This is a genomic window from Streptomyces brasiliensis (assembly GCF_014647875.1).
Taxonomy (GTDB): Bacteria; Actinomycetota; Actinomycetes; order Streptomycetales; family Streptomycetaceae; genus Streptomyces; species Streptomyces brasiliensis.
Genome location: NZ_BMQA01000018.1, coordinates 112,844 through 159,784 on the forward strand (window position 1 = coordinate 112,844; position 46,941 = coordinate 159,784).

General features: G+C 71.0%; 44 protein-coding genes and 6 pseudogenes (1 of these 50 running past the window's edge). 27 read left to right on the forward strand and 23 right to left on the reverse strand.

The annotated features are described in order from the left end of the window. Together IEZ19_RS25715 and IEZ19_RS25720 are read left to right on the forward strand one after the other, a co-directional pair. On the forward strand, window positions 1-1,016 hold the 3' portion of the coding sequence (locus tag IEZ19_RS25715) for an AMP-binding protein (protein ID WP_189313654.1). Its footprint begins 655 nt before the window's first position; 1,016 of the gene's 1,671 nt are visible here — the last part of the coding sequence; its start codon lies beyond the left edge, outside the window; it ends in the stop codon at window positions 1,014-1,016. Then, window positions 1,013-2,620, forward strand: a complete 1,608-nt coding sequence (locus IEZ19_RS25720; protein ID WP_189313655.1) for an AMP-binding protein — start codon at window positions 1,013-1,015, stop codon at window positions 2,618-2,620. Before IEZ19_RS25715 ends, IEZ19_RS25720 begins: the two co-directional genes overlap by 4 nt. Window positions 2,621-2,827: 207 nt before the next feature. Here IEZ19_RS25720 and IEZ19_RS25725 read toward each other — a convergent pair whose 3' ends face one another. After that, on the reverse strand, window positions 2,828-3,529 hold the full coding sequence (locus tag IEZ19_RS25725) for a hypothetical protein (RefSeq protein WP_189313656.1): 702 nt from the start codon (window positions 3,527-3,529) through the stop codon (window positions 2,828-2,830). A gap of 218 nt (window positions 3,530-3,747) precedes the next feature. Between IEZ19_RS25725 and gcl the strand changes: the two genes are divergently transcribed. Continuing rightward, entirely contained in the window at window positions 3,748-5,532 is a 1,785-nt protein-coding gene (gene gcl, locus IEZ19_RS25730) for a glyoxylate carboligase (protein ID WP_189313657.1), read from the forward strand. A gap of 182 nt (window positions 5,533-5,714) precedes the next feature. On the opposite strand, the gene IEZ19_RS25735 is transcribed toward gcl, so the two are convergent. From IEZ19_RS25735 to IEZ19_RS25765, 7 genes and pseudogenes are all read right to left on the reverse strand, one after another. Then, entirely contained in the window at window positions 5,715-5,954 is a 240-nt protein-coding gene (locus IEZ19_RS25735) for a hypothetical protein (protein WP_189313658.1), read from the reverse strand. Window positions 5,955-6,198: 244 nt separating this feature from the next. Continuing rightward, a pseudogene (locus IEZ19_RS25740) lies at window positions 6,199-6,380 on the reverse strand (catalase-related domain-containing protein); the annotation flags it as partial. A 2-nt stretch (window positions 6,381-6,382) separates the two neighbouring features. Continuing rightward, window positions 6,383-6,474: pseudogene (locus tag IEZ19_RS53570) on the reverse strand (catalase); the annotation flags it as partial. 109 nt (window positions 6,475-6,583) lie between these two features. Continuing rightward, window positions 6,584-7,477 (reverse strand): 2-hydroxy-3-oxopropionate reductase, encoded by an 894-nt coding sequence (locus IEZ19_RS25750; RefSeq protein WP_189313660.1) that lies wholly within the window; start codon window positions 7,475-7,477, stop codon window positions 6,584-6,586. Window positions 7,478-7,517: 40 nt separating this feature from the next. Further along, window positions 7,518-8,348: a TIM barrel protein gene (locus tag IEZ19_RS25755; RefSeq protein WP_189313661.1), complete on the reverse strand. Its 831-nt coding sequence runs from the start codon at window positions 8,346-8,348 to the stop codon at window positions 7,518-7,520. A gap of 249 nt (window positions 8,349-8,597) precedes the next feature. After that, window positions 8,598-9,101 carry a transketolase C-terminal domain-containing protein gene (locus tag IEZ19_RS25760; protein WP_373297046.1) on the reverse strand — a complete coding sequence of 168 codons (504 nt, stop codon included), beginning with the start codon at window positions 9,099-9,101 and terminating at the stop codon, window positions 8,598-8,600. Beyond that, window positions 9,046-9,540 (reverse strand): hypothetical protein, encoded by a 495-nt coding sequence (locus IEZ19_RS25765; protein WP_189313662.1) that lies wholly within the window; start codon window positions 9,538-9,540, stop codon window positions 9,046-9,048. Before IEZ19_RS25765 ends, IEZ19_RS25760 begins: the two co-directional genes overlap by 56 nt. A 314-nt stretch (window positions 9,541-9,854) precedes the next feature. Between IEZ19_RS25765 and IEZ19_RS25770 the strand changes: the two genes are divergently transcribed. The 6 genes from IEZ19_RS25770 to IEZ19_RS25795 all read left to right on the forward strand — a co-directional run bounded on the left by IEZ19_RS25770 (window position 9,855) and on the right by IEZ19_RS25795 (window position 14,039). Then, entirely contained in the window at window positions 9,855-10,106 is a 252-nt protein-coding gene (locus IEZ19_RS25770; RefSeq protein WP_189313663.1) for a hypothetical protein, read from the forward strand. Between the two features lie 47 nt (window positions 10,107-10,153). Continuing rightward, a complete protein-coding gene (locus IEZ19_RS25775; RefSeq protein ID WP_373297048.1) occupies window positions 10,154-10,465 on the forward strand; it encodes a helix-turn-helix domain-containing protein in 312 nt (103 codons plus the stop codon). 199 nt (window positions 10,466-10,664) lie between these two features. Beyond that, entirely contained in the window at window positions 10,665-11,174 is a 510-nt protein-coding gene (uraD, locus tag IEZ19_RS25780) for a 2-oxo-4-hydroxy-4-carboxy-5-ureidoimidazoline decarboxylase (RefSeq protein WP_189313665.1), read from the forward strand. Between the two features lie 7 nt (window positions 11,175-11,181). After that, window positions 11,182-11,577 (forward strand): hydroxyisourate hydrolase, encoded by a 396-nt coding sequence (uraH, locus tag IEZ19_RS25785; protein ID WP_189313666.1) that lies wholly within the window; start codon window positions 11,182-11,184, stop codon window positions 11,575-11,577. A gap of 4 nt (window positions 11,578-11,581) precedes the next feature. Continuing rightward, the gene (gene pucL / locus IEZ19_RS25790; protein WP_189313667.1) at window positions 11,582-12,538 is read left to right on the forward strand and encodes a factor-independent urate hydroxylase; all 957 of its coding nucleotides are present in this window, start codon (window positions 11,582-11,584) and stop codon (window positions 12,536-12,538) included. Between the two features lie 124 nt (window positions 12,539-12,662). Next, the gene (locus tag IEZ19_RS25795) at window positions 12,663-14,039 is read left to right on the forward strand and encodes an 8-oxoguanine deaminase (RefSeq protein WP_189313668.1); all 1,377 of its coding nucleotides are present in this window, start codon (window positions 12,663-12,665) and stop codon (window positions 14,037-14,039) included. A 523-nt stretch (window positions 14,040-14,562) separates the two neighbouring features. Here IEZ19_RS25795 and IEZ19_RS25800 read toward each other — a convergent pair. Continuing rightward, on the reverse strand, window positions 14,563-15,996 hold the full coding sequence (locus IEZ19_RS25800; RefSeq protein ID WP_189313669.1) for an MFS transporter: 1,434 nt from the start codon (window positions 15,994-15,996) through the stop codon (window positions 14,563-14,565). Between the two features lie 84 nt (window positions 15,997-16,080). Between IEZ19_RS25800 and IEZ19_RS25805 the strand changes: the two genes are divergently transcribed. Further along, window positions 16,081-16,482 (forward strand): winged helix-turn-helix transcriptional regulator, encoded by a 402-nt coding sequence (locus tag IEZ19_RS25805; RefSeq protein WP_189313670.1) that lies wholly within the window; start codon window positions 16,081-16,083, stop codon window positions 16,480-16,482. A gap of 57 nt (window positions 16,483-16,539) precedes the next feature. Here IEZ19_RS25805 and IEZ19_RS25810 read toward each other — a convergent pair whose 3' ends face one another. From IEZ19_RS25810 to IEZ19_RS25825, 4 genes are all read right to left on the reverse strand, one after another. Then, complete coding sequence (locus tag IEZ19_RS25810; RefSeq protein ID WP_189313671.1) at window positions 16,540-16,962, reverse strand: acyl-CoA thioesterase; 423 nt, start codon at window positions 16,960-16,962, stop codon at window positions 16,540-16,542. A gap of 70 nt (window positions 16,963-17,032) precedes the next feature. Then, on the reverse strand, window positions 17,033-17,686 hold the full coding sequence (locus IEZ19_RS25815) for a hypothetical protein (RefSeq protein WP_189313672.1): 654 nt from the start codon (window positions 17,684-17,686) through the stop codon (window positions 17,033-17,035). A gap of 64 nt (window positions 17,687-17,750) precedes the next feature. Next, window positions 17,751-18,350: a histidine phosphatase family protein gene (locus IEZ19_RS25820; RefSeq protein WP_189313673.1), complete on the reverse strand. Its 600-nt coding sequence runs from the start codon at window positions 18,348-18,350 to the stop codon at window positions 17,751-17,753. Window positions 18,351-18,391: 41 nt separating this feature from the next. Further along, a complete protein-coding gene (locus tag IEZ19_RS25825; RefSeq protein ID WP_189313674.1) occupies window positions 18,392-19,600 on the reverse strand; it encodes a pyridoxal phosphate-dependent aminotransferase in 1,209 nt (402 codons plus the stop codon). Between the two features lie 82 nt (window positions 19,601-19,682). Here IEZ19_RS25825 and IEZ19_RS25830 point away from each other — a divergent pair, with 82 nt between their 5' ends. After that, window positions 19,683-20,309 (forward strand): winged helix-turn-helix transcriptional regulator, encoded by a 627-nt coding sequence (locus tag IEZ19_RS25830; protein WP_189313675.1) that lies wholly within the window; start codon window positions 19,683-19,685, stop codon window positions 20,307-20,309. Between the two features lie 65 nt (window positions 20,310-20,374). On the opposite strand, the gene IEZ19_RS25835 is transcribed toward IEZ19_RS25830, so the two are convergent. The 4 genes from IEZ19_RS25835 to IEZ19_RS25850 all read right to left on the reverse strand — a co-directional run bounded on the left by IEZ19_RS25835 (window position 20,375) and on the right by IEZ19_RS25850 (window position 25,459). Further along, entirely contained in the window at window positions 20,375-21,208 is an 834-nt protein-coding gene (locus IEZ19_RS25835; RefSeq protein ID WP_189313676.1) for a hypothetical protein, read from the reverse strand. Then, entirely contained in the window at window positions 21,208-22,470 is a 1,263-nt protein-coding gene (locus IEZ19_RS25840) for a VWA domain-containing protein (RefSeq protein WP_189313677.1), read from the reverse strand. Before IEZ19_RS25840 ends, IEZ19_RS25835 begins: the two co-directional genes overlap by 1 nt. Before the next feature lie 135 nt (window positions 22,471-22,605). Then, window positions 22,606-23,670, reverse strand: a complete 1,065-nt coding sequence (locus IEZ19_RS25845) for a carboxypeptidase regulatory-like domain-containing protein (RefSeq protein WP_189313707.1) — start codon at window positions 23,668-23,670, stop codon at window positions 22,606-22,608. A 76-nt stretch (window positions 23,671-23,746) separates the two neighbouring features. Continuing rightward, window positions 23,747-25,459: an MOSC and FAD-binding oxidoreductase domain-containing protein gene (locus IEZ19_RS25850; RefSeq protein WP_189313678.1), complete on the reverse strand. Its 1,713-nt coding sequence runs from the start codon at window positions 25,457-25,459 to the stop codon at window positions 23,747-23,749. Between the two features lie 410 nt (window positions 25,460-25,869). On the opposite strand from IEZ19_RS25850, the pseudogene IEZ19_RS52650 reads away from it, so the two are divergent. Further along, window positions 25,870-26,046: pseudogene (locus tag IEZ19_RS52650) on the forward strand (LysR substrate-binding domain-containing protein); the annotation flags it as partial. A 142-nt stretch (window positions 26,047-26,188) separates the two neighbouring features. Here IEZ19_RS52650 and IEZ19_RS25860 read toward each other — a convergent pair. Further along, a pseudogene (locus IEZ19_RS25860) lies at window positions 26,189-26,350 on the reverse strand (CGNR zinc finger domain-containing protein); the annotation flags it as partial. A 42-nt stretch (window positions 26,351-26,392) separates the two neighbouring features. On the opposite strand from IEZ19_RS25860, the pseudogene IEZ19_RS25865 reads away from it, so the two are divergent. The 3 genes and pseudogenes from IEZ19_RS25865 (at window position 26,393) to IEZ19_RS25875 (ending at window position 29,337) form a co-directional block, all read left to right on the forward strand. Further along, window positions 26,393-27,285: pseudogene (locus IEZ19_RS25865) on the forward strand (alpha/beta fold hydrolase). Window positions 27,286-27,361: 76 nt separating this feature from the next. Continuing rightward, window positions 27,362-28,222, forward strand: a complete 861-nt coding sequence (locus tag IEZ19_RS25870) for a DUF427 domain-containing protein (protein ID WP_189313679.1) — start codon at window positions 27,362-27,364, stop codon at window positions 28,220-28,222. 185 nt (window positions 28,223-28,407) lie between these two features. Continuing rightward, window positions 28,408-29,337, forward strand: a complete 930-nt coding sequence (locus tag IEZ19_RS25875; RefSeq protein WP_189313680.1) for a ketopantoate reductase family protein — start codon at window positions 28,408-28,410, stop codon at window positions 29,335-29,337. Between the two features lie 3 nt (window positions 29,338-29,340). On the opposite strand, the gene IEZ19_RS25880 is transcribed toward IEZ19_RS25875, so the two are convergent. After that, window positions 29,341-30,834 carry an IucA/IucC family protein gene (locus tag IEZ19_RS25880; protein ID WP_189313681.1) on the reverse strand — a complete coding sequence of 498 codons (1,494 nt, stop codon included), beginning with the start codon at window positions 30,832-30,834 and terminating at the stop codon, window positions 29,341-29,343. A 192-nt stretch (window positions 30,835-31,026) separates the two neighbouring features. On the opposite strand from IEZ19_RS25880, the gene IEZ19_RS25885 reads away from it, so the two are divergent. From IEZ19_RS25885 to IEZ19_RS25895, 3 genes are read left to right on the forward strand one after another with little or no spacing between them, the layout of a single operon-like run. Continuing rightward, a complete protein-coding gene (locus IEZ19_RS25885) occupies window positions 31,027-32,517 on the forward strand; it encodes an IucA/IucC family protein (protein WP_189313682.1) in 1,491 nt (496 codons plus the stop codon). A gap of 27 nt (window positions 32,518-32,544) precedes the next feature. Continuing rightward, window positions 32,545-33,459, forward strand: a complete 915-nt coding sequence (locus tag IEZ19_RS25890; RefSeq protein WP_189313683.1) for a HipA family kinase — start codon at window positions 32,545-32,547, stop codon at window positions 33,457-33,459. Then, window positions 33,456-33,740 carry an Rdx family protein gene (locus tag IEZ19_RS25895; protein WP_189313684.1) on the forward strand — a complete coding sequence of 95 codons (285 nt, stop codon included), beginning with the start codon at window positions 33,456-33,458 and terminating at the stop codon, window positions 33,738-33,740. Before IEZ19_RS25890 ends, IEZ19_RS25895 begins: the two co-directional genes overlap by 4 nt. Here IEZ19_RS25895 and aceB read toward each other — a convergent pair. Both aceB and IEZ19_RS25905 read right to left on the reverse strand, forming a co-directional pair. Next, window positions 33,730-35,355, reverse strand: a complete 1,626-nt coding sequence (gene aceB / locus IEZ19_RS25900; protein WP_189313685.1) for a malate synthase A — start codon at window positions 35,353-35,355, stop codon at window positions 33,730-33,732. The genes IEZ19_RS25895 and aceB overlap by 11 nt on opposite strands. Window positions 35,356-35,539: 184 nt before the next feature. Further along, on the reverse strand, window positions 35,540-36,139 hold the full coding sequence (locus IEZ19_RS25905) for a nucleotidyltransferase family protein (protein ID WP_189313686.1): 600 nt from the start codon (window positions 36,137-36,139) through the stop codon (window positions 35,540-35,542). A gap of 213 nt (window positions 36,140-36,352) precedes the next feature. On the opposite strand from IEZ19_RS25905, the gene IEZ19_RS25910 reads away from it, so the two are divergent. Further along, on the forward strand, window positions 36,353-36,640 hold the full coding sequence (locus tag IEZ19_RS25910) for a DUF5955 family protein (RefSeq protein ID WP_229840758.1): 288 nt from the start codon (window positions 36,353-36,355) through the stop codon (window positions 36,638-36,640). A 31-nt stretch (window positions 36,641-36,671) separates the two neighbouring features. Here the strand turns inward: IEZ19_RS25910 and IEZ19_RS25915 are convergent, their stop codons facing one another. Beyond that, window positions 36,672-37,466: an IclR family transcriptional regulator gene (locus tag IEZ19_RS25915; RefSeq protein WP_189313688.1), complete on the reverse strand. Its 795-nt coding sequence runs from the start codon at window positions 37,464-37,466 to the stop codon at window positions 36,672-36,674. Between the two features lie 273 nt (window positions 37,467-37,739). On the opposite strand from IEZ19_RS25915, the gene allB reads away from it, so the two are divergent. From allB to IEZ19_RS25955, 8 genes and pseudogenes are all read left to right on the forward strand, one after another. Then, window positions 37,740-39,080 (forward strand): allantoinase AllB, encoded by a 1,341-nt coding sequence (gene allB, locus IEZ19_RS25920; RefSeq protein WP_189313689.1) that lies wholly within the window; start codon window positions 37,740-37,742, stop codon window positions 39,078-39,080. A gap of 54 nt (window positions 39,081-39,134) precedes the next feature. Further along, window positions 39,135-40,250, forward strand: coding sequence for an allantoicase (gene alc / locus IEZ19_RS25925; protein ID WP_189313690.1), 1,116 nt, complete (start codon window positions 39,135-39,137; stop codon window positions 40,248-40,250). A 137-nt stretch (window positions 40,251-40,387) separates the two neighbouring features. Beyond that, on the forward strand, window positions 40,388-41,200 hold the full coding sequence (locus IEZ19_RS25930; protein WP_189313691.1) for an AIM24 family protein: 813 nt from the start codon (window positions 40,388-40,390) through the stop codon (window positions 41,198-41,200). Window positions 41,201-41,289: 89 nt separating this feature from the next. Then, entirely contained in the window at window positions 41,290-41,916 is a 627-nt protein-coding gene (locus tag IEZ19_RS25935; RefSeq protein ID WP_189313692.1) for a dihydrofolate reductase family protein, read from the forward strand. Between the two features lie 112 nt (window positions 41,917-42,028). Next, a pseudogene (locus IEZ19_RS25940) lies at window positions 42,029-42,927 on the forward strand (DMT family transporter). Between the two features lie 221 nt (window positions 42,928-43,148). Then, complete coding sequence (locus tag IEZ19_RS25945; RefSeq protein ID WP_189313693.1) at window positions 43,149-44,168, forward strand: DUF4331 family protein; 1,020 nt, start codon at window positions 43,149-43,151, stop codon at window positions 44,166-44,168. A gap of 394 nt (window positions 44,169-44,562) precedes the next feature. Further along, the gene (locus IEZ19_RS25950; RefSeq protein ID WP_189313694.1) at window positions 44,563-45,675 is read left to right on the forward strand and encodes an ABC transporter substrate-binding protein; all 1,113 of its coding nucleotides are present in this window, start codon (window positions 44,563-44,565) and stop codon (window positions 45,673-45,675) included. A gap of 387 nt (window positions 45,676-46,062) precedes the next feature. After that, window positions 46,063-46,458 (forward strand): OsmC family protein, encoded by a 396-nt coding sequence (locus tag IEZ19_RS25955; protein ID WP_189313695.1) that lies wholly within the window; start codon window positions 46,063-46,065, stop codon window positions 46,456-46,458. Here the strand turns inward: IEZ19_RS25955 and IEZ19_RS25960 are convergent. Beyond that, window positions 46,449-46,643 carry a hypothetical protein gene (locus tag IEZ19_RS25960; RefSeq protein ID WP_189313696.1) on the reverse strand — a complete coding sequence of 65 codons (195 nt, stop codon included), beginning with the start codon at window positions 46,641-46,643 and terminating at the stop codon, window positions 46,449-46,451. The two genes, IEZ19_RS25955 and IEZ19_RS25960, sit on opposite strands and share 10 nt — an antisense overlap. Window positions 46,644-46,941 lie beyond the last annotated feature (298 nt).

Below are 46,941 nucleotides of genomic sequence, written 5' to 3' on the forward strand. Positions count from 1 at the left end.
ACCCGGTCGGCCATCTGGCCACCATGTACTGGATCGGCCTCAAGCCCGGCGACGTGCACCTCAACATCTCCTCGCCCGGCTGGGCCAAGCATGCCTGGTCCAATCTGTTCGCCCCGTGGAACGCGGAGGCGACCGTCTTCCTGCACAACTACACGCGCTTCGACGCGGCCCGGCTCATGGCCGAGATGGACCGGGCGGGGGTGACCACCTTCTGCGCCCCGCCGACCGTGTGGCGCATGCTCATCCAGGCCGACCTGACCCAGCTGCGCACCCCGCCGCGCGAGGCCGTCGCCGCGGGCGAGCCGCTCAACCCCGAGGTCATCGAGCAGGTCCGCCGGGCCTGGGGCGTCACGATCCGGGACGGCTTCGGGCAGACCGAGACCGCTGTGCAGGTCTCCAACAGCCCCGGCCAGCCCCTCAAGACGGGCTCCATGGGACGGCCCAGCCCCGGCTACCGCGTCGAACTCCTCGACCCGGTCTCCGGCGCCCCCGGCGCCAGCGAGGGCGAGATCGCGCTCGACCTGTCGGACCGCCCGGTGGGTCTGATGACGGGCTACCACGGCGACGCCGACCGTACGGCCGAGGCGATGGCCGGCGGCTACTACCGCACCGGTGACGTCGCCTCCCGCGACGAGGACGGCTATCTGACCTACGTCGGGCGCTCCGACGACGTCTTCAAGGCCTCCGACTACAAGATCAGCCCCTTCGAGCTGGAGAGTGCGCTGCTGGAGCACGAGGCGGTGGCCGAGGCCGCCGTCGTGCCCGCGCCGGACGAACTGCGCCTGGCCGTGCCCAAGGCGTACATCGTGCTGGCCGAGGGCTGGGAGCCGGGCTCCGACACCGCGAAGGTCCTCTTCGAGCACTCGCGCGAGGTGCTCGCCCCCTACAAGCGCATCCGCCGCCTCGAGTTCGGTGAGCTGCCCAAGACAGTGTCCGGCAAGATCCGCCGGATCGAGCTGCGCGAGGCCACGGCCCAGGGCTCGGCGGACGAGTACCGCGAGGAGGACTTCCGGTGACCGAGGCGTCGTACACCCATGGCACGAGCGGCACCACGCTGCTCGGCGACACGATCGGGCAGAACCTGGACCGCGCGGTCGCGGTCTGGCCGGAGCGCGAGGCACTGGTAGACGTGCCCTCCGGACGGCGCTGGACGTACGCCGAGTTCTCCGCCGACGTCGACCGGTTGGCGTACGCGCTGCTGGCGAGCGGGGTGGCCAAGGGCGACCGGGTGGGCATCTGGGCGGTCAACTGCGCCGAGTGGGTGCTGGTGCAGTACGCCACCGCCCGGATCGGCGCGATCATGGTCAACATCAACCCGGCGTACCGCACCCACGAGGTGGAGTACGTCCTGGGCCAAGCCGGGATCTCCCTGCTGTTCGCCTCGCTCAGTCACAAGACGAGCGACTACCGGGCGATGGTCGAGCAAGTGCGGGGCAAGTGCCCGCAGTTGCGGGAGACCGTCTACATAGGTGACGCGAGCTGGGAGGCGTTCACCCGGCGGGGCGGCTCGGAGCGACGGGCCGAACTCGACGCGCGCCAGGCCGAGTTGTCATGCGACGACCCGATCAACATCCAGTACACCTCGGGGACGACGGGCTTCCCGAAGGGCGCCACGCTCTCCCACCACAACATCCTCAACAACGGATACTTCGTCGGCGAGTCGGTGGCCTACAGCGAGCAGGACCGGATCTGCATTCCCGTGCCCTTCTACCACTGCTTCGGCATGGTGATGGGCAATCTGGCCGCCACCTCGCACGGCGCGTGCATGGTCGTCCCGGCCCCGTCCTTCGAGCCGAAGGCCACCCTGGAGGCGGTCCAGCGGGAGCGGTGCACGTCCCTCTACGGCGTCCCGACCATGTTCATTGCGGAGCTGAACCTGCCCGACTTCGCGACGTACGACCTCTCCACCCTGCGCACCGGGATCATGGCGGGCTCGCCCTGCCCGGTCGAGGTGATGAAGCGGGTGGTCGCGGAGATGCACATGGCCGAGGTGTCCATCTGCTACGGCATGACCGAGACCTCGCCGGTGTCCCTGCAGACCCGGATCGACGACGACCTGGAGCACCGTACGGGCACCGTCGGCAGGGTGCTGCCCCACCTCGAGGTCAAGATCGTCGACCCGGTCACCGGAGTCACCCAGTCCCGGGGCACCGCGGGGGAGCTGTGCACCCGTGGCTACAGCGTGATGCTCGGCTACTGGAACGAGCCCGAGAAGACCGCCGAAGCCGTCGACCCCGGGCGCTGGATGCACACCGGGGACCTCGCGACGATGCGCGAGGACGGGTACGTCGAGATCGTCGGCCGGATCAAGGACATGATCATCCGGGGTGGCGAGAACATCTACCCGCGCGAGATCGAGGAGTTTCTCTACGCCCACCCGAAGATCAAGGACGTACAGATCGTCGGGGTGCCGCACGAGACGTACGGCGAGGAGGTGCTGGCCTGCGTCATTCCGCACGACACGGCGGACCCGCTGACGCTGGAGGAACTGCGCTCCTACTGCGAGGGCCGCCTCGCGCACTACAAGATCCCGAGCCGCCTGCAGATCCTCGAGGCGTTCCCGATGACGGTCTCGGGGAAGGTGCGCAAGATCGAACTGCGGGAGCGGTACGGAGCGTAGCGCTGCGCGGCCTCACGGCCCCCGGTCACCCATGCGGGGCCGGGGGCTCGGCGCGCCGGTGGGGTCGGACTCGCGTGTGCCTCGGGCCCCGGCCGCCGGCACGCCCGGCCGGGGACTCCGCCGCGGTCTGGGCGTCTTCGTGATGTGTCCGGTCCGGGGCGGTGGCCTCCGGGCGTCGCTGGGGCCGGTGTGTTGCCGCGTGGCGGGTCATGCCTCCCGGCGTCGGCCGTCGGCGCCGGTCGCGTTCAGGTCGTCGGCGTGGGTGTTCACCGGCTGGGGGGTGCCCGTGAGGTCCAGGACGAACAGGGGGACGCCCAGGGAGTCCGCTCCTGTGCGGGCGTCGTCGGCGCAGCCGGCCAGGGAGAAGTAGGCGCAGCCCGCGGCCTCCGTCATCGCCGTGAGCCACAGGCACTCCACGTCGCGCAGCGAGGCGGGGCGGACCGGCGGGTCGACCTGGGCCAGCAGGCCGCGGGCTGCGAGGCCGATGCCGGACGGGGGCCGCTGGTCGGCGCGGCGGATGTCCCGGTAACGCAGATACAGGGCTGCCGCGGTGACCGCGTCGCGCGCGGTGCGGATCGTCACGGGCTGGAAGGCCGGGCGCGGCGGGGCCTCATCGACGGGCTCGGGCCCCGCCTCCGGCGCCGAGGCCGCTCCCGCGACGGGGATCCGCAGGACCGCCCCGCACGGGCAGCCCAGCTCCGGGTACGGCCACGGGACCCGGCGTCCGCAGGCGGCGCAGCGCACGGTGACCCAGTCCTCGTCCCAGCTGCGGTGCGCGAGCGCGGTCGGCGCGGCTCGCCGGTCCAGCGCCGGGGAGACCGGGGCGCCGCACGCGCAGGGGTACGACGGAGCGGCGTACAGATGCTCGCGCCGACAAGCCGGACAGCGCACCGGCACGCTCTCGGACATGGCCTTCTCCAAGGCGTCTCTGCAAGGCGTTTCCGCGGGACAGCGGACCCATCGTGCTCCTCTCGAGCCCCGGTTGGCCGTCTCTTGACGGCCTTTGCCCATCCACTTACATTGATTCCAGATAGTAGAAACTAGATTCCGCAATCCGGAAAAGCTAGAAGTAGTTACCGCGGGGCGCGACGGGAGTACGCATCCGACACCCGAGGCAGGAGTACTCGATGGCTCGTATGACCGCTGCCCGCGCGGCAGTTGAGATCCTCAAGCGCGAGGGCGTCACCGACGCGTTCGGTGTGCCGGGCGCGGCGATCAACCCCTTCTACGCGGCACTCAAGGCATCCGGAGGCGTCGATCACACCCTCGCCCGCCATGTCGAGGGCGCCTCGCACATGGCCGAGGGCTACACGCGCACGCACCCCGGCAACATCGGCGTCTGCATCGGCACCTCGGGCCCGGCCGGCACCGACATGATCACCGGCCTGTACTCGGCCACCGGAGACTCCATCCCGATCCTGTGCATCACCGGCCAGGCGCCGACCGCGGTGATCCACAAGGAGGACTTCCAGGCCGTCGACATCGCCTCGATCGCCAAGCCGGTCACGAAGATGGCGGTCACCGTCCTGGAGGCCGCGCAGGTCCCCGGCGTCTTCCAGCAGGCCTTCCATCTGATGCGCTCCGGCCGCCCCGGTCCCGTCCTCGTCGACCTGCCGATCGACGTGCAGCTCACGGAGATCGAGTTCGACCCGGAGACGTACGCGCCGCTGCCGGTCTACAAGCCCGCCGCGACCCGCCCGCAGATAGAGAAGGCGCTCGCACTGCTCAATGAGTCGGAGCGGCCGCTGATCGTCGCGGGCGGCGGGGTCATCACCGCCGACGCGGCCGAACTCCTCGTCGAGTTCGCCGAGTTGACCGGAACCCCGGTGGTCCCGACCCTGATGGGCTGGGGCGTCGTCCCGGACGACCACGAGCTGAACGCGGGCATGGTCGGCCTGCAGACCTCGCACCGCTACGGCAACGCGACCTTCCTGGAGTCCGACTTCGTCCTCGGCATCGGCAACCGCTGGGCCAACCGCCACACCGGCAAGCTGGACGTCTACACAGCCGGCCGGAAGTTCGTCCACGTCGACATCGAGCCCACCCAGCTCGGCAAGATCTTCGCCCCCGACTACGGCATCGCCTCCGACGCGAAGGCCGCGCTGGAGCTGTTCGTCGAGGTGGCACGGGAGTTGAAGGCCGCGGGCAGGCTCCCCGACCGCAGCGCCTGGGCGGCGTCCGCGCAGGAGAAGAAGGCCACGCTCCAGCGCCGTACGCACTTCGACAACATCCCCATCAAGCCGCAGCGCGTCTACGAGGAGATGAACAGGGCCTTCGGCCCGGAGACCCGCTACGTCAGCACGATCGGCCTCTCGCAGATCGCCGGCGCCCAGATGCTGCACGTCTTCCGGCCGCGGCACTGGATCAACTGCGGCCAGGCGGGCCCGCTCGGCTGGACGATCCCGGCGGCGCTGGGCGTGGCGAAGGCCGACCCGGAAGCCTCGGTCGTCGCGCTCTCCGGGGACTACGACTTCCAGTTCATGATCGAGGAACTGGCGGTCGGCGCCCAGCACAAGATCCCGTACGTCCATGTCCTCGTCAACAACTCCTACCTGGGCCTGATCCGCCAGGCACAGCGAGCCTTCGACATCGACTTCCAGGTCAAGCTGGAGTTCGAGAACATCAACTCGCCCGAGCTGGGCGTCTACGGCGTGGACCACGTCAAGGTCGCCGAGGGCCTGGGCTGCAAGGCGATCCGCGTGACGGACCCCGACGACCTGGGCGCGGCCTTCGAACGCGCCAAGAAGCTCGCCGCGGAGCACCAGGTGCCGGTGGTCGTCGAGGCGATCCTGGAACGCGTCACGAACATCTCGATGTCCACGACGAACGACATCGGCAATGTGGTGGAGTTCGAGGAGATCGCCACGGAGCCGGGACATGCGCCGACGTCGATCAAGACGCTGAAGGTCTGACAGGCCGGAGACGCGAAGGACGGCCCGTCCGGAAGGATGGGCCGCTCTGTGTTGTGCAGGCGCGCGGCGCCGTACAACAGGGGCCGCGGGGCCGTGTCGATATGCGGCTCCGCCGCGTGGGCGCGACGGGCCTCGACGAACCCGCACCCGGCAACGAACAGAACCCGGCGGATCGGATCCCGTCACTCCTCAGGGTGCTCAGAAAGTCCCGGCCACTCGTCCGGCCCACCCCCCTGCCATTCGATGAGATCACTCTCCTCGACCTCGATCCGGTCGAGGTCGGCAAGTCGCAGGATCTCGATGACGTCATCCAGGTGGGAAGCGATCCCCAGGGTCACGTCACCTTCGGTCACCCGGCGGGAGCCGTCGAGCGCAGGCGTGTGCACCACGATGTGCGGGAACTGGGGTGATGGCTGCGTCATGTCTAAAGCCTCCTTCGGAGCGGACGCTTCCGCACTCCGAAGGAGGCTATGGACCGTAGTGGGGCTGGGACCGCGGCGGGTGCGACGGACCGGGAACGTCCTTCCCTCGGGTCGGGAAGGGGACCCAGGTCCTTCACCACCGCACTGGCTCGCACGCCGCCGCGGTCCTCGCCCTGCCCGCACCGTGTTCCGGGCGGCCACCCTCATCCGGGCTGCCGGGCCGGACACGGCCGGGGGCCTGTCGGTCCTCGCGCGGGGCGTGGACCGCCTCTTCCGCGCGCCGACCGGAGTCGGGCCGGCGACGTGGAAATGGGCCAGGTTCTTCTCGATCACGTCGTCGCGGGAGACCTGCGCGAGGCCGCCGGCGATGTCCGCGACCGGACGCCGCTTCTCGTCCTCGGACATCAGCCGGTACGGCTCGCCGGCTGATTGCCCTCTTCCGTACAGAACTTGAGGGCGAAGCCGCGCGGGTCGCGGACCGCGTCCGCGCGCCGAGGTTGTCGGTCACGGTCGAGAAGGGTGATCGGACGGTCGACAGTTTGCCGAAGTGGATTCCGGGCCGCGGCGCCGCCTGGGCGCGACAGGACAATTGTCGGCGGCACGGCGGCCCGGAAGTCTCTGTGGATGCGTCAGCACTGGGCGCCGGAGAGGCGCTCCACGGCCCGCAGCAGGGCGGAGTGGTCGAGGCCGCCGTCGCCCTGCGCGCGCAGGCTGGCGACCAGCTGGGCGACCACGGCGCCCACCGGCAGGGCCGCGCCGACGTTACGCGCGGCGTCCGTGACGATGCCCATGTCCTTGTGGTGCAGGTCGATGCGGAAGCCCGGCTCGAAGTCGCGGTTCAGGAAGTTGTCCTTCTTCCGCGTCAGCACGGTGGAGCCCGCGAGCCCGCCGTTGAGGACGTCCAGGGCCGCCGTCAGGTCCACGCCGGACTTCTCCAGGAAGACCACGGCCTCGGCGCACGCCTGGATGTTCACGGCGACGATCAGCTGGTTGGCCGCCTTCACGGTCTGGCCGGAGCCGTGCGGACCGCACAGCACTATGGTCTTGCCCAGCGCCTCGAACAGCGGCTTCGCGGCGTCGAAGTCGGCCTGCTCGCCGCCGACCATGATCGACAGAACCGCCTCGACGGCACCGGCCTCACCACCGGAGACGGGCGCGTCCAGGACGTGGATGCCCTTCTCCGCGGCGGCCTTCGCCAGGTCGACCGAGGTCTGCGGGGTGATGGAGGACATGTCGATCAGCAGGGCGCCGGAGCGCGCGTTCTCCAGGATGCCGTCCGGGCCGTAGGCGATCGCCTCGACCTGCGGGGACGCGGGCACCATCGTGATCACCACATCGGCGTCACGGACCGCCTCCGCGATCGACCCGGCCGCGGTGCCGCCGGCGGCGGCCAGGCGGTCCAGCTTGTCCTGCTCCAGGGTGTAGCCGGTGACGTCGTAACCCGCCTTGATCAGGTTCTCGGACATGGGCGAGCCCATGATGCCGAGGCCTATCCAGGCGACCTTGGGAAGGGTGCTGCTCATGGTCGGTGCCTCTCTCAACTGCTGTGCAATGTCAGGGGGGTCAGCGGGACTCGCGCTGAAGCCACTCGAAGGCCTCGGAACTCGGCCTGTCGCCCGGCTTGTACTCCAGGCCGACCCAGCCGTCGTAACCGGCCTTCCGCAACTGGTCGAGCAGCTCCTCCAGGGGGAGCGAACCGGTCCCCGGGGCGCCGCGGCCGGGGTTGTCGGCGATCTGCACATGACCGGTCCAGGACGCGTACCGCTCGATGACCGAGGGCAGGTCCTCGCCGTTCATCGACAGGTGGTACAGGTCCATCAGGAACTTCGTGTTCCCCAGCCCCGTCGCCTCGTTGACCTCGTCCACGACCGCCACCGCTGCCGGTGCCGACACGAGCGGGTACAGCGGCGACTCAGGCTTGTTGAGCGCCTCGACGAGGAGGATCGCGCCGATCCGGTCGGCGGCGCGGGCCGCGAGGACCAGGTTCTCCAGCGCGAGTTCGTCCTGCGCGGCCGGATCGACGCCGTCGACCCGGTTGCCGTACAGGGCGTTGAGCGCCTCGCAGCCCAGCGAGGCGGCGAAGCCGGCGGCGACGTCGATGTTGGCGCGGAAGCGGTCCGACTCCTCACCCGGGATCGACAGGGCGCCGCGGTCGGGGCCGGGAAGCTGTCCGGCGTAGAAGTTCAGGCCCGTGAGCTGGACGCGCGCGTCCTCGACCGCCTTCTTGAGCGCGTCGAGGTCCGCCTGCTCGGGCGTCGGGGAGTCGACCCAGGGCCACCACAGCTCGACCGCCGAGAAGCCCGCCGCCGCGGCGGCCGCGGGGCGCTCCAGGAGCGGGAGTTCCGTGAAGAGGATCGACAGGTTGACGTTGAAGCGCTGGTCTGCGAATCCCATGGGGCCCGCGCTCCCTTCCGTGGATCGTGTTTTCCATATTACGGAAGTTGCTTTCTGCGTAATGGAAGATTGCAGGCGCGGTGAGCGTGTTGTCAAGAGGGCCGGGAGGAAACGGCACGGGTGCGGACATGCCGCCGCCCCGCTCCCGGTGAACGCGGGAACGGGGCGCGGTGACAGGTCCGCGCGGGCTTCGGACGTACGTCCGTGCGGGCGGCGGCGGTACATCCGTGCAGGTGAGCGCCTATGCCCTCATGACCGCAGGAACCGGCTGATGTGCAGCCGCATGTCCGCGCTGCCGAGGTCGTGCGCGACGGCGTGCCGGCGCGGGGTGCCGTAGCCCCGCGCCTCGTCCCGGGCCACGCCCAGCGACAGCAGCCGGTGCGGCCGGTCGCCCAGCGCCTCGGCGACCTCCCCGGCGGACGTGCCGGCCAGATACGGTTCGGCGAGGACGACGTCCGCGTCCGCCTGGTCGGTCAGCGCCGCGCGCAGCGTCGCGGCGTCGAAGGGGCGCACGGTGGCCGCGTACGGGACGGTGACGTCGAGGCCCTCGGTGGCCGCGAGGGCCGTGTCGGCGAGCGGACCCACGGCGAGCACGGTGGCCGCCCCGCCCCGGCGCAGCACACGGAAGCCGGGGCCGCCGTCCGGCGCCAAGGGCCGCGCGTCGGACTGGTTGGACAGCCGGACGTACACCGGGTCGTCACCGCGGGCCGCCGCCCGCAGCTGGGCCTCGGCCTCGTCGGGGTGGCCCGGCACGTGGATCGTCCACTCGGGGAGCGTGGCCAGCAGGGCGACATCGCCCGGGGACTGGTGGTTCCGGCAGCCCGGCCTTGATCTGCCGGAGCACGGCGCGCAGCGGGGCGTGCCGGTCCTCCAACCGGCTCGGCGTCATCGTGGCGCCGGCCGCGAGGAGCGCGCGGATCCCGTCAGGGCCGGCGAATCCGGCGACCGCCCGTTCACCGTCCGCGTGGTGTTGAACGCGGGAATCTCCGGCTGTCGGCTGCCGCCCTTCCTTGAGCAGCATGAAATACGGCCGGCGCACCAGCCCTGTGTCGAGCAGATCGAGAATTTCGGCCTCGTCGACCAGGCCGTCGACGGAGGACGCCTTTTTGAACAGTCCGTGTTCCTTGTTCCAGTAGGTGCCCGGCAGATCCGCCTCGTCGATGAGGCGGGCGAGCGGATGGTCAGTGCCCACGGCCGTTCCTTCATGCTCAGCTGCTGAACGGAGGACATTCCGGGGTGGCCGGTGCCGGCCCCGGAATCAGCCCTGGATCACATTCGAATTCTCCGTCCGGGTGGAGAGCCGATTGCTTTCGGGGCGGCGTCGAAAACGGGTCAACGGAAACATTGCGGCCCTCCGGTGGCGGTCCAGCGCTGATATGGCCTCGCCCAGGGAATGCGCGAGAATTCGATCGAGTTCCGGGCGAGTGGAATTCGAGTAATCGGGGAAACCGGGGTCTGTTAGGGTCCTCCCGAAGTGACCGGGGCGAGCGATGCCATGGGGGCACAGTGCGTTTGCGAGTGGAGTTCACGACGGAACCCTTCGATCTGGACGAGGCTCCGGCGCACGCGCTGGCCGCCCGCGAGGTCATCGAGGCGGCCGAGCTGGACGCGGTCGACGTCGGCCCGTTCGGCAACACCGCGGAGGGCGGCGCCGCCACCGTGCTCGGCGCGGTCGACACTCTGCTGCGCAAGTCGCTGGCGGCCGGTGCCACCCGGATCTCACTGCAGGTCAACGTGATCGGGGAGGGCGACAATTGACCGGGGACGAGCCTTTCATCGCGGCCGTGAAGCCGCTGGTCGACGCCATGGGCGGGGAGATGCTGCCCCCGGACGAGGCCGGTCCTGACGACGTCGTGCTCGCCTGGGAGGGCGCCGACGCCGTCGCCGTACGTCTGCCGCAGCTCGCCGACTCCCTCGACCACATCCTGGCCGCCATGGAGCGCAAGCGGGGCAAGCCGCTGGCCGACCTGGACCGCAAGGCCAAGCAGGAGGTCGTACGGATACTGGAGGCGCGCGGCGCCTTCTCCGTACGGCACGGCGTGGAGACCGTGGCCGGCGCCCTGGGTGTCAGCCGCTTCACCGTCTACAACTACCTCAACCGTGAGAAGGGGGCCTGATCGAGGCCGAGAAACGGCCCAGGTCAGGGCCCTCATCGGGACCCTCCCCGCAGGTACGCGACAGCCGCCGTCCGCCGTCCGGACAGCGGCCTTTTGTCATCCCGAATTTTCAACAAAGTGTTGACGCGAAGTTCTGGACGGCGTTAGCTGACCGCAGCCCGTTCAGCACCCAAGGCCGCTCGCGGCCACGGAGGCCCCCGTGACGACGACTTCCACGCCCCCGGGCCTGGCCCGGTTCAATGGACTCGAGGAGCCCGCGGCCCTCGCCGCGCTCCACGAGGCGTGCGCCTCCACGGCGTGGGCCCGGCAGCTGCTCACCGGCCGCCCCTACGCCACCGCCGACGACCTCTACACCGCCGGCGACGCCGCCATGGCCGAGCTGACCGGCGAGGACCTGGCGGAGGCGATGGCCGGACACCCGCCGATCGGCCGTCCCGAGCCGGGCGACCCGGCCTCGGCCCGGGAACAGCGCGGCATGGCCGGCGCCTCCGCGGAGCTGAAAGCGGAGATGCTGGAACTGAACCTGGCCTACCAGGACAGGTTCGGCCACGTCTTCCTGATCTGCGCCACCGGCAGAACCGGCGAGCAGATGCGGGACGCGGTCAAGGAGCGGATCGGGAACTCGCCCGAGCAGGAGCAGGAGATCGTGCGCACCGAACTGGGCAAGATCAACCGTATCCGGCTCGCCCGACTCGTCGAAGAGGACTGACGCAGCCATGAGCACCAGCACCACCGCCTCGGTGTCCACGCACATCCTGGACACCTCCGCCGGCCGCCCCGCCGAGGGCGTCGCGGTCCGACTCGCCGCCCGCAGCGGCCGCGACGCGGACTGGCAGGCGCTCGGCGGCTCCGCGACCGACGCGGACGGGCGGTGCAAGGACCTGCCGGCCCTGCCGGAAGGGACCACCCAGGTACGGCTCGACTTCGCCGTGGAGCCGTACTTCGAGAAGAAGCAAGCCGATGCGCAGCAGGACGCCCCCGCGAATCGGGACAGCGGACAAGGCGTGTTCTTCCCGGAGGTGGCGATCACGTTCGCCGTCGTACCGGGCGAGCACTACCACGTACCGCTGCTGCTCAACCCGTTCGGCTACTCCGTTTACCGAGGGAGCTAGCTAAATGACTGTCAATTCCCGCCCTGCCCGTCCTGTGATCCTGGGACAGAACCAGTACGGCAAGGCCGAGAACCGAGTCGTCAAGATCACGCGGGACGGCGCCACCCACCACATCAAGGACCTCAACGTGTCCGTGTCGCTGAGCGGCGACATGGAGGAGGTCCACTACTCCGGCTCCAACGCCAACGTCCTGCCGACCGACACCACCAAGAACACGGTGTACGCGTTCGCCAAGGAGCACGGCATCGAGTCCGCCGAGCAGTTCGGCATCCACCTCGCCCGGCACTTCGTGACCTCGCAGGAGCCGATCCACCGCACCCGGATTCGCATCGAGGAGTACGCCTGGGAGCGGATCGAGACGTCCGACGCCGGCTCCGGGTCCAGCGGCACGGACGAGGCCAAGCACTCCTTCGTCCGCAAGGGCCAGGAGACCCGGCTGACCCAGATCACGTACGACGGCGAGTCGTGGGAGGTGATCTCGGGGCTGAAGGACCTGGTCGTGATGAACTCGACCGACTCCGAGTTCTGGGGCTACGTCAAGGACAAGTACACGACGCTCCCGGAGGCGTACGACCGCATCCTGGCCACCCAGGTCTCCGGCCGCTGGCGGTTCAACTGGACCGACGACGAGCAGGAGATGCCCGACTGGGAGAACTCCTACGAGCAGACGAAGAAGCACCTGCTCCAGGCCTTCGCCGAGACGTACTCGCTCTCGCTGCAGCAGACGCTCTACCAGATGGGTTCGCGGATCATCGACAACCGCACCGAGATCGACGAGGTCCGCTTCTCGCTGCCGAACAAGCACCACTTCCTTGTCGACCTGGAGCCCTTCGGACTGAAGAACGCCACCGAAGACGGTGCTGTGTACTTCGCCGCCGACCGTCCCTACGGCCTCATCGAGGCCACGGTCCTGCGGGACGGCTGCGAGGCGCGGATCCCGGTGGACCTCACCAACCTCTGACCCTCCTCCCTTTCGGCACCCGTGACCGGGGAGGCGCATCTCCCGGCTCCCCGACCACGGCACTCAAACTTCCGGGGTCCTGCCGTGCCCACTTCACAAGTCCACTGAGCGAAAAGGACGAATCATGGCAGCAGCCCAGCGCATCGTCATCGAGAACGGCGCGATCGCGACGGTCGACGCGGACGACACCGAGTACACGAACGGGTACCTCGTCATCGCCGGCAACCGCATCGAGGCGCTCGGCGCGGGCAAGGCCCCCGAGGGCCTGGAGAACGTCGTACGCCGCATCGACGCGTCCGGGCACCTGGTCACACCCGGCCTGGTCAACACGCACCACCACTTCTACCAGTGGATCACCCGCGGACTGGCCACCGACCACAGCCTCTTCGACTGGCTGGTCGCCCTCTACCCGATCTGGGCGCGCATCGACGAGCCGATGGCCTACGCGGCCGCGCAGGGCTCCCTCGCGGTGATGGCCCGTGGCGGTGTCACCACCGCGATGGACCACCACTACGTCTACCCGAAGGGCTCCGGCGACCTGTCCGGCGCCATCATCCGCGCCGCCCGCGAGACGGGCGTCCGCTTCACCCTCGCCCGTGGCTCCATGGACCGCGGCGAGAAGTCCGGCGGCCTGCCGCCGGACTTCGCCGTGGAGACGCTCGAGAGCGCCCTGGCCGCCACCGAGGAGACGGTCGAGCAGTACCACGACGCCTCCTTCGACGCGATGACCCAAGTGGCCGTGGCGCCCTGCTCGCCCTTCTCCGTCTCCACCGAACTCCTGTGTGAGGGCGCCGCGTTGGCTCGCCGGCTAGGCGTGCGGCTGCACACGCACGGCTCGGAGACGGTCGAGGAGGAGAAGTTCTGCCACGAGCTGTTCGGCATGGGCCCGACCGACTACTTCGAGTCGACGGGCTGGCTCGGCGAGGACGTGTGGATGGCGCACTGCGTCCACATGAACGACGCCGACATCGCGGCCTTCGCCCGGACGAGGACCGGCGTCGCCCACTGTCCGTCGTCCAACGCCCGTCTGGCGGCAGGCATCGCGCGGGTGCCCGACATGCTGGCGGCCGGCGTCCCGGTCGGCCTCGGCGTCGACGGCACGGCGTCGAACGAGTCGGGCGAGCTGCACACCGAACTGCGCAACGCGCTGCTCATCAACCGCCTGGGCGCGCACCGGGAAGCGGCGCTGAACGCCCGTCAGGTGCTGCGCCTCGGGACGTACGGCGGCGCCCGAGTGCTGGGCCGCAGCACCGAGATCGGCTCTCTGGAGCCGGGCAAGCTCGCCGACCTGGTGCTCTGGAGGCTCGACACCGTCGCACACGCCTCCATCGCCGACCCGGTGACCGCGCTGGTCTTCGGTGCGGCGGCGCCGGTGACGGCGTCGTTCGTGAATGGCCGTCAGATCGTCGAGGCGGGCCGCCTGCTGCACGTCGACGAGGACGAGATCGCCCGCTCCACGCGGGCCGAGGCCCAGCGCCTGGCGCGGATCGCCGCGGGATAACTCCTCGTCGCCGAACGACATCCGATCTCCGGCCGGGAGGGACGGCTCCCGGTCGGCAGCCGTGGACCCGAGCGGGGTTCATGGCGGCCGTATCCGGGGCGCGTGCGTGGACGCGCCCGCGCCCCGGACGGTCCCGGACGGGGGGCGTGGCCGCAGTCCTGCTCAACCTGGTCTTCAACCACCCCGGCGACGGCCGCGAAGCCCACGACGTGACGCATCCGATGGAAGCGGGGGAGGAGATCGTCGCCGACGGGACACCTTGTGCGCCTGGGAGGCTTTCGTGGAGGGGTGAGGCGGGGGCCGGTCCGCTGGAGGCCTGGCCGAGGGGTGAGGCGTGGGGGGCAGGTCCGCTCGGGGCTCGGCGAAGGGCTGAGGCGTGGGGCGGGATCGCCGTGGGACCCGGGGAGGCCCGAGCCCCACGGCGGTCGCTGGGAGACGTCGTGGAGGTCTGACGTGCGCGGAGGAACCGTCGGAGCTGGACCGGCGCGACTGGAAGCCCCGTCCTCCGCCACCTCCCCGTAGGTCACCCCCTCCGCCCCGAACGCAGGACCACCGCCCCCAGCGTCAAGGCCCCCACCGCGATGCCGGTCGCCACCCGGAACGCCAGCTGGTAGCCCTCCGCCGTGGCCGGGAGCAGCTCCGCGCCGCCGTTCAGCAACCCGTCCGTCCGGCTCGCCGCCAGCGTCGTCAGTACCGCCAGGCCCAGCGAACCGCCCACCACCTGCGTCGTGTTGAAGAGGCCGGAAGCCAGCCCCGCGTCCTCCTCCCGCGCTCCCGACATGGCCAGCCCGGTCAGTGCGGGCATCGCGGCCGCGAACCCCGTGGCCAGCAGGAGCAGCGGCGGCAGCACGTCGGTGGCGTACGAACCCTCCGCCGGGGCGCGGCTCAGCAGGGCCATGCCCCCGGCGATCAGCACCAGCCCGGCCACCAGCACCCGATACGCCCCGAACCGCTCGATGGTCCGCGCCGAAAGGCCCAGCATCAGCAGCCCGATGGCGACCGGCGCGGGAAGGAACGCCGTCCCGGTCGCCAACTCGCTGAAACCGAGTACCCGTTGCAGATACAGCGCGCCGATGAACTGGAAGCCGTACATCGTCCCGATCATCAGCACCTGGACGGCGTTCGCGCCGGCCAGCAGCCGCGAGCGGAACAGCCGCAGCCGCAGCAGCGGGCGTGCGGCGCGGGCCTGGCGGAGGGTGAACACCACGAAGAGCCCGAGGGCCAGGGCGGCCGGCAGCAGAGTGGCGGCGAGCTCGCGATCACCGGCGCCCACGATGACGTACACCGTCAGCATCAGCGCGCCGGTGACGAGTGCGGCCCCCGGATAGTCGGCGCCCTTACCGAGCCCCGCGCCACGCTCCGGCGCCAGGACCCGGACCGCCGCCAGCCACGCCACCACGCCGATCGGCAGGTTGATCAGAAAGATCCAGTGCCAGCTCAGGGCCTGCGTCAGCGCCCCGCCGAGGAAGGTGCCGAGCGCCCCGCCCGCCGCGCCGACCGCGCTGAACACCGCGATGGCGCGGGCCTGTTCACGTGGCTCGGGGAACAGGGACACCAGCATTCCGAGCACCACGGCCGACGCCATCGCGCTGCCCGTACCTTGCAGCGCCCGTGCCGCGATCAGCACGTCCTGACCGGTGGCCACCCCGGCCAGCACCGACGCCACGGTGAACACGGCGAGGCCCGCCGTGAACATCCGCTTGCGGCCCACCAGGTCCCCGAGCCGGCCGATCAGCAGGAGCAGCCCGCCGAACGGGATCAGATAGGCGTTGACGACCCAGGCGAGCCCCGGCCCGCTGAACCCCAGATCGCGCTGGATGGCCGGCATCGCCACCGTGACGATGTTGCCGTCCAGGATCGTCATCAGCGCTCCCGCGCACAGCACGACGAGGGACGCCCCACGGGAGTACGTTCGGGACGGCGCCACCCGTGCCGGTGACTCGATCGACGTCGACATGCTTGCTCCAACCACCCTAGGTGCACGACTTGTAACGGAGTACATCGTGGGTGACCATGGGTAGCGGCATAAGGAGGCAGTTCGATGTCCCAGAGGAACACCGGTGTTACCCCGCAGGTCGTGAACGCGCACGCATGCCCGGTGCGGGAAGTTCTTGACAGGGTCGCCGGAAAATGGAGCGTACAGATCCTGGTCGCGGCCGCTCAAGGGCCCATCCGCTTCACCGAGTTGGAGCGAGGCATCGAGGGCATCAGCCGCCGTATGCTCACGCTCACCCTGCGCAACCTGGAGCGCGACGGCCTGGTGACACGCACCGTGTATCCGACGGTGCCGCCGAGGGTGGAGTACGAACTCACGCCGGTGGCCCAGGAGCTGCACGAGACGCTCCAGCGGCTGACCGACTGGGCCGAGCGCAACCGCGTGTACATCGCCGAGGCGCGGGCGGCCTACGACGTCGAGCGCCAGCCGGAGTTGCTCGACGCGTAGGCGGCGGGCCCTGCTGGACGGGTTCGGCGGCAGGCCACCCGCCGACGGCGGGACGCGCTAGATCCCGAACAGAGCCAGGTCCGTCGCCAGCTCCTTGAATATCTCCTGGGGGTCGGCGACCAGCCTGCGCTGCTTGAGGTCCATGATCCCGCCGACCGCGGTGATCTCGGCGGCCACCGTGCCGTCGGTCTTGCGCACCAGCTGCACGATCCGGAACGTCTTGCCCTCGCCCCACTCGAACGCGCAGGTCACGTCCACCTCGTCGCCGGCGAGCAGCTCACGCCGGTAGCGGATCGTCGTCTCCAGCGAGACCGGACCCACGCCCCGGCCGACGAGCTGCGCCTGGCTCACCCCGGCCGCCTGGAGCAGCGACCAGCGGGCGTGCTCCGCGTAGTTGAGGTACACCGCCTGGTTGAGGTGGCCCTGCACATCGGTCTCGTACCCTCGGACGATGACCCGGACGGAAAACGGCTCGCTCACGACTTCCTCTTCTCGTGTACGGCTTCTCGTGTACGACGCATTGATCTCGTCCGATCCTGGCATGCGCGGCTCACGCCCGGCGCGGGGAGGCCAGCAGACAGCGCGCCCTCGTCCGCGCCTCCGTGTACTCCCCGGCCTGCCAGCCGGCCGCCTCCAGCGTGGCCGCGTACGCCCCCAGCGCCTCGCCGGCCGGTCCGTACACGGCGACCGCCTCGGGCTGTGGGGTGGCACGTACCCGGTAACCGTCGCCGTCCGTCCCCTCCGGCCGGTGCCCGGCGGCCTCCAGGGCGAGTGCGGCGGCCCGCACGAGATGCGTGCGCTCCCACCCGCACGGCCGGTCCATGGCCCCGTCCGGATTGGTCATCCGGCGCAGCTCGAGCAGCCCCTGCCAGGCGCTGTGCACCTCCCGCACCCGAGCCGGACCCGCCGTCCCGGCCGCGTCGAGGGCCTCCTCCTCCTCCTCCTCGCCGCCGACGCGAGCAGCGAACCCCCCACCGCCTGCCGCGGCGGCGGCCGCCGGGACGGTGGGCTCCTGCGCCGGCGACTCCCTTGTGCGATGTCCCGCGGGCGTCAGGAAGTGGTCGTGCGGCGGGCGCGGGTGGCGGAAGGCGAGCCCCCGTTTCACCAGCGCCGCGAGCTGTGCCTCCGTACCGCGCAGCCGCCCGGTGACCGGGTCGGCGGCGTCGATGACACGCCGCTGCGCGGCGCTCGGTGGTCGTGTCACGGCGTGCTCCTCCCGGTCGTCGGCTTCTTCGAAGCGTACGACCGGGGTATGACAGCGGGACGCACTAGGGAGTCGGCCGGATGTTCCAGCCCGCGATCACCGGGCGCATGTGCTCCGTGCCCAGTCGGCACACCGTGCCCGTGGCCAGCTGGAACAGGGCTCCCTGCGACGGAGCCAGCCCCAGCCGGCGGGCGGTCAGGACGCGCAGGAAGTGGCCGTGCGCGACCAGCAGGACGATGCCCTCGGTGTTCGCCATGGCCGCGTCCACCTTGGCGAGCATCCGGTCGGCACGCTCCCCGACCTGCTCCGGGGTCTCCCCGGGATGTTCGGCCGGCCCCGGTGCGACCCCGTCCGTGAACAGGAACCAGCCGGGGTGCATGCGCTGGATCTCGGCGGTGGTGATCCCCTCGTAGCCGCCGTAGTCCCATTCGCGCAGGTCGGTGTCGACACGGCAGTCGTCCACCCCGATGAGCTGAGCCGTCTCCCGGGCCCGCTGCATCGGGCTGACGAAGGCGGCGCCGATCCGGTGCGAGCGGATCAGCGGAACCAGCCGCCGCGCCTCGTCCCGCCCGTGCTCGGTGAGCGGTACGTCCGTCCAGCTGGTGTGCCGCCCGGACCGCGACCATTCGGTCTCACCGTGCCGGACCACAAAAAGATCACCCATGTCCCCAGATTATGGGCGTGCGGCGTGCGGGACGCGTCCGACTACTGCCGGTAGCCGCTCAGGAAGCGCCCGATCCGGCCGATTGCCGCCTCCAGGTCGTCCGCGTACGGGAGGGTCAGGATGCGGAAGTGGTCGGGGGCGGGCCAGTTGAAGCCCGTGCCCTGGACCACCTGGATCTTCTCCCTCAGCAGCAGGTCCAGGACGAACTTCTCGTCGTCGTGGATCTTGTGGACCTTGGGGTCGATGCGCGGGAACGCGTACAGCGCGCCCTTGGGCTTCACGCAGGACACCCCGGGGATCTCGTTCAGCCTCTCCCAGGCCATGTTCCGCTGCTCGTGCAACCGGCCGCCGGGCGCGGTCAGTTCACGGATGGACTGGCGGCCGCCGAGCGCCGCCTGGATGGCGTACTGCGCCGGCGCGTTGGCGCACAGGCGCATCGAGGCCAGCATGGTCAGACCCTCGAGGTAGTCCTTCGCGTGCTGCTTCGGGCCCGTGATCACCAGCCACCCCGAGCGGAAGCCCGCCACCCGGTACGTCTTCGACAGGCCGCAGAAGGTGAGCACGACGAGGTCGGGGGCGAGCGCGGCGGCCGAGTGGTGCACGGCGTCGTCGTAGAGGATCTGGTCGTAGATCTCGTCCGCGAAGACCATCAGGCCGTGCCGGCGGGCCAGGTCGAGGATGCCCTCCACGACCTCCTTCGGATAGACCGCGCCCGTAGGGTTGTTGGGGTTGATGACGACCACGGCCTTCGTACGGTCCGTGATCTTCGACGCCATGTCGTCCAGGTCCGGGTACCAGTCGGCCTGTTCGTCGCAGAGGTAGTGGACCGCCTTGCCGCCCGCGAGAGTCGTCGCCGCAGTCCAGAGGGGGAAGTCCGGGGCGGGGACGAGGATTTCGTCGCCGTCCTCCACCAGCGCCTGCACGGCCATCGACACCAGCTCGGAGACGCCGTTGCCGAGGAACACGTCGTCGACACCGACCTCCAGGCCCAGGGTCTGATAGCGCTGGGCGACGGCCCGGCGGGCGGAGAGGATGCCGCGCGAGTCGGTGTAGCCGTGCGCCTGCGGGAGCATCCGGATCATGTCCTGGAGGATCTCCTCCGGCGCCTCGAAGCCGAACAGCGCGGGGTTGCCGGTGTTCAGGCGCAGCACGCTGTGGCCCGCCTCCTCCAGCGCGTTGGCGTGCTCGATCACCGGGCCGCGGATCTCGTAACAGACCTCGCTGAGCTTGTTCGACTGCCGGAACTCCATTGCGCCCCTCCGGAAACTCGTGTTGCTTGGTTTTACCAAGCGGGAGCTTGGAAAGTCCAACAACACGTCTAGACTGCGTCGCATGTCACCACGCCGAAGCTACGACCAGTACTGCTCCGCCGCCCGCGCGCTCGACGTCGTCGGCGACCGCTGGACCCTGCTGATCGTCCGGGAGCTGCTCGCGGGTCCCCGCCGCTACACGGACCTGCACGCGGACCTGCCCGGTGTGAGCACGGACGTACTCGCCTCGCGGCTGAAGGACATGGAACGCGACGGACTGACGACCCGCCGCCGGCTGCCGCCGCCGGGAGCGGCCTTCGTGTATGAACTCACCGTGCAGGGACGGGAGTTGCTGCCGGTGCTGCAGGCGCTGGGGGAGTGGGGGCAGCCCGAGCTGGGCGAGCGGCGGCCGACCGACGCGGTGCGCGCGCACTGGTTCGCGCTGCCGTTGCTGCGGGCCCTGGAGGGCGAGGGACTGGTCGAAGTCCACCTGGAGGAAGGGGACTTCCATCTGTTCGTGGGGGTGCAGGAGGGGCCGGTGTACGGCGACGGGCCCGCACCCCGGGAGCCCGACGCGAGGCTCGCCATGGACACCGGCACCTGTACGGCCGTCGCCCGGGGCGAGTTGGGGCTGCCGGACGCGGTGCGGGCCGGGCGGATCGCCGTGACCGGTGACGGCACCGTGGCCAAGGCGCTGCGCGAGGCCTGAGCACCCGGGCAGCGGAAAGGCCCGCCACGGTCGTGCGGCGGGCCTTTCGTCGGACGGGCTCGGGGTCACACGTTCGGCGGCACCCGAGTGGGTCGTCCCGATCCGCGCGTCAGCGCGTAGCCGCCGACACCGGCGAGCGCGGCGAGCGCGCCGCCCACCGCGGTCCACACCCAGCGGTCGGACCACCAGCCGGAGGACCAGCCGTCGTCGGGCTCCAGGCTGGAGAGCACCGCGCTCTTCGACGACGTGTCCTCGTCGGACCCGGACCCGGACCCGGACCCCGACTCGGCCTCGGCCTTGACCGCGGCACCCGGTACCAGCGGCTCGGCCAGCGAGCCGTCCACCGCGGCCGAACCGCCGATGCCCTTCGAGTCGACGTGGACCTCCGCGTTCACCGGCTGGCCCAGGTCGGAGTCGGCCAGGTTCACCACCGTCAGCCGGATGTAGTACGTGCCCGGCAGCGGGTCGTTGGCCCACGGCTCCGACCAGGAGCGGACCGTGCGCAGGATGCAGGCCAGCTCGACGGAGGCGGTGCCCTCGGCGGCGGTGCGGGTCTGGGCGCCGTACTGGCAGGACTGGCGGCGGCGCAGGCCGTCGTACACGTCGAGCTGCCAGGTCTCCGCGGTGTGCGTCTGAGGCAGCTTCACCGTCGCCCTGACGTTCGGCCGCTGCCCCGCGTCGGCCGGGAACGACCAGTACAGGTAGTCACCCGTAGAGCCGCTCGCGGTGGCCTGCTGCTCCTGTTCGATCTCCGTCGCCGTACGGAACGACGTGCCCGCCCGAGTGGGCGCCTGGCCGTCCTCGGAGGCGCTCGGCGACGGCGTGGAGTCGGCGGCGGCCGGGGCCGCGGCGATTCCCAGCGCCAGCAGAGCGCCGGTCAACACACGTGTGATACCCATCAGTTCGTCCTCCAGACCGCGACACGCCAGCGCGACACCCAGCCCCACAGCAGACCCGCGACGAAGCCCGTCAGCACCAGCGCGCCCAGCAGCCACCAGCCGCGGCCGAGGCCGAAGGAGGCCACGTCGCTCGCCCTGCTCGGCCCGTCGACGACGTCCACGGTCAGCTCCAGCGGCAGACCCGGGCTGGTCTTCACCCCGGCCGCGGCGGAATAGGAGTTGGTGACCTGGAGGCAGACGGTCTCGGCGGTGGCGGTGTCGTCGTCGCTCTCCGCCTTCGGGTAGCGCAGGCCCGTCGAGATGACGTCCGTACGGCCGTTGCCCGCCGCCTCGCCGCGCACGATCTCACGGCCGTGCGTGGTGACCGCGCGCAGCAGCACGCCGTAGTCGGGGTTCACGGCCCGGTCGGCCGCGACGCTCACCGAGGCGCGCAGCTCCTGGCCGGGGTCGACGTCGACCTTGTACCAGCGCTGCTGCCCGAACTCCTCACGGTCCGTGTAGAGCCCGGACTTGAGGGACGGTGCCTGCGCGCACTGCGCGGCGCCCTCGATCGCCACCGGCGTCACCACCGGATCGGCGGCCCGGTCGACCAACTGGCCCACACGGTCGGTCAGTTCCTCCTTGTGCTGCACGGAGGTGTACGTCCCACCGGTCGCGTCGGCGATGCAGCTGAGCTGGTCCCGGGTCTTGGCGTCCGGCACCAGCCCCAGGGTGTCGATGGTCAGCCCGATGCCCTGGGCTGCTATCTCGCGGGCCACCTCGCACGGGTCCAGCGGCTGGCAGGTGTCCTCGCCGTCGCTGATCAGGACGATACGGCGGGTGCCGTCACCGTCGCCGAAGTCGCCGGCCGCCTTCTGCAGCGCGGGGCCGATCGGCGTCCAGCCGGTCGGCACCAGGGTGGCGACGGCCGTCTTGGCCTCGGTCCGGTCCAGCGGGCCGACCGGGTAGAGCTGCGCGGTGTCCGTGCAGCCCGTCTTCCGGTCGTTCCCGCGGTAGTTGGCGCCAAGGGTGCGGATGCCGAGCTGCACCTCTTCGGGTGTCGCGTCGAGTACCTCGTTGAACGCCTGCTTCGCCGCGGCCATCCGGGTGCCGCCGTCGATGTCGGCGGTCCGCATGGATCCGCTGACGTCCAGTACCAGTTCCACCTTGGGCGCGGCCTGTTCGGTCTCGTCGGCGACCGCTCCGACGGGAAACGCGATCCCGGCCGTCAGGGCGGCGAGCACGGCACAGACTCCTGCCGCCAGCCGTTGTCTTCTGATCATCGGCGGATCCTATTGATCCAATGCGTCGTGAACCAAAACGGGCCGGTGACAGGCGGACGGGCCGGTCCGCGAGGACCGGCCCATCCTTCGTGCCGAGGTGGTGCCGCCGACGGGGGTTTCCCGCCGGCTCCCCTGCTACTTGCGCTTCAGAGTGAAGTCACTGGTGACCGTCGCTCCCTTCTGGATCTTCACCGTCCGCACGGTGGGCTGGTAGCCGTCCTTGGCGACGATGACGGTGAGCGGGCTGTTGCGGGTGTCGAGCCACAGGGCGTACGTGCCGTCGGAGCCCGTGGTCAGCGTGTACGTCGAGGCCCAGCTGTCGATCTGCACGGTCGCCTTGGCCAGCGGTGCGGTGCCACCGGAGGCCGTGGCACCCAGGACGGTACCGGTGATCTTGCCCCAGCTCTTGGGCGGGTTGACGTGCAGGCTGACCGGGACGTGCGGCACGGAGTACGGCGTGTCGCTGCTGACGGTCAGGTTGGCCTTCAGCTCACCGGGCTGGGTCACTTCGGGAACCGAGGCGTCCAGGGAGACGGTGACGGTCGCGCTCGCACCGGGCTGGAGAGTGAGCTGCTGGGTGCTCTCGTTCAGCCATGTGACGTCGCCCGACCCGACCTGGTCGTAGCCCGGCAGCAATTCGACCATCGCGGTCGGCGCGCCGGGTGCGTAGCCGCCGCCGACCTTGTAGAAGCCGGGGGCGCCGCCGCCACGGTAGGTGGGGAGGCTGGGGTTGGGAAGCGCGCTCCAGGTGCCGGACTCCGGGTCGAATGCCTGGCTCCGGTTGCTCAGCGCGCTGTTGCTGACACCGCCGGTCAGCAACAGCAGGCCATTGGCCGCGGTGTTGACCGTGCCCCACTGGGCAGCCGGCATGTCCGCGAGCTGGGGCCAGCTGTCGGGGTTCGGGTCGTAGACGTAGGTGTGGGTGACGTCGTTGTTGCTGGCGCCCAGCCCGCCCGCACAGTAGAGGAGGTTGTGGATGGCGCCGCAGGCCTCCCACGAGATCGGCTCGGGGTAGGCGGCGATCGTGGACCAGCTGTCGGCGTCGGGGTCGTACACGCCGGCGTCGGTGGTGCCGCAGGTGCTGGTGCCGCATCCGCCGATCATGTAGAGCTTGCCGCCGACCACGGCGTTACCGGCACCGGCGTACGGCGTGGGCGCGGCCGCGCCGGTGGTCCAGCTGTCCGAGGCCGGGTCGTAGATTTCGAGCCTGGCGTCGGGGTTGCCGGTCGGCCCCCAGCCGCCGACGGCGGAACGGGCCGCTGGACTGTGTCAACGGTCAGAGGTCCAGGACGACTTCGGTCGTGGGACGGCTGCAGCAGACGAGGACGCTGCCGGGCTCCGGAGGTTCGAGCGGCTGCGGGGAGTAGCTGATGTCACCGGAGACGAGCGGGGTGACGCAGGTGTGGCAGACGCCGGTGCGGCAGGACCAGCGGGTGGGGATGTCGCAGGCCTCGGCGAGGTCGAGGAGCGACGTGTGCTCCGCCGACCAGGGGGTGCTGATGCCGCTGCGGGCGAAGGTGATGAGCGGACCGGTGCCCGTGGGCCCGGGCGGCTGGTGCGGTCGTACCGTCGTGCCGGACGTGACACCGGGGTTGACGGCGGACAGGGCACCGAACTGCTCCGTATGGATCCGCGCCGGGTCCAGACCGTGCTCGCGCAGCATGCCGCCCAGACCGTCCATGAAGGCGGGCGGCCCGCAGAGATAGGCGTCGGCGTCGGCGGGGACACCCATGGCTGCGAGCGACTCGGCAGTCGGACGGCCGTGCGTGATGTGCGGCTCGTCGGGGCACGGCGCCTCGGCCGTGTAGTAGATGTGCTCGTGGGCGTCCGGGAGTCGGGCCAGCAGCGTGTGGGCCTCGTCGGCGAAGGCGTGGTGGGCGCGGTCGTGGGCCGTATGGATCCACCACACCGGGCGGGGGCCCCGTGCCCCGGCGAGGCGATGGAGCATCGCCATCACGGGAGTGGCGCCGATGCCCGCCGAGGCGAGGACGACCGGGCCAGTGCCCTCCTCGAGAACGAACGTGCCGCGCGGGCTCGCGATGTCGACCAGGTCGCCGGGGCGCAGGCCGGTGTGGATGTAGCCGCTGACCCGGCCGTGGGGTTCGTGCTTCACGCTGATGCGATAGGTGTCGGCGCCGGGCGCGGACGACAGCGAGTAACTGCGCACCGTGGGCCCGGTGTCGCCGACCACCAGGCGGACGGAGAGGTACTGGCCGGGTCGGGCCTCGGGCAGGGGAGTGCCGTCGGTGGTGTCGAGGTAGACCGAGGAGACGGTCGGCGTCTCGGGCACGATGCGGGCGACACGCAGCGTCTTGAACCCGGGCCAGCCCGCTTTCTGCCGGGGCTGTTCGCCGGCGGCCAGCTCGCGGAACGACTGCTGCCAACCGGGGCTCAGCGCCGGGACGTCGAGCGCTCTGCGCAGCTTCTCCGGGTCGCGGCCGGGGAGATACAGCAGGGCGTCCGTGTCCGCGACCGTGAGGTGCTCGGGTCCCCGGCCGACGAGGGTGATCTCGTCGCCGCTTTGGACCCGGCCCTCGGTGAGGACGCGCAGATAGAAGCCGGGGCGGTGATGGGCGACCAGCAGGGAGGCCATCGCGGGCTCGCCCAGGCGCATGCCGACGCGGTAGCAGGTGACCCGGGGCTGGGTGACCTCGAACTCGGCCTCGCCGATGCGGTACCGGTCGCCGATGCACACCTCGTCGTCGGGCAGCCCGTCGACGGTGAAGTTCTCGCCGAAGTTGCCGAACGTCAGGTCGTCCCGGCCGAGCTGTTTCTGCCAGTACCGGTACGACTCCACCTGGTAGACGAGGACGGCGCGCATTTCGCCGCCGTGCCCCGCCAGGTCGCCCTGGCCGTCGCCGTCGATGTTCAGCCGTCGCACCATCCGGGGCCCGTCGACCGGAGCCTTCCAGACACCCGTGCGGACGGTCCGGTCCTGCCAGGAGACGTCCTTGGGCATCCCTACGTTGACGGACACCAGCGTCGCCATCGCGGTTCTCCTCCGTGGGTGGCCGTACAACGGCCGATATTAGTTCTCCGGCCGACAGCGCCGCGATTCGGTGGTCGTAAGACTTTTCTCTTCTCCGCCAGGATTTCCCGACGGGGCTGCGCGGATGGTTGAAAGGTCTCCATTCGCTTTTTCTGGCCCCGTCATTCATTTCACGCATGCGCGCGAGGTGGCGTGGCCGCGCCGTGCTGCACGAGACTGATCACATGGAGTTCAAGCTCGAGGTCGTCATCCTTCCGGTGACCGATGTCGACCGGTCGCCGGCCTTCTGCACCGAGGGGCCGGGTTTCCATACGTGAGCCGAGGACTTCACCCGTGCTCGTAATCCCGCGCACGGGATTCTCACGTGTGACCCGAAGCCTTTGTTCGCGGACCGCGTGGTCGAGCATCTGATGGCCGACGGCACGGACCTGGTGGCGGGACCGGAGCCGACGGCCGCCACCGCGCGCGTGTACGTCCCGGGCCGGGAGGAGATGATGGTGGTGGCCTCGCCCTCGCACCCTTGCGCCGCGCGCGCGTCGGTGGCGGTCGAGGACCTCGCCGGCGAGCCGTTCGTGCACGACGACCCTGAGAACGGCATGGGCGCGTGGAACGGCAGGACCGGGGCGCGCGGCGGCTCAGGGCTACCGCGCCGCACAGGACCAGGTCCACCCCGTCACGCGGGGCCCACCCTGTGCCGTGCCCGGAAGTCGATTCCCGTCGCCCGGAGCGTCACTCAGCGGCGGTCGCGCGGGTGCGCTCGTAGTGGCGGCGGGCCTTCATGCGGTTTCCGCACACGGCCATCGAGCACCAGCGGCCCTTGTTGGTCCTGCTGCGGTCGAGCAGGAAGCGGCGGCACTCCGGGTTGGCGCACGCGCGCAGCCGACCCGGCACGGGAATGCATAACCAGAAACATCGAAGAAGGAGGTTAGAGAGATGGCGCCCGCAGTCCACCACCGCACCGGCACCGTCGATGGCCTGGAGGTCTTCTACCGCGAGGCCGGCGACCCCCAGGCGCCCACCGTCGTCCTGCTGCACGGCTTCCCGACCAGCTCGCACATGTTCCGCCACCTGATCCCGGCGCTCGCCGACCAGTACCACGTCATCGCCCCCGACCACATCGGGTTCGGCCAGTCGGCGATGCCGGACCCGAAGGACTTCCCGTACACCTTCGACGCCCTGACCGACGTCACCGCCGGACTGCTCGAGCGGCTCGGCGTCGACCGGTTCGCGATGTACGTCCAGGACTACGGCGCCCCCATCGGCTGGCGGCTCGCCCTGCGCGACCCGGACCGCGTCACGGCGATCATCACGCAGAACGGGAACGCGTACGAGGAGGGCTTCGCGAAGCCCTTCTGGGACGGCGTCTTCGCCTACGCCTCGGCGCCCGGCCCCGAGACCGAGGCCCCCATGCGCGGTGCCCTGACCGCCGAGATCACCCGCTGGCAGTACGTGAACGGCGTCGGCGACCCGACCCTGGTCAGCCCCGACAACTGGATCCACGACCAGGCCCTGCTCGACCGGCCCGGCAACGACGAGATCCAGCTCAGGCTGTTCCGTGACTACCCCACCAACGTGGACTCCTACCCACAGGTCCACCAGTACTTCCGCGACTCGCGGGTGCCGCTGCTCGCCGTCTGGGGCGAGAACGACGAGATCTTCGGCCCCGACGGCGCCCGGGCCTTCGCCCAGGACCTGCCCGACGCCGAGATCCACCTGCTGCCCTCCGGCCACTTCGCCCTGGAGAGCCACCTCGACACATCACCGAGCACATCCGCGACTTCCTCGGCCGCGTCCTCGCCCGCCCGGCCGGAGCCCTGACGACCTGACCGGCAACCACAACACGCCACTGCCCCACGCCGGGGCGCGGCCTCCCGCCCGCCCTGGACCCGGAAGGAACTCATCATGGGACTGTCCTGGCAACAAGGCCCCCTGTCCGCCGGCGCGATCGGGCACTTCCTCACGCCCGAACCGCTGCCCGAGCGGCTGCTGTTCGTCGAGCGGCTGCGCAGGCGCATGCGCGTGAGGTTCCACGACACCTGGATCGCCGACAGCGAGAACGTGCTCCTGCTGCACGAGCCCGGCCGCTACCCCGTCGCCTACTTCCCCCGCGCGGACGTCGACGAGAAGGCCCTGGTTCCCAACGGCAAGGTCACGCGGCACAAGGACCTCGGCGACACCACCTGGTACGCGGTCACCGCCGGCGGCCACACCACCGAGCGCGCCGCGTGGGAGCCGACCGCGCTGCCCGCGCACGCCGCCGACCTCCAGGGCCGTATCGCGTTCGCCTGGCGGGCGATGGACGCCTTCTACGAGGAGGACGAACGCATCCTCGGCCACGCCGCCGACCCCTACCACCGCATCGACATCCGCGACACCTCCCGCACCCTCGAAGTCCGGGCCGCAGACACCGTGGTGGCCCGCTCCGAGCACCCCGTCGTGCTGTACGAGTCCGGCTTCGCCCCGCGCTGGTACGTCCCGCGCGCCGACATCGACGAGGCGCAACTGAAGCCCGTCGAGGGCCAGACGTTCTGTCCCTACAAGGGACTGTGCGACTACTACGACATCGGCGACGCCCACCGCGCCGCCTGGTCGTACCGCAATGCCTACCGCGAGGTCGGCCGGATCGGCGACCTGGTGTCCTTCGAACCGGACCAGGTCGAGGTCCACCTCGACGGCAAGCGCCTCGGACTCGAGCCCGGCCAGAAGGTCGTCCCGCACGGCGTCGACCGCGGCCTGGATGCCGACGAGGTCAAGGGCCACTGAGTCTGTGCGCCCATTTCCGCATCCCGTGTCCCCCGCCGGTATTCGAGAAACCTGGGACCGGCCACGAAAAGACGCCTCCCGGAACTGTGGGTGGCACGCGGCCTGACGGGCCGGCTCGATACCACCCGGACCGGTGACGGACACTGGAGTCTGCCGGTGCGGCTCGTACAGAAGGAGAACACGCCATGCGTATCGCCGTCGTAGGAGCGGGCGGTGTCGGAGGGTACTTCGGGGCCCGGCTCGCCGCGGGCGGGCACGAGGTCACCTTCGTCGCGAGGGGAGCGCATCTGCGGGCCGTCCGGGAGCACGGCCTGCTGGTGCGCAGCCCGCTCGGCGACCTGAGAGTCCCGGCCGCGTCCGTGGTGCCGGCCATCGCCGAACTGCCGCCCGTCGACGTGGTGATCGTCGCCGTGAAGCTGTGGGACACCGAGGACGTCGCGGCCCAGTTGCGCGATGTCGTGGGCGCCGGGACCCGCGTCGTCTCGCTGCAGAACGGGGTCCGCAAGGACGATGTCCTGCGCCGCCATCTGCCCGCGGAGGCCGTGTGGGGAGGCGTCTGCTACATCTCCGCCGTCATCGAGGAGCCCGGAGTCGTCGTCCACCGGGGCGAGTTGCAGAAGCTGGTGTTCGGTCCTTACGGCGAGGACTCCCACCTCACCGCCGAGTTCCTCGACGCGTGCCGCTCCTGCGGCATCGAGGCGGACCTCAGCCCGGACATCGAGCGGGTCGTCTGGGAGAAGTTCGTCTTCCTGGTGGGCCTTTCCGCCACGACCAGCGCCGTACGGCAGCCCATCGGGGTGATCCGCGCCGACTCCCGTTCCAGGGAACTGCTGCACGACGTGATGGCGGAAGCCCTCGAGGTGGGCCGGGCCGCCGGAGTGAAACTCGACCCGGGCTTCGCCGACGAGCGGCTGGCGTTCTGCGACACCGTGCCGGCTGGAATGTCCTCCTCGATGCATCACGATCTGACCCAGGGCAACCGACCCGAACTGCCCTGGCTCAGCGGGAGCGTTGTCGACCTGGGCCGCGAACTGGGCATCCCCACACCGCGCAACCGCACGATCGCCGACATCCTCGCCCCTTATGAGCTGGGACGGCCCGAGGCCGGCTCCTGACGGTCAGTGCAGCGGATTCGGCAGCGTCGTCCACTGGTCGCCCGGGATGTCCCGGGACAGGCGCATCAGCGTCAGGGCCTTGGCCGGGACGGGGGATTCGCGCAGGGCGGTGAGGTCGGGGCCGGCGGGCAGGTCGCGTACGGCCGTGTCGAGGGCGGAGCGCAGCGACGCGGCCGAGCCCGCCGTCCCGGCCAGCGACCCCGCCATCAGGGAGCCGAACAGCTTGCGGCGCAGAGCCGTCTCGTCGTCCGTGACCAGGCGCCCGGTGAGCGGCGGTGGCGTGATGCCGTGGCGGGTCAGGCGGGCGGGGCTGATCCGGATGTCGGCCAGGTCGCGGTAGATCAGGCGAACGGGCGTGCCGGAGGCCGACAGGACCACGAGGAGGTTCTGGCCGTGCGCCTCCAGGGCCACACCCAGCTCCAGCAGGCGCAGGCCGACCGTCAGTGCGAGGCGGGTGAGGGCGGCGAGCCGCTCGGGGGAGCCCGGCAGGTCCGTGGCGGCCAGGGAGGCCACCGGCAGTACCTGCTCGCCCGGGGCCGCATACATCTGCGGCGACTCGCGCAGTACGGCCGCCAGGTCGGAGGAGTCGGCCGTGATCGCGCCCAGCGTGCGGGTGACGTGCAGCAGCCCGTCCGTGCGGGCCGCCAGCTCCTCCGCGAAGGCCGACAGGGTCGCGGACGCGGCGACCGAGTACCGGGAGATGTCCCGCACCGACGAGGTCAGCCGGGTGCTGAGCGCCGTCTTGACATGCGGTCCGCCCGGCAGGGCGAGCGTGCGCAGCGACATCAGCGGATGGGCGGCAGGACCGTTCTCGCAGGGGACCTTGAGGACGTGGGCGGCCTGCCAGGGGTGCACCGGGATCAACAGCCGAGTTCCGTCCCGGAGTTCCTCCGGCCAGTCGCCGGTCAGCAGAGACTCCGAGGCGTCGACCGGCACCGTCCCCAGCCGCACCACCGGCCGGTGCTCGGGGCCGTACGCCAGCTGCTCCGCCACCGAGAAGCCGGGCCGGGAACGGCAGTTGGGGTGGAAGGGATGGCCGTCCACCACCCGCTGCTCCCACTCCCAGTCCCGCTCGGGCCACTCCGCCGAGTGATCGGGCTGCCCGGCCCGCGACAGCGCCAACGAGGCGGTGCTGTGCGCCAGTTCGGCCGCGAAGCCGGTCGCGTGCGGCACCGCCAGGCCGGTCATCAGCCGGGCCGGATCGTCGTACGGCACACCGTCCAGACGTACGGCGCTCACGTAGGCGTCGGTCGCGTACGGATCCGCGAGCGGCCCGCGCAGCGCCCGGCCGTCGGCGAGCCGGAGTTCCAGGCCCTCCGAGCCCGCCACCCGCCGTGTGACCCAGGGCAGCGGCTCGTGCGCCAGCGCCCGCCACAGCCGCGTCAGCACGGCCGCGCGGGCGCCGGGCAGCTCGGCCGCGTACCGGGGCACCAGAGCGGGCCGTATGTCGGCCAGTTCGGCCGCGACCTGGGCTTCGGCGGTCGGGGGACGGTGCACGGGCGGGCTCCTCGGATCAGGGACGGGACGGTGACGATCGCACATGGGACGGGCCGTGACGACCGCGGGGGTGCGACGGCCGTGACTGCCAGGACCGGCGGTCACGATCTCCGGACACGGCAGACATACTCATCACGAACGGACCGTCCGGGCGCATGATTCCGCCCGGACGCAGGACAACGATTGGATCGCATGGACCCCATGCACGCCCGTGACGACGTCGGAGAGCGCGCCGACGCGTACGCGGCCGCGCCCCTGCTCAGCTGTCTGCTCCGGGAAGTGGCCGAACCGCTCGACGCTCCCGGGGACCGGCGCGTGTACCGGCTGCCCGGTGGGCGGCTGTTGAGGGTGCGCGGAGAGCGGCGCCCGGCCGAGCCCGAGATGCACGCGGCCGGCGCCTGGCTCCGCATCGGCCACACCGAGCTGGTGAAACTCGTCGCCGAGGTGCTGCGCGGGTACACGGGACTGCCGGGCGACGACCTGCCCGCCGAGATGATCGACAGCCGGGACACGGTCGTCGCGCTGCTGACCGCCCGTGCCCGGGCGACGGCGCCCGAGGACCCGTATCTGCGCTCGGAGCAGTCCCTCATCACCGGCCATCCCTGCCACCCCGCCCCCAAGGCGCGGGGCGGCGGTCCCGCGGCGGGCTGGCTGCCGTACGCCCCCGAGGCGCACGCACGCTTCCCGCTCGTGCTGCTCGGTGTGCGCGAGGACCAGGCCGTCGAGGAGGGTGACACCGCGGCACTCGACGCGCTCGGCACGGCACCGCCCGGCTACCGGCTGCTGCCCGCCCACCCCTGGCAGCTCGACCTCGTCGCCCCCACGCTCGCTCCGGCCTTCGCAGACGGCCGACTGGTCCGGCTCGGCACGACCGCCTTCGACACCTGGCCGACCGCGGCGATCCGCACCCTCTACGAACCCGAGCGCGACCTGTTCCTGAAGTTCAGCCTGGACGTGCGCATCACCAACGACATCCGCCGCCTGTGGCGCCACGACCTGCGGAAGCTCCGCCGTACCGACACGGCCGCCGCGGGCGCCTTCGCCGCGCAGGACGGCACCGCGGCCTGGCTGTCCGACCGCGGCCACCGCACCGCCGCCTTCGCCTACGAGGAACTGGCCGTCCTTGTCCGCGACGGCCTCGGGGGTCACCTCCTGCCCGGCGCCACCCCGCTGCTCGCCGCCGGGCTCGTGGAGGGCTTCGACGGCAGCCCGCTCGCCGCCGCGGCCGACCCCGCGGCCTGGTGGGCGGCCTATCTGCGCCAGGTCGTCCCGCCCGCGCTCACGGCCTTCGCGGACCACGGCGTCGTGGTCGAGGCCCACCTGCAGAACACGCTCGTCGCCGTGGACGCCGCGGGGCTTCCCGTCCAGGCCCTGTTCCGCGACGCCGAGGGCGTCAAGCTGCTGCCGGACGTGTCCCGGGAGGCCGGCTGGGAGCGGCTGGTGTACACCCTGGTCGTCAACCATCTCACCGAGATCGCCGCCGTCCTGGCCGAGCTCCACCCCGGCCTCGACCCCTGGCCCGCCGCCCGCGCCGAACTCGCCCGCCACGACCTCCCGGAGATCCCCGCCCTGCTTGCCTCGCCCACCCTGCCCGGCAAGACGAACCTGCTGCTGCGCTGGACCGGTGCGGACGGTGCCGACGCCCGCTACCTGCCGCTTCCCAACCCGCTGCGCGACCCCTGACCGGGCCCCTGCCTTACGCTGGCCGGTGTGCTGCGCGACGTGACCGCTGTTCGATACGTGACCCCGCTGAGGTCCGGGGGCTCCGTGCCCGGAGTCGTCGAGGCCGACGACCTGGGCACGTACGTCGTGAAGTTCACCGGTTCCGCGCAGGGCCGCAAGCCGCTGGTCGCCGAGGTGATCGTGGGCGAGCTGGCACGCGCCCTCGGGCTGCGCTTCCCCGAGCTGGTCCTGGTCCACTTCGACCCGGCGATCGCCCGGGACGAGCCGCACCAGGAGCTACAGGACCTCCTGGACGCCAGCCACGGACTCAACCTCGGCATGGACTACCTGCCGGGCGCGAAGGACTTCACGCCCGAGGTCGCCGGGACGTTTCCGGTGGACCCGTTGGAGGCGGGCCGGATCGTCTGGCTGGACGCCCTCACCGTGAACGTCGACCGCACCGTCCACAGCTCCAACCTCATGGTCTGGCCGACCTTCGGCACCGCGCCCCCGCATCTGTGGCTGATCGACCACGGTGCCGCCCTCGTCTTCCACCACCGCTGGGACGCCTCGGCCCCGGAGAAGACGTACGACTTCCGTCACCACGCCCTGGGCCACTACGCGCCCGACACGCGCGCCGCCGACGCCGAACTCGCGCCCCGGGTCACCGGAGAACTGCTGCAGGGCATCCTCGCCGAGGTGCCGGACGCCTGGCTCCGGGACGAGCCCGGCTTCTCCACGCCCGACGAGGTCCGGGCGGCGTACGTCGGCTATCTCGCCGCGCGCGTACGGGCGTCGGCCCAGTGGCTGCCCACCGATTTCCCGAGCCGCGAGGAACTCGCGGCCGAGGAGGCCGCCCGCGCGGCGAAGACGCAGCGGGGCCGTCCGAAGTGGCTCAAGCGGGTCCCCGATCTGCACGGCGAACCGGCGGCGGAACAGGATTGGTCGGTGCATCTGGGATGAGTCATCGAGTACAGATCGAGTACTGCACGCAGTGCCGCTGGCTGCCGCGTGCCGCATGGCTCGCCCAGGAGCTGCTGACGACCTTCGAGGCGGAGCTGACCGAACTTGCCCTGAAGCCTGGCACGGGCGGGGTGTTCGTCGTGCGCGTGGACGACGAGGTGGTGTGGGACCGGCGCGAACAGGGCTTCCCGGAGCCGACGCAGGTGAAGCGGCTGGTACGCGACCGAGTGGCCCCGGGCAGATCCCTGGGCCACTCGGATCGTTCGGACGTCAGCCCCTGAGCTGCTCGTAGGCCGGCAGCGTCAGGAAGTCCGCGTAGTCCTCGTCGAGGGAGACGTGCAGGAGCAGGTCGTGGGCCTGCTGCCAGCGGCCGGCCGTGAAGGCCTCCTCGCCGATCTCCGCGCGGATGTTCCCGAGCTCTTCCGCGGCGACCGTGCGGGCCAGCTCCGGGGTCGCCTTCTCACCGTTCTCGAACTCGACGCCCGCGTTGATCCACTGCCAGATCTGGGAGCGGGAGATCTCTGCGGTGGCCGCGTCCTCCATCAGGTTGAAGATGGCGACCGCGCCGTGCCCGCGCAGCCAGGCCTCGATGTAACGGATGCCCACCTGAACCGCGTTGACGAGACCCGCGTACGTCGGCTTGGCGTCGAGGGAGTCGATGGCGATCAGGTCGGCCGCCTCGACGTGGACGTCCTCGCGCAGCCGGTCCTTCTGGTTGGGCTTGTCGCCGAGGACCTTGTCGAAGGACTCCATGGCGATCGGCACCAGGTCGGGGTGGGCCACCCACGAGCCGTCGAACCCGTCGTTCGCCTCACGGTCCTTGTCCGCCTTGACCTTCTCGAAGGCGACCTTGTTGACCTCCTCGTCGCGCCGCGACGGGATGAACGCCGCCATGCCGCCGATCGCGTGCGCGCCGCGCTTGTGGCAGGTGCGGACGAGGAGTTCGGTGTACGCTCGCATGAACGGGGCCGTCATCGTCACCGCGTTGCGGTCCGGCAGGACGAACCGCGGCCCGCCGTCGCGGAAGTTCTTGACGACGGAGAACAGGTAGTCCCAGCGGCCGGCGTTCAACCCCGAGGCGTGGTCGCGGAGTTCGTAGAGGATCTCCTCCATCTCGTACGCGGCCGTGATGGTCTCGATGAGCACGGTGGCGCGGACGGTGCCCTGCGGGACGCCGACGTGGTCCTGTGCGAAGACGAACACGTCGTTCCAGAGGCGGGCCTCCAGGTGCGACTCCGTCTTCGGGAGGTAGAAGTACGGCCCCTTGCCGAGGTCGAGCAGCCGCTGGGCGTTGTGGAAGAAGTACAGCCCGAAGTCGACGAGCGCCCCCGGGACTTGCCGGCCCTCGGCGTCGACGAGATGACGCTCGTTCAGATGCCACCCGCGCGGGCGCATGACGACAGTGGCGAGCTGGTCGGCGGCCTCGAGGGCGTACGACTTCCCGGACGCCTGGTCGGTGAAGTCGATGCGGCGGGTGTAGGCGTCGATCAGGTTGAGCTGGCCGATGACCACGTTCTCCCAGGTAGGCGCGGAGGCGTCCTCGAAGTCCGCGAGCCAGATCTTCGCCCCCGAGTTGAGGGCGTTGATGGTCATCTTGCGGTCCGTGGGGCCGGTGATCTCGACGCGGCGGTCCTCGAGGGCCGCGGGAGTGGAGGCGACCCGCCAGGAGTCGTCCGCGCGGATCGCGGCGGTCTCCGGGAGGAAGTCGAGTGTGGAGGTGCGTGCGATCTCGGCGCGGCGCTCCGTGCGGCGGGCGAGGAGTTCGTCACGGCGCGGGGTGAACCGCCTGTGCAGCTCCGCCAGGAAGGTGAGCGCCTCACTTGTGAGGACCTCCTCCTGCCGGGGCAGGGGCTCGGCGTCGACGATGGCCAGCGGGGACGACGCTGGTGCGGACATGAGCTGTCACTTCCTTCAGCGGTGGCACCGAGTGCCAGTCGTTCCGGGTACGGCGAGTGACGCCCTCGGAGCGGGAAGGCGCTTCTGATCAGTGGATACTAGTTTCCTCATCGTGGAACTTCAATGGTTTGTTGATGTCGAGATTCTCCGGGTCGAGGCAAGGTGACGCCCGGTGCCACCCCGCTCACTCAAGGTGGACCAGATCGGCTTCGGTGTCGATGTCGTACGGCTCGGCCACGTCCCCGCACTCGACGAGCGTGATCGCCTCGTCGTGGGCGCGCAGATAGGCGCGGGCACCCCGGTCCCCGGTGGCGCTCGCGGCGATGCCCGCCCAGTGCGCGGCGCCGAACAGCACAGGGTGGCCGCGCACGCCGTCGTAGGCGGCCGACACCAGCGATCTCTCGTCCCGGTACCCACCGAGTACCCGCGCCACGGCTGCCGGTCCGATGCCGGGCTGGTCCACGAGCACGACCAGCGCGGCCCGCGCGTCCGTGCCGGAGAGGGAGTCGAGCCCGGCGCGCAGCGAGGACCCCATGCCCTCGGCCCACTCCGGGTTGTCCACGAGGACGCAGCCGTCCAGCACGGCCCGCTCCCGTACGGCGTCCGCGCCGGCGCCGAGCACCACATGGACTCGCGTGCACCCGGCGGCCCGGAGCACTCCGACCGCGTGCTCCACGAGGGGCCGCCCCCGGTGTTCCAGCAGTGCCTTCGGCCGTCCGCCGAGCCGTCGACCGCCGCCCGCGGCGAGGAGCAGCCCGGCGATCGGGTCCTGGTTGTCCGTCATGTGTCCTGTCATACCTGACGCAGGGGTCGATGACCCGTTTCGAAGGACTGAATTTCGGTCCGCGGAGTGGCGCTCGCCGTACCGGGTGGCGTTTACTGACCGGCGTCCCCCGGTGCCCGACCGACGCCCGGGGACAGCGCGGTACCGCGAGACGTGGGCGCACAAGGACGTGCGAGGGGGAGGGCTGTGTTGCGGAGCTTGGGGCAGAGGCCAGTGACCGGCATCGACGACGACCCGAGAGTGGCGGAGTTGCGGACCGCGGTGTCCCGGCTGCGCCGCGAACTCGCCGCTCACCCGGCCGAGTTCCCCGACCGCGGCATCGCCGAGGACGAACTGGCCGCCCTCGCCGCGATGACCTCGGGCGGCATCCCGGAGACCCCGCGCCTGCGCCGCTCACTGCTGCTGATCGCGGGCGCGATCGGCTCGGTCAGCGCACTGGCGCGAGGCCTGTCGGACGTACGGGACGCCGTGGACCTGTTCGCGGAACCCCGGCGCAACTGATCGGCGCGGGCCGCGATGGCCAGGCGTGTGATCAGGCCGTCCCCGAACTGGCCAGTGCCTGGGACAGCTCCGTCGCCACCTGCTGGAGCACCGGCACGATCTTTTCCGTCGTCGATTCCGTGACCCGGCCCGCCGGGCCCGAGATGGAGATGGCCGCGGCCGTGGGGGAGCCGGGGACCGAGACCGCGAGGCAGCGGACGCCGACCTCCTGCTCGTTGTCGTCGACGGCGTAGCCCAGGCGGCGGACGTCCTCCAGTGCGGCGAGGAAGCCGTCGGCCGTGGTGATGGTCCTGTCCGTGGCGGCCGGCATGCCGGTGCGGGACAGGAGGGCACGGACCTCGTCGTCGGGGACGTTGGCCAGCAGCGCCTTGCCGACGCCCGTGGAGTGCGGCAGCACGCGCCGGCCGACCTCGGTGAACATCCGCATCGAGTGCTTGGACGGCACCTGCGCCACGTACACGATCTCGTCCCCGTCCAGCAGCGCCATGTTGGCCGTCTCGCCGGTCTCCTCGACCAGCCGCGCGAGATACGGCCGCGCCCACGTGCCGAGCAGCCGGGACGCGGACTCGCCGAGGCGGATCAGGCGCGGGCCGAGGGCGTACCGGCGGTTGGGCTGCTGACGTACGTACCCGCAGGCCACCAGCGTGCGCATCAGGCGGTGGATGGTCGGCAGCGGCAGCCCGCTGCTCGCAGAGAGTTCGCTCAGGCCGACCTCGCCGCCCGCGTCCGCCATCCGCTCGAGCAGGTCGAAGGCGCGCTCGAGGGACTGGACCCCGCCGCTCGCGGACTTGGCGGAGTCGGTGGTGCTGGCGCGGGACGTCGGCACGGCGCGTTCCTTTCGGGGGCTGGCACGAGGGCAGAAGCCTATCCGGCAGGTGGCCGGCTCCCAGCTTGTACGGACGGACGTTCTGCCTGTCGGAATTGTAATTCCGCTCTGTGGAAGCGTCTAGACCGGCTGCCCGGGCTGCCCTGGAATGAAGTGTGCCCTTGACGGCGTGCGAGCGGGAGTGAAGACTCCTTCAACAGAACGTTGAAATCTGTTACGTAGGAGTAAATCCCGTTTCCCGGAAGTGGAACAGCGGCAGAGAGAGGGGTCCGGGTGTCCGACGCCGAACTGGTGCTGCGCTCGACACGCGTCATCACCCCGGAAGGGACGCGGCCCGTCTCGGTCGCCGTGTCCGCCGGGACGATCACGGCCGTACTGCCCCACGACGCGCCCGTGCCCGGGACCGCCCGCCTGGAGGACCTCGGTGACGACGTCCTGCTGCCCGGCCTCGTCGACACCCACGTGCACGTCAACGATCCCGGCCGCACCGAGTGGGAGGGCTTCTGGACCGCCACGCGCGCGGCAGCGGCCGGCGGCATCACCACCCTGATCGACATGCCGCTCAACTCCCTGCCGCCCACCACGACGGTCGACCACCTCCGCACCAAGCAGCGGGTCGCCGTGGACAAGGCCCACGTCGACGTCGGCTTCTGGGGCGGCGCGCTGCCCGGCAACGTCAAGGATCTGCGCCCGCTGCGCGATGCCGGCGTCTTCGGCTTCAAGGCGTTCCTGTCGCCGTCCGGCGTCGACGAGTTCCCGCACCTCGACCAGGAGCAACTCGCCCGGTCGCTGGCGGAGATCAGCCGGTTCGGCGGCCTGTTGATCGTGCACGCCGAGGACCCGCACCGCCTCGCCGCCGCCCCGCAGCGCGGCGGCCCCCGGTACGCCGACTTCCTGGCCTCCCGCCCGCGCGACGCCGAGGACACGGCGATCGCGAGCCTCCTGGACCAGGCGAAACGCCTCCACGCGCGCGTGCACGTCCTGCACCTCTCCTCCAGCGACGCCCTGCCGCTGATCGCCGCCGCCAAGGCCGACGGCGTCCGCGTCACGGTCGAGACCTGCCCGCACTACCTCACCCTGACCGCCGAGGAGGTCCCGGACGGTGCCGGCGAGTTCAAGTGCTGCCCGCCGATCCGCGAGGCCGCCAACCAGGACCTGCTCTGGCAGGCGCTGGCCGACGGCACGATCGACTGCGTCGTCACCGACCACTCGCCGTCCACCGCCGACCTGAAGACCGGCGACTTCGCCACGGCCTGGGGCGGCATCTCGGGTCTGCAACTGAGCCTGGCCGCCGTGTGGACCGAGGCGCGCCGGCGCGGGCGCGGGCTGGAGGACGTGGTCCGCTGGATGTCCACGCGCACCGCCGGACTCGTCGGCCTCGATGCGCGCAAGGGCGCCATCGCGCCCGGCCACGACGCCGACTTCGCCGTCCTCGCGCCCGACGAGACGTTGACCGTCGACCCGGCCGCCCTCCAGCACCGCAACCGCGTCACGGCGTACGCCGGCAAGACCCTGTACGGCGTCGTGCGCTCCACCTGGCTGCGCGGCGAACGCATCGTCGCGAACGGCGAGTTCACCGAACCGAAGGGACGACTCCTGAGGCGTACTCCCTGATCCCGTCCCGCACCGCACCCGCAGCGGCCGACACCGAAAGGAACCCCCGTCACTGTGACGTCGATCCCGAGCTTCACCGGCGACGCGAACCCCTACGGAGGCGGCGACCCGTACGCGGACTACCGCACCGCCGACTTCCCCTTCACCCACCACGCGAACCTCGCCGGCCGGCAGCTCGGCGCCGGTGTCGTCGCCGCCAACGACGAGTTCTTCGCCATGCGCGAGAACCTGCTGGTGCCCGGGCGCGCCGAGTTCGACCCCGAGCGCTTCGGGCACAAGGGCAAGATCATGGACGGCTGGGAGACGCGCCGCCGGCGCGGTGCCTCCGCCGAGCACCCCTGGCCCACGGCCGACGACCACGACTGGGCGCTGGTCCGGCTCGGCGCGCCGGGCGTGATCCGCGGGATCGTCGTCGACACGGCCCACTTCCGCGGCAACTATCCGCAGGCGGTGTCGGTCGAGGCCACGGCGGTGTCCGGTTCCCCGTCCCCCGAGGAGCTGCTCGGGGACGACGTGAAGTGGACGACCCTCGTCCCGCGCACCCCCGTCGGCGGGCACGCTGCCAACGGCTTCGCCGTCGATGCCGAGCAGCGCTTCACGCACGTACGCGTGAACCAGCACCCCGACGGCGGCATCGCGCGCCTGCGCGTGTACGGCCAGGTCGTGCCGGACCCGCGGTGGCTCGAGGCGCTCGGCACCTTCGACGTGGTCGCGCTGGAGAACGGCGGCCGGGTCGAAGACGCGTCCGACCTCTTCTACTCCCCGGCGACGAACACCATCCAGCCCGGCCGTTCCCGCAAGATGGACGACGGCTGGGAGACGCGCCGCCGACGCGACCGGGGCAACGACTGGATCCGCTTCCGGCTGGCCGCCCAGTCGCAGATCCGCGCGATCGAGATCGACACCGCGTATCTGAAGGGCAACAGTGCGGGCTGGGCGTCGGTCTCGGTGCGGGACGGCGAGACCGGCGAATGGCGCGAGATCCTCCCGCGCACCCGCCTCCAGCCCGACACGAACCACCGCTTCGCGCTGCCGGCCCCCGCCGTCGCCACGCACGCGCGCGTGGACATCTTCCCGGACGGCGGCATCTCCCGGCTGCGCCTTTTCGGCTCCCTGACGGAGCCGGGGGCGTCGGCGCTGTCCGCACGCCACCAGGAACTGGGCGGCTGACACCGGGCGCTCCGAGAACGTCGGATGAACAGGATGAAACAGACATAACCACCCATTCTGTCCGGTTTGTTCGGCGTTCATGTCCATCCCGGGCGGTCGGCCGGAACTCTTCGGTCCGCCTCCCGCGTTCTCCCCTCGTGACTCTTCAGCAAGAAATCGTCGGCAACGCCATGCAGATGGCGGTCGTCAACCTGAACCCCGGCCAGACCGTGTACTGCGAAGCGGGGAAGTTCCTTTTCAAGACGACGAACGTGACCATGGAGACGCGGCTGTCCGGACCGCCCGGGAGCGGCGGCCAGCAGCAGGGGGGCGGTGGCGGCATGGGCGGCATGCTGCGCCAGGCCATGGGCACCGCGATGCAGGTCGGCCAGCGCATGCTCGCCGGCGAGTCGCTGGCGTTCCAGTACTTCACCGCGCAGGGCGGCGAGGGCACGGTCGGCTTCGCAGGCGTGCTGCCCGGCGAGATGCGTGCGCTGGAACTCGACGGCACGCGCGCGTGGTTCGCGGAGAAGGACGCCTTCGTGGCCGCCGAGTCCAGCGTCCAGTTCGGCATAGCCTTCCAGGGCGGCCGCACCGGCATGAGCGGCGGCGAGGGCTTCGTCCTGGAGAAGTTCACCGGTCACGGCACGGTGATCATCGCGGGCGCGGGCAACTTCATCGACCTCGATCCGGCCGACTTCGGCGGGCGCATCGAGGTCGACACGGGCTGCGTGGTCGCCTTCGAGGAGGGCATTCAGTACGGCGTTCAGCGCGTCGGCGGCCTCAACCGCCAGGGCATCATGAACGCGGTCTTCGGCGGCGAGGGACTGTCCCTGGCCACCCTGGAGGGCCACGGCCGCGTCATCCTGCAGTCCCTCACCATCGAGGGCCTGGCCAACGCCCTGAAGAAGGCCCAGGGCGGCGACAAGCAGGGGCCGACGGGAGGCCTGTTCTCGACGCACGCCGGGTGAGGCGGCGGCCGCCCGACCGATGAGTTGCGGGTGCCCCCAGGGTCTGACCTGATGACAACGGACCCAGTACCGGAAAGAAGGCACCCGCCATGGGCAAGCTCGTCTCCACCATGTTCGTCACGCTCGACGGCGTCTACCAGGCGCCGGGCGGTCCCCAGGAGGACACCAGCGGCGGCTTCACCCAGGGCGGCTGGAGCTTTCCGTACGGCGACGAGGACTTCGGCCGGTTCGTCACCGAGGTCTTCGACCGTGTGGGCGCCTTCCTGCTCGGCCGCCGTACGTACGACATCTTCGCGGGCTTCTGGCCGAAGGTGACCGACCCCGCCGATCCGGTCGCCTCCCGGCTCAACTCGCTCCCGAAGTACGTCGTCTCGTCGACCCTCGAGAACCCCGAGTGGGCCGGCACCACGGTGCTGGGCGGCGACCTCGCCAAGGAGGTCACACCGCTCAAGGAACGGACGGACGGCGAACTGCAGGTCCACGGCAGCGGCGCCCTCGTGCGCTCCCTGCTGGCGCTCGACCTCGTCGACACGCTCCACCTGCTGACGTTCCCCGTAGTGCTCGGCGCGGGCCGCCGTCTGTTCGAGGAGGGCGCCGTCCCGACCGCGTTCCGGCACAGCGCCGGGCGCGTCACCGGAGCCGGCGTCTCCATCCAGTCGTACGACTTCGCGGGCCGCCCCGAGTACGGCGCGTACGAACTCCCGGACGAGGCCTGACCCGCGGGGCGAAACCCCTGGCCGAAGATCACCCGCACGGGTACGGTGATCTCTCCGAACGGGAGCCGCCGACGTCTCCACGAGTCCGACGCAGACCGGGAGAGCCGCCCCCATGTCGTCGATCGCCGCACCCCGGGCCCTCGCGCCCCGCCGCGCCTGGCAGACCGACCTGCCCGTCCTGCTCGTCGCCCTGTTCTGGGGCGCCAGCTATCTCGCCGCGAAGGACATCACCACCGCGCGCACGGTGCTTGCGGTGCTGGTGCTGCGTTTCGCCGTCGTGCTGCCCGTGCTGGCCGCCGCCGGGCGGCGCTCGCTGCGGGCCCTGACCGGCGCCCAGTGGCGCGGTGCCGCACTGCTCGGGGGAGCGGGATCTTCCTGCTGGAGACGTACGGCGTCGTCCACACGTCCGCCACCAACGCCGGTCTGATCATCAGCCTCACCATGATCTTCACCCCGCTCGCCGAGGCCGCCGTGACCCGCGCGCGGCCGTCCAGGGACTTCGTCGGCGCGGCGGCCGTCTCCGTGCTCGGCGTCGTCCTGCTGACCCAGGGCGGCGGCTTCACACGCCCCTCCCTCGGCGACCTCCTCATGCTGCTCGCGGCGCTCGGCCGCACCGTGCACGTGCTGGCCATGTCCCGCGTCAGGGCTGTGCGGGGCGCCGGCGCCCTGCCGCTCACCGCGGTCCAACTGGGCACCGCCGTCGCGGTGTTCGCGGTCCTGTCGGCCGGCACCGGCCCGACGCCGTGGGCGGTCGCCGCCGGATTCGGCTTGCGGGAGTGGTCCGGGCTGCTGTTCCTGTCCGCGCTGTGCACGCTGTTCGCCTTCTTCGTGCAGATGTGGGCCGTCCGCCGCACCTCGCCGTCCCGGGTCGGCCTGCTCCTCGGCACGGAGCCGCTGTGGGCCGCGGCGGCCGGCATCGTGCTCGGCGGGGAGCGGCTCGGCGCGCTCGGCCTCGCGGGCGGCGCGCTGGTGCTTGTGGGGACCGCGTGGGGACGCCGGGCGGCAGGTTGACCTCCCGGAAACTCACCACAAATCTCAGTGCGGCTCACGTCGCCCGGTCGTTGCTTGTGCCGGTGACCCGTTCGAGGGCTGTTTGGCAGCGGCACTTTCCCCATCGGCCGTCGGACTGGTCCGTCGCTGGCTTGGCCGCACCGCCCGGGTACTTCACGAGCTGCGGAACGGCCGTGGGGCTCTGGCGGATTTCCAGCGAGCGAGCAGGGGAAGAGTCCGATATGTCCAATCACTTCACCGGTCTCAGCCTCGGGCCGCCGCTCGGCGACCAGCGCCTCGATCTGTGCGACCTCTACGCCTTCGGCGCCCCCGGCGATCCGAGCAGGACCGTTCTCATCCTCAACGCCAATCCCAACGCCGATGCCCTGCACCCCGACGCCGTATACCGACTGAACATCGACAACGACGGCGACTACCTGACAGACATCGCCTTCAGCTGGGTCTTCAGCCCGCCGGCGGCCGACGGCTCCCAGACCTACAGCGTCTTCATGGCAACCGGTACGGAGTCCCGCAGCCCCGAGGCGGTCGGCACCAGGATCGTGTCGGACGCCGCCGTCTCCTTCGGCCCCCAGGCCAACGTGATCAGCAGCGGCGACTACAAGGTGGCCGCCGGCAGCCGCAGCGACGCCTTCTTCTTCGACTTCGACGGCATCAAAAACCTGTTCGACACCAGCGGCAACCGGAATTTCACCGCCCCGCATCTGGACGGGCAGTCCCCGTGGACCGGCGTCGACTCCAACACCACGGCCAACGTCTTCTCCATGGCCATCGAACTGCCGACCGCGGAGCTGGCGCCCAGACCCGAGCTGCACATCTGGGGCCGGTGCAGCGTCCTGCGCGACGGCGAACTCGTCCACGCGGACCGGGCCGGACACCCGTCGGTGAGCAGCTTCTTCAACACCGACGACACGAAGGAGGAGTACAACGCCGGCGAGCCGGTCAACGACCGGGCCAGGTGGACGGACCAGTTCGTCCACCTGCTGGGCCACACCGGCGGCTACACGCCCGAGGAGGCGATCACCGCGCTCGACGAGCACGGCATCCTGCCGGACGTGCTGCACTTCGACCCCTCCAAGCCCGCCGCGTACCCCAACGGCCGGACGTTCACCGAAGACGTCATCGACATCCGCGTCGCGTTCCTCACCAAGAACGAGGCGCCGCCCACCGGTCTGACACCGCACGCCGACACCTTGGACCGGTTCCCGTACCTCGGCGACCCGCACCCGGCAGCGGCCTCCTGAGGGTCCTGGCAGAACACACCCCGGGGCTCCCGGCGACCGTGCCGCACTGACGAATCCGTCCTCCGCCTCCCGCTCCTTGTCCAGCCGCACCGTGGCGATCGCGGCTCCGCCGGCGGCCGGGTCCTTGGAATGAGACAGGCGCGAGCCACCTCCCTGCACCTCAGAAGTGACCTTCTGAGGTGCAGGCCCTCGTTGGTGCCGGTGACGATGAAGCCCGGCAGCTCAGCGAAGAAATAATCGGTTGCCTGTGGGCGACGGTGGTGGATCCAATGATCGGCATGCTCACCTGGGCGCGCCCGCCGCGGCGAGACGTGACGAACGCGAACCGCGGGCCCGGGGCGACGCGCGATCCGGGCGGACTGCGACCGCATCGTCCCAGGGGAGACGCCACCCGATGAACACGCCACCATCGCCGTCCGGCGCGGAGCACACAGACGGGTCGTCCGTCCGCCTGGGCGCTCTCGTCCCGCTGACGCGGCCCGGCTGGGTCGAGGCGGGCCGACACCTGCTCGCGGGACTCGACCTGGCTGTTCGCGAGGTCAACGACTCCGGCGGGATCGACGGCAGACCACTGGAGCTGGTGGTCCGGGACACCGCGGCCGATCCGGAGCGGGCCGCGGCTGCCGTGGACGAACTGGCCGGCCTGGGCGTGGCCGCCGTGGCGGGCGAGTACCACAGCGTCGTCGCCCGCGCCGCAGCCGCCCGGGCCGACGCCCTCGGCGTGCCGTTCCTCTGCTCGTCCGCGGTGCTCGACGAGCTCACCGAGGAACCGACGGAGTGGGTCGCGCGCCTGGCTCCGGCCCAGTCCCACGGCTGGCGGATCTACGCGGACTTCCTCCTCGGCGCAGGCCGGTGTCGGATCGCCGTCGCGACCCAGCCGAGCGTCTACTGGGCGTCCGGGACCCGCGTCCTGCGAGACCACCTGGCTCCCCGCGGCGGCACCGTCGTCGAACTCGACACGAACGCGCTCACCCCCGAGGCCCTGTGCGACGCGCTCGTCGACCACGGCGCGACTGCGCTCCTCCTGCTGGTCGGCCATCCGGAGCCGGCGGTGCCTGTCGTCAGGGCCGTCCGGGGCGACCGGCGGCTCGCGGAGATCCTGATCGGCGCTCCGGCCGGACAACCTGAGTTCGCCGAATGGGCCGCGGTGCTGGGCGACGACGGCGCCGGGATCCCGTTCCTGCGCTACCTGCCCGAGCGACTCGCTCCGCTCGGCGAACGCGTCGGGAAGGAGCTCCGCGCGCGGCTGGACGAAGCGCCCTCCTTCGTCGCCTTCGAGGGCTGGGACACCGTCGCCGTCCTCGCCGAGGTGCTGCGTTCCCACGGCTCGGACCGGGCGGCCATCGCCGAGTCATGGCCGTGCGTGGCGGTCGAGGGCACCCGCGGGCCGATCCGGTTCTCCCGCACGCCGGGCATCAGCGTTTGGCAATGGGCTTGGACACCAATCCAAGTCGTTGATCGGGATCCGGCGGAGCCCGATCGCTTTCGGATCCTCCACGCCGGCTGACAGAGAACGGAGGTCCGACTGGGCATCGCAAGCCGGAGCAGGGAGTCAACGCGGCGCGTTGACGACCGACGACAACGCTGGGGGTCCCCGGACGAAGCCTGGGGAGAGGTGCGGCACCGGACGACGTGAGCCCGGCACAGGTCGGCAACAGCCTCTCCGTCGCCCCGTGCACCGGACGCTCGCCCGGGTCGCGCAGAGGCGCGTTCGCTGTCGCCGAGGAGTTCAGAGAGCGCGAGCGACTGGTCGCCCAGTGCGCCGAACCGGATGTCGGCGAGTTCGAAGGAGCACGCCCATGATCCCCGCATCGACGGCAGGCGAGGCAATCAGTTCAGCTGGGCGACGCGGTTCGGGCCCGAAAGGCATTCGAGTTCTGCGACCATTGTCGGCATGGGCGAGTTCGATGTTGTCGTGGGGGCGGGCACGCTTCGGAGCACGGCGGCCGATGCCGTGCAGTTTCCTCATCGGTGGACCTCTGAGGGCGTCACTGTGGAGACGCCCTTCACGGGGGCTCACTTGCTGCACCTGGCCGCCGCCGGGTGCGTGCTCAACGACGTCTTCCGAGAGGCCGAGCGACTCGGTTTCGATGTCCGCGGCGTGCGCGTGACCGCCTCCGGCGGCTTCGACACCGAGACCTGGCAGTCGACCGGGATCCGCTATGTGGTCGATCTCGAAAGCCCGGCCTCGGCCCGCGAACTGGACGCGCTGCTGGAAGCCGTGGACTCCGTCGCTGAGATCCCGAAGGCCATCCGTGCGGGTACGACCGTGGAGCGCGTTCAGTCGTAGCGCTCGTTCGGGACGATCACATCGAACCAGCGAAGCCTGACCTTGATCAGGGGGCGCACGTACTCGGTGAGGACGGCCGGCAGGAATCGACATCGACCAACTCCCTGCCCCCGGACCTGGAGTCGTTCGGCTGCGCGAGCGGCGAGCACGGTGGCGGCGATTCCGACGGCAGTGTGGCCCTGCATAAGTCTCGCCCCGTGGGTGACGCTCGCGGACGCCGGGCCGTCGTGCCGGGCTCTCGTGGAGGCGGCGTGATGGGTTGCGGCGAAGGCAAGTGCCTGGCTTCACGTTCGTGTTGATCCAGAAGCCATCTCCTGGCGCCTGTGACATCCAGGTCACGCCGACCGCTGGAGGAAGTGACCCCGGGTGGGGTCACGGCGCCTGCACTCCGGGGGGAGGCTCGCGGGCGCCGACATGCAGGGGCGATGGCGTCCCTTGCCGTGGTGTAGCCGATCAATGTTGAGGTGTGCGCGGGCTCGCTCT

Excerpts from the sequence above, each read along its gene's own strand:
- uraH (WP_189313666.1), top strand. The coding sequence starts at position 11,182 with ATGAGCACCAGCACCACCGCCTCGGTGTCCACGCACATCCTGGACACC.
- IEZ19_RS25750 (WP_189313660.1), bottom strand. The coding sequence starts at position 7,477 with ATGAGCAGCACCCTTCCCAAGGTCGCCTGGATAGGCCTCGGCATCATG.
- IEZ19_RS25820 (WP_189313673.1), bottom strand. The coding sequence starts at position 18,350 with ATGGGTGATCTTTTTGTGGTCCGGCACGGTGAGACCGAATGGTCGCGG.
- IEZ19_RS25935 (WP_189313692.1), top strand. The coding sequence starts at position 41,290 with ATGGGCAAGCTCGTCTCCACCATGTTCGTCACGCTCGACGGCGTCTAC.
- IEZ19_RS25945 (WP_189313693.1), top strand. The coding sequence starts at position 43,149 with ATGTCCAATCACTTCACCGGTCTCAGCCTCGGGCCGCCGCTCGGCGAC.
- IEZ19_RS25835 (WP_189313676.1), bottom strand. The coding sequence starts at position 21,208 with ATGGGTATCACACGTGTGTTGACCGGCGCTCTGCTGGCGCTGGGAATC.
- IEZ19_RS25755 (WP_189313661.1), bottom strand. The coding sequence starts at position 8,348 with ATGGGATTCGCAGACCAGCGCTTCAACGTCAACCTGTCGATCCTCTTC.
- IEZ19_RS25800 (WP_189313669.1), bottom strand. The coding sequence starts at position 15,996 with ATGTCGACGTCGATCGAGTCACCGGCACGGGTGGCGCCGTCCCGAACG.
- gcl (WP_189313657.1), top strand. The coding sequence starts at position 3,748 with ATGGCTCGTATGACCGCTGCCCGCGCGGCAGTTGAGATCCTCAAGCGC.
- IEZ19_RS25840 (WP_189313677.1), bottom strand. The coding sequence starts at position 22,470 with ATGATCAGAAGACAACGGCTGGCGGCAGGAGTCTGTGCCGTGCTCGCC.
- aceB (WP_189313685.1), bottom strand. The coding sequence starts at position 35,355 with ATGTCCGCACCAGCGTCGTCCCCGCTGGCCATCGTCGACGCCGAGCCC.
- pucL (WP_189313667.1), top strand. The coding sequence starts at position 11,582 with ATGACTGTCAATTCCCGCCCTGCCCGTCCTGTGATCCTGGGACAGAAC.
- IEZ19_RS25875 (WP_189313680.1), top strand. The coding sequence starts at position 28,408 with ATGCGTATCGCCGTCGTAGGAGCGGGCGGTGTCGGAGGGTACTTCGGG.
- IEZ19_RS25950 (WP_189313694.1), top strand. The coding sequence starts at position 44,563 with ATGAACACGCCACCATCGCCGTCCGGCGCGGAGCACACAGACGGGTCG.
- IEZ19_RS25795 (WP_189313668.1), top strand. The coding sequence starts at position 12,663 with ATGGCAGCAGCCCAGCGCATCGTCATCGAGAACGGCGCGATCGCGACG.
- IEZ19_RS25895 (WP_189313684.1), top strand. The coding sequence starts at position 33,456 with ATGAGTCATCGAGTACAGATCGAGTACTGCACGCAGTGCCGCTGGCTG.
- IEZ19_RS25850 (WP_189313678.1), bottom strand. The coding sequence starts at position 25,459 with ATGGCGACGCTGGTGTCCGTCAACGTAGGGATGCCCAAGGACGTCTCC.
- IEZ19_RS25830 (WP_189313675.1), top strand. The coding sequence starts at position 19,683 with ATGTCACCACGCCGAAGCTACGACCAGTACTGCTCCGCCGCCCGCGCG.
- IEZ19_RS25905 (WP_189313686.1), bottom strand. The coding sequence starts at position 36,139 with ATGACGGACAACCAGGACCCGATCGCCGGGCTGCTCCTCGCCGCGGGC.
- IEZ19_RS25960 (WP_189313696.1), bottom strand. The coding sequence starts at position 46,643 with ATGCAGGGCCACACTGCCGTCGGAATCGCCGCCACCGTGCTCGCCGCT.
- IEZ19_RS25885 (WP_189313682.1), top strand. The coding sequence starts at position 31,027 with ATGGACCCCATGCACGCCCGTGACGACGTCGGAGAGCGCGCCGACGCG.
- IEZ19_RS25735 (WP_189313658.1), bottom strand. The coding sequence starts at position 5,954 with ATGACGCAGCCATCACCCCAGTTCCCGCACATCGTGGTGCACACGCCT.
- IEZ19_RS25725 (WP_189313656.1), bottom strand. The coding sequence starts at position 3,529 with ATGTCCGAGAGCGTGCCGGTGCGCTGTCCGGCTTGTCGGCGCGAGCAT.
- IEZ19_RS25825 (WP_189313674.1), bottom strand. The coding sequence starts at position 19,600 with ATGGAGTTCCGGCAGTCGAACAAGCTCAGCGAGGTCTGTTACGAGATC.
- IEZ19_RS25955 (WP_189313695.1), top strand. The coding sequence starts at position 46,063 with ATGGGCGAGTTCGATGTTGTCGTGGGGGCGGGCACGCTTCGGAGCACG.
- IEZ19_RS25870 (WP_189313679.1), top strand. The coding sequence starts at position 27,362 with ATGGGACTGTCCTGGCAACAAGGCCCCCTGTCCGCCGGCGCGATCGGG.
- IEZ19_RS25805 (WP_189313670.1), top strand. The coding sequence starts at position 16,081 with ATGTCCCAGAGGAACACCGGTGTTACCCCGCAGGTCGTGAACGCGCAC.
- IEZ19_RS25775 (WP_373297048.1), top strand. The coding sequence starts at position 10,154 with ATGGGCGGGGAGATGCTGCCCCCGGACGAGGCCGGTCCTGACGACGTC.